This window comes from Burkholderia sp. BCC0322 (assembly GCF_902833045.1).
GTDB lineage: Bacteria > Pseudomonadota > Gammaproteobacteria > Burkholderiales > Burkholderiaceae > Burkholderia.
This window is the reverse complement of the sequence record NZ_CADFDU010000004.1, coordinates 230687-286757: the sequence shown is the minus strand read 5'-3', so window position 1 is coordinate 286757 and position 56071 is coordinate 230687. Positions and strand designations below refer to the sequence as shown.

The following is a 56071-nucleotide window of genomic DNA, read 5'->3' as shown; positions in this document are numbered from 1 at the left end:
GGTGCCGGTGCTCGGCTACATCTCGTTTACCGTCACGTTCTTCCTCGCGCTGTTTCCGGGCCGCGTGCTCGGTGCGGAGCTCGCGGCGATCTTCGCGATCTTCACGAGCCAGGCGTGGAACATGACGTTCAGCTTCTACCAGTCGCTGCGCACGGTGCCGCGCGACCTGAGCGAAGTGTCGCGCGGCTTTCACCTGACGCCGTGGCAACGCTTCTGGAAGCTCGAGGTGCCGTTCTCGATGCCGGGCCTGATCTGGAACATGATGATGTCGATGTCGGGCGGCTGGTTCTTCGTCGTCGCGTCGGAAGCGATCACCGTCGGCAACCAGACCATCACGCTGCCGGGCATCGGCGCGTACCTCGCGCAGGCGATCAGCGACAAGAACCTCGGCGCGGTCGGCTGGGTGATCGTCGCGATGTCGGTCGTGATCCTCGCCTATGACCAGTTCCTGTTCCGCCCGCTCGTCGCGTGGGCCGACAAGTTCCGGATGGAAAACACCGCGTCGGGCGATGCGCCGCAATCCTGGCTGCTCGACATGATGCGCCGCACGCACCTGATCCATCAGCTGCTCGTGCCGGCCGGCTGGCTGCTGTCGCAGGCCGCGCGGATCCCGCTGCGCTTTCCGTCGCGGAAGGGCACGCGTGCGAACGGTGGGTCGTCGCGCCGCTCGTCGCGTATCGGCGACATCGTGTGGGCCGCGTTCGTGATCCTGCTGACGGTGTACGTCGTGTGGCGCGTCGTCACGTTCGTCGCGACCGGCGTGACGATGGGCGAGGTCGGGCATGTGCTCGTGCTCGGGCTCATCACGCTGCTGCGCGTGCTGGTGCTGATCGCGATCGCTTCGGTGATCTGGGTGCCGCTCGGCGTGCTGATCGGGCTTCGCCCGGCGCTGGCCGAGAAGATCCAGCCGCTCGCGCAGTTTCTCGCCGCGTTCCCGGCGAACCTGCTGTTCCCGGTGTTCGTGATCGTGATCGTCCACTTCCACCTGAACGCGGACATCTGGCTGTCGCCGCTGATCGTGCTCGGCACGCAGTGGTACATCCTGTTCAACGTGATCGCCGGCGCGATGTCCTATCCGAACGATTACAAGGAAGCGACGAAGAATTTCCGCATCCGCGGCTGGCAGTGGTGGCGGCAGGCGATCCTGCCCGGCATCTTCCCGTACTACGTGACGGGTGCCATTACCGCCTCCGGCGGCGCGTGGAACGCGAGCATCGTGTCCGAGTTCGTGCAGTGGGGCGACACGAAGGTCGTCGCGCACGGCCTCGGTTCGTATATCGCGCAGACCACCGCCGCCGGCGATTTTCCGAAGATCATCCTGGGCATCGCCGTGATGTCCCTGTTCGTTACCCTGTTCAACCGTCTGCTGTGGCGTCCGATGTACGCCTATGCGGAATCCCGGCTCCGTCTCGATTGAGAGTAAGCGCGATGCAAAATTCGACCGTTATCAACGCCCCCGTCAAGACATCCCAGCCACTGCAGCCGCCGCGCCTCGGCGACGAAATCCTGCGCGTCGATCACGTCTGTCGCGGCTTCAACAAGACGCAGGGCGAGCTGCTCGTGCTCGACGATGCGAACCTGTCGCTGCGCGAAGGCGAGATCGTCGGGCTGCTCGGCCGTTCCGGCTCGGGCAAGTCGACGCTGCTGCGCATCATCGCCGGGCTGATCGAGCCGACCGGCGGCGAAGTGACCTACCTCGGCCAACCGCTGCGCGGCCCGGCCGAAGGCGTCGCGATGGTGTTCCAGACCTTCGCGCTGTTCCCGTGGCTCACCGTGCTGCAGAACGTGGAGGCCGGCCTCGAAGCGCTCGGCGTCGGCGCACGCGAGCGGCGCGAGCGCGCGCTTGCCGCGATCGACCTGATCGGTCTCGACGGCTTCGAGAACGCGTATCCGCGCGAGCTGTCGGGCGGCATGCGCCAGCGCGTGGGCTTTGCGCGCGCGCTCGTTGTCGACCCGACGATCCTGCTGATGGACGAGCCGTTCTCGGCGCTCGACGTGCTGACGGCCGAGACGCTGCGTACTGACCTGCTCGATCTGTGGACGCAGGGCCGGATGCCGATCAAGTCGGTGCTGATCGTCACGCACAACATCGAGGAAGCGGTGTTCATGTGCGACCGGATCCTCGTGCTGTCGTCGAACCCGGGCCGCGTGATCGCCGAGATCAAGGTGCCGTTCAAGCATCCGCGCAACCGGCTCGATACCGATTTCCGCAAGCTCGTCGACGACATCTACGCGAAGATGACCGCGCGCCAGACCGGCGAGGCGACGAAGAAGGGGCTCGAGCTCGGCAGCTGGATGCCGCGCGTGTCGACCAACCTGATGGCCGGCCTGATCGAGACGCTCGCGATGGCGCCGTACCACGGCCGCGCAGACATGCCGGAAATCGCGCGCACGCTGCACCTGGAAGTCGACGAACTGTTCCCGATCGCCGAAGTGCTGCAGTACCTCGGCTTCGCAGACGTGCGGGAAGGGGACGTGTTCCTGACGCCGCCCGCGCGCGTGTTCGCGGAATTCGGCACGCAGGAGCGCAAGCTGATGTTCGCGGATCACCTGCTGAAGCATGTGCCGCTCGCTGCGCGGATCCGGAAAGTGCTGAACGAGCGCCCGGGCCATCGTGCGCCGCGCGTGCGCTTCGAGCAGGAGCTGGAGGATTTCCTGTCGGACGAAGCGGCCGAGGAAACGCTCGACGCGGTGATCGACTGGGGGCGTTACGGGGAAGTGTTCTCGTACAACGACAAGACCGAGGTGTTCAGTCTCGAGGATGTCGAGAGCTGACAGTCACGAAGTGGACTCATGGGGTGCGGCATCCATCCGTCATCGATGTCGCACCCCCGTCGGAGCCATGCTGCATGGCCGGCAGGGTTGCCGACGGGCGATTCATTCAACCTCGACGGCCTGCGCAAGCCGAAGCACGGATGAACGAAACGGTCCGCGATACGGATCGCGTCACCACCGCCTGAAGCGGGATCCCCGGCCGAACTTCGGGCCTTCAGGCCGCTTCGGCGGGGCGGGCCGCGTCGAGGCACTCGGCCCGCACCATCGCGGCGGCGTTGCCCGGCGTCGAGCCGAGCAATTGCGGCGCATAGACGCTGTCGCCGATCTCGATCGGCTGCCCCGACAGCGCACACACGCCGCGCTTGCGCGTGGTGAACAGCCGCCACTTCTGATAACCGTAGTGCCCGGTGCATGCGTCGCGCCATGAAATCATCACGGTGTCGGCCGTGGGCCGCTCGAGCACGCTGATGGACGGCTTGCTCGTCGCATCCCACGACGGCAGCCGGTCGCGTGTGACGCTGCGCCGCCGCGGCACGCCCCACGAGACGGACGGCATGTCGAAGCTGCTGATCGCGGCGACGGTCACGAGCCAGGGCGCCAAACGGTTGTTCATGTCGGTTTTCCTCGAAAAACGTTACGCGACACCGCCACGCGGCATCACGACAGGCGGATGCGCGGCTGCACGCAGCCGTTGATCCGTTCGGCGATCCACAGCAGGGTCGCCTTGGAGAAGCCGTGCAGCGCCTGCTGGTGCCGCCGGTAGAGCATCAGGTGGCTGAACTGCGCGAAACGCCCCTGGATGAAGCCGCCGCGAAAGAACCCGAACTGCCCGAGCGTGCCGAACGCGTCGTAGTCGCTGATCGAGACGAGCGCGCCGAAATCGTGGAACGCGAACGGCGGAATCGGCGTGCCGTCGAGCCACGCGGGCAAGTGCTTCGCGAGGTGCTCGGCCTGTTGGGTCGCGACTTGCGCGGTGGGCGGCAGCGGCCGTTCCTGGCCGTCGGGCAGGAGGCTGGCGCAATCGCCGATCGCGAACACGTGCTCGTCGCCCGTGGCCTGCAGCGTCGGCGCGACGACGATCTGGTTCGCGCGATTCGTGTCGAGGCCGTCGAGCGCCTGCATGAAATCGGGCGCCTTCACGCCGGCCGCCCAGACCATCAGGTCCGCTTCCGCAAATGCACCGTCGCCGTAGTGGAAGCCGTTCGCGTCGGCGGACGTGACGCGGGTCGACGTCAGCACGTGAAAACCGATCTGTTCGAGCCGCCGCTGCGCGGACGCGGAAATCCGCGGCGGAAACGCGGCGAGGATGCGCGGGCCGCTTTCGAGCAGCGTGAGCTGCAGCCGCTCGCGTACCGTCGCGTCGCCATATGCCTGCGCCACTTCCAGCAGGCGGCTCAGCTCCGCCGCGAGTTCCACGCCGGTCGCGCCCGCGCCGACGATCGCGACGCGGAACGGCTCGTCGCGCGCGATGCTGCGAAATACGCGCATCCGCAACGCTTCGTTGAAGGTTTCGGCCTGCCGCTGGCTGTCGATGAAATAGCAGTGCTCGCGCACGCCCGGCACGCCGAAATCGTTGGCCTGGCTGCCGAGCGCGAGGATCAGCACGTCGTATTCGAGCTCGCGTGCGTCGAGCACGAGTTCGCCGTCCTGCGAGCGGATCTCGCCGAGCTGCACGCGGCGGCGTGCGCGATCGAGCCCCGTCAGTTCGCCGGGCTGGTACGCATAGCCGTGGTCACGAGCATGGGCGAGGAAGATCACCTGTTGCTGCTGCACGTCGCGCGTGCCGGCCGCGATCGTGTGGAGCATCGGCTTCCAGATGTGGGTCGGGCTGCGGTCGACGACGGTGACCTGGGCGCGCCCGGACCGGCCGAGGCGCTCGCCCAGGCGGGTCGCGAGCTGCAGCCCTGCGATCCCGCCGCCGACGATGACGATGCGTGTAGGGGTTGTCATGGATAAATCATCACGTGATGAATAAGGTATGATCCTAGCGCTTCCCGGCTTCGCGTGTCAACGGAGCGGGGCAGGTCACCCGGTTTTCGGCGCCGCTAAAGCGGGGCTGGAACACGGGTATTCGAATCGTTCAAGGAGAGCAGGAAGACGTGACTGAAGTCACTGAGCGCGCGCCGGCCAAGCGGCGCATGCGAGGGCGGCCGCTGGCCGGGGCGTCCGTGGGGCCGGACGTGATATTGCGGGCCGCGCGCCGCACGTTCGCGAAGCGCGGCTACGACGCGACGAGCGTGCGCGAAGTCGCGCGCGAGCTGGGGGTCGACGCGGCACTGATCGCGCACCATTTCGGTACGAAGGAAACGTTGTGGCTGGCGGTTGTCGAGCAGATCGCGGAGCTCGCCGAGCCGATGTTCGACGCACTGCGTGCGTTGCGCACGTCGCCGCTGTCGCATCGCGACCGCGTGCTGCGCGCGATCGAGCTGTGCGTCGAGCACGAGTTCGACGAGCCCGACATGGGCATGTTCTTCTCGACCGCGGCGACCGAAGTGGGCGGGCGGCTCGACCGGCTGCAGGAGCGGCTCGTGCGCCCGTACTACGACGTGCTGTTTCCGCTGCTGTCGGACGGCGTCGAGGCCGGCGTGATCCGCCCGGTCGATCCGACCGTGCTGTTCTTCATGCTTGCGAGCGCGATCGGCACGACGGTGTCGTACAGCCACATGATGCTGGAGTACACGTCGCTGCCCACGCGGCAGGACGCGTTCCGCAAGGCCGTGGCCGACGTCGCGTTCAACGTCGTCGGCGTCTGAGCGCGGCGAGCGGCCACCCCGCCAGTACCCGCACCCGTTCGCGCACCGCGCTTCGCGCGGTCTCGCGCAGCGCATCGGCGAGCGGCGCTGGCGTCCGGTGCGCGATCGTCAGCTCGTACGCGAGCGGGTTGCCCGCCTTCTTCAGTTCGCAGAACGTAACGTCATGCCTTGCGGCTGCATCGGCACGGACAGGCGCTGCATCAGCGCGGCGCCGGTGCCGCCCGCGACGCGCCCGGCCGTCGTCTGCATCGGGTGCGGCTCGCCGGGCCGGGCGCGTCGTTCGTCACCGGCGCGACGATCGCGGTGAACGACGGCTGGCGCGTCGGCTGACACCATCCATCCAGGCGGCCGGGTGGGGCATCGCGCGCCACGTCCGGCCTGCCTGTCACTTGATGTCCGTGGGCGGCGCATCGCCGAGCCAGCGGCGCGCGCCGGGCCCGTTGCGACCCGCGCGGTCTTCCGGGTTCGTCAGCTTGCAGCGCTTCAGCGACAGGCAGCCGCAGCCGATGCATTCGTCGAGGTTGATGTAGAGCCGCTGCAACTCCTCGATCCGGCTTGCGACGCGCTGCTTCCAGCCGCGCGACAGCCGCTGCCAGTCCTTGTTGCTCGGTGCGGTGTCCGCGGGGAGGCTGACGAGCTGCTCGGCGATCTCGTCGAGCGAATAGCCGATCTTCTGCGCGAACACGATGAACGCGATCAATCGCAGCACCGCGCGCGAATAGTGGCGATGGCTCGAACCGTTGCGGTGCGACTTGATGAGCCCGCGTGTCTCGTAGAACCGCAGCGTCGACGCCGGTACGCCGCTGCGCGCGGCCACTTCGCGGATCGACATCAGCGGCCATTTCGGTTCTTCAGGGGTACCCATGACGTTCTCCGGGAAAAGCTTGACTTGAAGTTAACTTCAACTTTTATGCTACGCGGCAGTTTAACCCGTCGCGAGGCATCATGTTCTCCTTATCCCTACGCAGGGCGTCGCCTTTGGGCGCGGCCTGCGCACTGTCGCTGGCGTTGTCGGGCTGTCACGACGGCAAAGGCGCATCCTTGGCACAATCCCTTCCGGAAGTCGGTGTCGCCACCATCGCGCCTCGCACGATCCGCCTCGCGGACGAATTCAACGGACGCGTCGAAGCCGTCGATGCCGTTGAACTGCGGCCGCGCGTGAGCGGTTATCTGCAGCGCGTCGCCTACAAGGAAGGCGACCTGGTCGCGCAGGGCGCGCTGCTGTTCGAGATCGATCCGCGCCCGTACCGGATCGCACTCGATCGCGCGAACGCACAGCTGCAGCGGGCCCGCGCGGCAGCGAGCCTCGCGAACGTGCAGCTCAAGCGCGTGCAGACGCTGATCGACGCGCATGCGACGTCGCAGGAAGAACTCGACAACGCGCGCGCCACGGCCGAGCAGGCGCGTGCCGACCTGCAGGCGGCCGACGCGGCCGTTGCCGATGCGAAGCTCAATCTCGGTTTCACCGAAGTGCGCGCGCCGATCGCGGGCCGCGTCGGCCGCGCGATCGCCACGGTCGGCAACCTGGCGCGCGCGGACGACACGCTGCTGACGACCGTCGTGTCGCAGAACCCCGTCTACGTGTATTTCGACTGCGACGAACAGAGCTACCTGCGCTACAACGCACGGCGTGCCGATCCGGGGCATCGTGCGATCGGCGCCGATCCGGTGCGCGTGGGCCTCGCGAACGAGACGGGCTTCCCGCATGCGGGCACCGTCGACTTTCTCGACAACCGGCTCGACCCGCAAACGGGCACGATCCGCGCGCGTGTGCGGCTGCCGAATGCGGACCATGCGTTTACGCCGGGCCTGTATGCGCGCGTGCAACTCGTCAGCGGCCGCGACCAGCAGGCGCTGCTCGTCGACGACAAGGCCGTGCTCACCGACCAGGACCGCAAGTACGTGTACGTGATCGGCCCCGGCGACAAGGCGCTGCGCCGTGACGTGACGATCGGCCGCGGGCTGGACGGCGAGCGGATCATCGAGAAGGGGATCCAGCCGGGCGATCGCGTGGTCGTCGACGGCATGCAGCGGATCTACTATCCGGGCGCGCAGGTGAAGCCGAAGGCGCTCCCTGCACGCGTTGCCGCCGGTGCCGGCACCGGCGAGGGCAACGGGCCGGGCAACGGCACGCAGGCCGTGGCCGACGCCGGCGCGCCGGCCGCGCAGTGACGGGGGACAGGCAATGGATTTCTCCCGATTCTTCATCGACCGGCCGATCTTCGCGGTCGTGCTGTCGATCGTCATCTTCGCGATCGGCCTGATCTCGATCCCGATGCTGCCCGCCGGCGAATACCCGGAAGTCGTGCCGCCGAGCGTCGTCGTGCGTGCGACGTACCCGGGCGCGAACCCGAAGGAAATCGCCGAATCGGTCGCCGAACCGCTGGAGGAGGCGATCAACGGCGTCGAAGGCATCATGTACATGAAGTCGGTCGCCGGTTCCGACGGCAGCCTGCAGGTCGTCGTCACGTTCGTGCAGGGCGTCGATCCCGACACCGCCGCCGTGCGCGTGCAGAACCGCGTGAGCCAGGCGCTGTCGCGCCTTCCCGACGAGGTGCGCCAGTACGGCGTGACCACGCAGAAGCAGTCGCCGACGCCGCTGATGTACGTGAGCCTCTATTCGCCGGACAACAGCCACGATTCGCTGTACCTGCGCAACTACCTGACGCTGCACGTGAAGGACGAGCTGTCGCGGCTCGCCGGCATCGGCGACGTCGGCGTGTACGGCTCGGGCGACTATGCGATGCGGCTGTGGCTCGACCCGAACCGGCTCGCGTCGCGCGGGCTGACGGCGATCGACGTGATCGCCGCCGTGCGCGAGCAGAACGTGCAGGTGTCGGCCGGCCAGCTCGGCGCGGAGCCGTCGCCGAAGAAAAACGACTTCCTGCTGTCGATCAACGTGCGCGGCCGGCTGCGCACGGTGCAGGAGTTCGGCGACATCGTGCTGCGCAACGGCGACGACGGCCAGGTCGTGAAGCTGTCCGACGTCGCGCGCATCGAGCTCGGCGCGGGCGACTACACGCTGCGCTCCTATTTCAACGACAAGCAATCGGCGGTGGTCGGCATCTTCCTGTCGCCGGGGGCGAACGCGCTCGAGGTCGCGAAGGCCGTGTATGCGAAGTTCGACGAACTGTCGAAGCGCTTCCCGCCCGGCGTCGCGTATCGTCCCGTGTGGGATCCGACCGTGTTCGTGCGCGAATCGATCCGCGCGGTGCAGCACACGCTGATCGAGGCGGTCGTGCTGGTCGTGCTCGTCGTGATCCTGTTCCTGCAGACGTGGCGCGCGTCGATCATCCCGCTCGTCGCGGTGCCCGTCTCGGTGGTCGGTACGTTCGCGTGGCTCTATCTGCTCGGCTATTCGATCAACACGCTGACGCTGTTCGGGCTCGTGCTCGCGATCGGGATCGTCGTCGACGATGCGATCGTGGTCGTCGAGAACGTCGAGCGCAACATCGCTCAGGGCCTGAGCCCGCGCGACGCCGCGCACCAGGCGATGCGCGAAGTGTCGGGGCCGATCGTCGCGATCGCGCTCGTGCTGTGCGCGGTGTTCGTGCCGATGGCCTTCATGTCGGGCGTCACCGGCCAGTTCTACCGGCAGTTCGCGGTGACGATCGCGATCTCGACGGTGATCTCCGCGATCAACTCGCTGACGCTGTCGCCGGCGCTCGCCGCGAAGCTGCTGCGTCCGCACGGCGCGCCGAAAGATGCGCTCACGCGCGGGCTCGATCGTGCGTTCGGCTGGCTGTTCCATCCGTTCAACCGCTTTTTCGACCGCAGTTCCGTTCGCTATCACGGCTTCGTGTCGCGCACGCTGAAGCGGCGCGGGGTGGTGTTCGCGGTCTATGCGGCGCTGCTCGCGGCGACCACGCTGCTGCTCAACGCGGTGCCGGGCGGCTTCATCCCCGTGCAGGACAAGCTGTACCTGTTCGCGGGCGCGAAGCTGCCGGAAGGCGCATCGCTCGCGCGCACCAGCGAGGTGACCGAGCAGATGACGAAGATCGCGCTCGGCACCGACGGTGTCGAGATGGTGCCGGCGTTTGCCGGGCTGAACGCGCTGCAGGGCGTGAACACGCCGAACATCACGAATTCGTACGTGATCCTGAAGCCGTTCGACCAGCGTCACCGCAGCGCCGCCGAGATCAACGCGGACCTGAACGCGCGCTTCGCGGCGATCGGCGGCGGCATGACCTATGCGCTGATGCCGCCGCCGATCCAGGGCCTCGGCAACGGCTCGGGCTATTCGTTGTACCTGGAGGATCGCGGCGGGCTCGGCTACGGCGCCTTGCAGAATGCGCTCGCCGCGTTCCAGGCCGCCGTCGCGAAGACGCCGGGGATGAGCTACCCCGTCAGCTCGTACCAGGCGAACATCCCGCAGCTCGAGGTGAAGGTCGACCGGTTGAAGGCGAAGGCGCAGGGCGTCGCGCTGACCGACCTGTTCAGCACGCTGCAGGTCTATCTCGGCTCGATGTACGTGAACGACTTCAACCTGTTCGGCCGCGTGTACCGCGTGATGGCGCAGGCCGATGCCGGCCACCGGCAGACGGCCGCCGACATCGCGAACCTGCGCACGCGCAACGCGAAGGGCGAGATGGTGCCGATCGGCTCGATGGTGACGGTGGCGCCCGCGTACGGGCCCGACCCGGTCGTTCGCTACAACGGCTATCCGGCCGCGAACCTGATCGGCGATGCCGATCCGAAGGTGATGTCGTCGTCGCAGGCGATCGAGAAGTTGCAGCAGATCGCGAAGGACGTGCTGCCGCCGGGCATCACGCTCGAATGGACCGACCTCAGCTACCAGCAGGTCACGCAGAGCAACGCGGCGATCGTCGTGTTCCCGCTCGCGGTGATGCTCGTGTTCCTCGTGCTCGCGTCGCTGTACGAGAGCTGGACGCTGCCGCTCGCGGTGATCCTGATCGTGCCCGTGTGCATCTGCGCCGCGCTGTTCGGCGTGTGGCTGTCGGGCGGCGACAACAACGTGTTCGTGCAGGTCGGCCTCGTCGTGCTGATGGGGTTGGCGTGCAAGAACGCGATCCTGATCGTCGAGTTCGCACGCGAGCTCGAAATCCAGGGCAAGGGCGTGATCGACGCCGCGCTCGAAGCGTGCAAGCTGCGGCTGCGCCCGATCGTGATGACGTCGGTCGCGTTCATTGCGGGCTCGGTGCCGCTCCTGATCGGCGGCGGCGCGGGCAGCGAAGTGCGGGCGGCCACCGGTATCACCGTGTTCGCGGGGATGCTGGGTGTCACTGTGTTCGGGCTGTTCCTGACGCCCGTGTTTTACGTGGCGATCCGCAAGCTCGCGGGCGGCACGCCGGCCGTGTGGAGCGAACACCACGGCACCCTCGAAGGAGAAAACCGATGAGCGCCGCTTTCCGTCTTTCCGCGCTCGCGCTGACGGTGACGCTCGCCGCGTGCGCGGTCGGCCCCGATTTCAGGCGGCCCGACACGGCCACGGGCGCGCGGTTCGCGCGCGACGCGCATCCGGCGGCGTCGCGCGATGCGGCGCCGTCCGGCACGACGCCGGAGATGCCGCCCGACGCGTCGGCCGATGCCGATGCCGCGTTCTGGCGCGGTTTCGGCGATCCGATGCTGACGCAACTGATCGACACGGCGCTCGCGGCGAACCAGGATCTGCAGGTCGCCGTGTCGCGCTACGACGCGTCGAATGCGCTGCTGTCGCAGGCTGCGTTCGATCGCTATCCGACGCTCACCGCGAGCGGGCAGATCGGCCACCAGCTGATGAGCAAGGACCAGGCGTTCGGCGCGCCGCGCAGCCAGCGCGATACGCCGACGTCCAGCGTCGGGATCAATGCCGCGTGGGAACTCGACCTGTTCGGCCGCGTGCGCCGTTCGATCGAGTCGCAGCGTGCGGAAACGGCCGCCAGCGCGGCGGACGTGCGCGCGGTGCGCGTCGCGATCGCCGGCGAGGTGGCGAGCACGTACGTCGATCTGCGCGGCTCGCAGGAGCGGCTGCGGATTGCGCGCGAGAACGCCGACAACCAGAAGCAGACGCTCGCGCTGATCAATGCACGCGTCGGCGCGGGGCGAGGGTCCGAACTCGATGCGGCGCGGGCGCGCGCGCAGTACGAATCGACGACGTCGCGGATCGCCGTGTACGAGGCGGCGATCGGCGTCGACGAGCACCGGCTCGCGGTGCTGACCGGACAGACGCCGGACGCGCTGATCGGCCGCTTCGATCTCCCGAAGGCGGCCGCGTCGACGGGCACGCCGGTGCCGCTGCCGGCGCTGGCCGCCGACATCGATCCCGGCACGCCGGGCGACTTGCTGCGGCGGCGGCCCGACGTCGCGGCCGCCGAGGCGCGGCTGCACGCGGCGACCGCGCGCATCGGCGTCGCCACGGCCGACCTGTTTCCGCGCTTCACGCTGTCGGGGCTGCTCGGCAGCGCGACGAGCAGCTACGGGTTCTTCCGCGCCGGCAGCGACACGAACCTGATCGCGCTCGGCATCGACTGGTCGTTCCTCGATGTCGGCCGCGTGCGTGCGCGGATCGCCGCGAGCGATGCCGAAGCGGCCGGCCAGCTCGCGCAGTACCGGCAGACCGTGCTCGGGGCGCTGGAGGAAACCGAGAACGCATTGCTGCGCGCCGCCCGCACACGTGACGAGACGGACCATCTCGTGCGGGCCGCGGCCGATAGCGCGCGCGCCGCGCAACTGGCGCAGGCGCGGTTTTCGGCGGGCGCGATCGACTACTACGAAGTGCTCGACGCGCAACGCACGCTGCTGCAGGCGCAGGATGCGGCGGCCGACGGGCAGATGCGCAGCGCGGCGTCGACGGTGGCGCTGTACAAGGCGCTTGCGGGCGGATGGCCGTCGGGAACGGGCCAGGGCGAGCAAGGCCCGCTCGCGCGGTCGGGGCATTAGCGCGGGCGCGGCGGCGCGGCCGGCCGCGGCGATCCTGCCTGCCGCGCGCCGCCGGACTACACGCTGGCCGGATCGACCTTGTCGATGTCGATGCCGTAGCGCCGGATTGCTTCGCCTGCCTTGGCACGCGGTATCGCGCCGTCGTCGGCGAGCGCCTTCAGCGCCGCGATCACGATGAAGTGCCGATCGACCTCGAAGAACGCGCGCAGCGCGTCGCGCGTATCCGAGCGGCCGAAGCCGTCGGTGCCGAGCGACACGAAGCGTCGGCCGTCGACGAACGCGCGGATCTGGTCGCCGACGATCTTCATGTAGTCCGTCGCCACCACCACCGGGCCCGTGCGGCCGGCGAGGCATTGCTGCACGTACGGCACGCGCGGCGCCTGCTCGGGATGCAGCAGGTTCCAGCGTTCCGCGGCAAGCCCGTCGCGGCGCAGCTCGTTCAGGCTCGTCGCGCTCCACACGTCGCTCGACACGCCGAAGTCCTGCGCGAGCAGGTCGCTCGCGGCGAGCACTTCGCGCAGGATCGCGCCGCTGCCCATCAACTGCACGTGCGGCGTATCTGCCGCGCGCGAGGCGTCTTCGCGCAGCAGGTAGAGCCCCTTGAGAATGCCGGCTTCCGCGCCGTCCGGCAGGGCCGGATGCGGGTAGTTCTCGTTGAGCAGCGTGATGTAGTAGTAGACATCCTCCTGCTCCGCGAACATCCGCCGCAGGCCGTCGCGCACGATCACCGCGAGTTCGTACGCATAGGTCGGGTCGTACGACACGCAGTTCGGAATCACCGACGACAGCACGTGGCTGTGCCCGTCGTCGTGCTGCAGCCCTTCGCCCATCAGTGTCGTGCGGCCCGACGTCGCGCCGAGCAGGAAGCCGCGCGTACGCGCGTCGCCGGCCGCCCACGCGAGATCGCCGACGCGTTGCAGCCCGAACATCGAATAAAAGATGTAGAACGGGATCGACGGCAGCCCATGATTGCTGTACGCGGTGCCGGCCGCGATCCACGACGCGATCGCGCCGGATTCGTTGATGCCTTCCTGCAGGATCTGCCCGTCCTTCGCCTCCTTGTAGTAGCTGAGCTGGCCTGCGTCCTGCGGTGTATAGAGCTGGCCGAGATGCGAATGGATGCCGATCTGGCGGAACAGGCCCTCCATCCCGAACGTGCGCGATTCGTCCGGTACGATCGGCACGACGAGCTTGCCGAGCGCCGGATCCTTCAGCAGCGTGCCGAGGATGCGCACGAACGCCATCGTCGTCGACAGCCCGCGCTCGCCGCTGGCCTTGAGCTGCGCGTCGAATGCGGCGAGCGGCGGCACCGGCAGCGGCGCCACCTGGCTGAAGCGGGCCGGCACGTGGCCGCCGAGCGCCGCGCGGCGTTCCGCGAAGTAGCGTGCCTCGGCGCTGCCCGGCTCCGGCTTGAGGTAGGGCAGTTCGTCGAGCTGCGCATCGCTGACCGGCAGCGCGAAGCGGTCGCGGAACGCGCGTACGGCATCCGCGCTCATCTTCTTCAACTGGTGGTTCACGTTCTGGCCTTCGCCGGCTTCGCCCATCCCGAAGCCCTTGACCGTCTTCGCGAGCACGACGGTCGGCCGTCCGTCCGCGCGCACCGCCTGCGCATAGGCCGCATGGACCTTTTCCGGGTCGTGGCCGCCGCGCGCCAGTTTCCAGATGTCGTCGTCGGACAGGTCGGCGACGAGTTCGAGCAGTTCGGGATACTTGCCGAAGAAATGCTCGCGCACGTACGCACCGCTCTGCGACTTGAAGGTCTGGTAGTCGCCGTCGACGCATTCCATCATGCGCTGGCGCAGCAGGCCCGTCGTGTCGCGTTCGAGCAGCCGATCCCAGCCGCTGCCCCAGATCACCTTGATGACGTTCCAGCCCGCCGCACGGAACGTGCCTTCGAGTTCCTGGATGACCTTGCCGTTGCCGCGCACGGGGCCGTCGAGGCGCTGCAGGTTGCAGTTGACGACGAAGATCAGGTTGTCGAGCCGTTCGCGCCCGGCGAGCGAGATCGCGGCGAGCGATTCGGGCTGATCCATTTCACCGTCGCCGAGAAATGCCCAGACCTTGCGGCCCTGATGCGCTTTCAGCCCGCGATATTCGAGGTAGCGCATGAAGCGCGCCTGATACGCGGCCGTGAGCGGCCCGAGCCCCATCGACACGGTGGGGAATTGCCAGAAATCGGGCATCAGCCGCGGATGCGGATACGACGACAGCCCGTCGCGTCCCGCTTCGCGGCCGGTCTCGCGGCGGAAGTTGTCGAGCTGCGCGTCCGTGATGCGGCCTTCCAGGTACGCGCGGCCGTAGATGCCGGGCGCCGAATGGCCCTGAATGTAGACCATGTCGCCGTCGAAGGTGTCGGTGCGGCCGCGGAAGTAGTGGTCGAAGCCGACGTCGTACAGCACTGCGGCCGACTGGTAGGTCGCGATGTGCCCGCCGACGTTCGAATGCCGGCCGGCGCGCAGCACCATCACCATCGCGTTCCAGCGGATCATCGCGTTCAGGCGCCGTTCGAGCGCGAGATCGCCCGGATAGGCCGGTTGCCGTTCACGCGGCACCGTGTTCACGTACGCGGTCGTCACGCGGCCGTGCAGGTCGCCGTGACGTGCCGCGTCGAGGTCGGAAAGCTGGTCGAGCAGGTAGTGCGCGCGCGGGCGGCCCTCGAGCGCGATCACGGATTCGAGCGCATCGAGCCATTCGCGGGTTTCCTGCGGGTCGATGTCGGGTAGCGCGAGAGGTGCGGTCATGCAATGTCTCCAGAAGCATAAGGCTGCGCGGGGCGACGGTCGTGGCGCCGCGTCGCGCGACGGAACGCCCGCCGATCGGCGGGCTAATGGTTGCAATTGCAATCGTGTGAGGGCAATTGTTATCGAGGTAAAATTTAATTGCAACTGCAATTCAACGAGAGGAACGACCTGACATGAGCGCAACCGAACCCGATCTGTGGTTTTCGTTCGTCCGCGCGCACCGGACGATGATTCGCGAGATCGAGCGCCGCCTTGCGGCGGCCGGCCTGCCGGCCTATGCGTGGTACGACGCGTTGTGGGGGCTCGAAAGCGGGCCCGACGGCACGCGCCGCATGCACGAACTGGCCGATGTGCTCGCGATCGAGCGCTACAACCTTACGCGGCTCGTCGACCGGCTCGAACAGGAGGGGCTCGTCACGCGCGCCCGTTCGGCGGACGACGGCCGCGCCGCGTACGCGAGCATTACCGACAAGGGGCGAACGCTGCGCAAGAAGATGTGGAAGGTGTACCAGTCGACGGTCGCGGAACTCTTTCTCGATCAGTTCACCGGCAAGGAGCAGGCGGCGATGGCCGTCGCGCTCGACCGTGCGACCGCCGCGGCGCGCGATGCGGCGGCCGACGCGAAGTAGCGGCGGCCGGCCCGCGCGTCAGCCGCTCGCATAGCGGCGCATCGCCTGCACGGCGCAGTCGGCCGGCACGCGGCCGTCGTCCGCCAGCAGGCGAAGCGCGACCGCGGCGATCCAGGGCGCGCTCGGTGCGCGTGCGCCGGTGCCCGGGCCGGCCGGATCCGCACCGAGTGCCGCAAAGCGGGCCGGTACGAACGCGCCGATCTGCGCGGCGACGTGCCCGGCATAGCCCGTCACCGCGAGCACCGGCGTGCGGCTGTCGCCGACGCATTGGCGCACATGCGCGATGCGTGGTTCGTCGTGCGGGTGCAGCCGGTTCCACCGGTCGGCCGCATGACCGTCGCGGGCGAGCCGCGTATAGCTCGGGCAGCTCCAGATCGTCGAATCGATGCGCCATTCGTCGCGCAGCAGGTCGGCCGCCTCCATCACCTGCGCGAGCGTGCTGCCCGCGCCGCACAGCCGAATCCGCGCAGCCGCGCCGGCCGAAGCGCGCCGGCCGGCCCGCACCATGCCGCTGAACGCATCGCGGGCCGCCGTGGCCGACAGCGGTTTCGCATCGGGCACGAGGTCGTCGTGGCTCGCGAGGTAGCAGAATCCCGGCTGGCCGGCGACGTAGAGCGTGTGCAGCGCGTGGCGCAGGATCGCGATCGCCTCATGCCCGGAAGCCGGATCGTACGGCGTGCACGCGGGGTTCGCGGCCAGCCAGTGCGGGACGTCGGGCGTCACGCCTTTCGGCCAGGACGACGCGACGGTTTCGGCATCGTTGACGAAGATTCCGCGATCGATGGTCTCGACCGACGCCAGCCGCAGCCGGTCGGTCGCGCGCGCATGCAGCAGGTACAGCAGCGGCTTCTCGAACCGCTTGCGCGCATCGAGAAACCGCAGCGGCCATGCACTGATGCGGCGATTCACCCCTGCGTCCGCGGACGGTTTCCGCGTGTCGGCACGCACGATCCATACGCGTTCCGATGTCGCCGCATCGCGTTCGAGACAATCGGCGGCCGCGCGCATTGCGCCGAGCGGCGACACCGCCCGGCCGCGCGGCGCGAGCCGCTGCGGTATCAGCTTGTCCAGGCAGGCCGCCGCGGCGCGGCGGGTGTCGGGTGTCCGCATGGGCGGACCGGATCGCGCAGTCTGCATGTCCCTCCTTCGAGTACCGGCATGTCGCCGGGGTCATCGGTATCGGCATAGAATTGCAATTGCAACGATTGTAGTTGCAACGATAACCGAAAGACAAGGACCGACATGATCTCGACGCATCCCCTCACGTTCCATACGGCCGACACGCCGAACGGACACAAGATCGCCATTTACCTGGAAGAGGCCGGGCTCGCGTACGACCGCGTGCACGTGAACCTGGCCGCCGGCGAGCAGCGCAGCCCGGCGTTCCTCGCGATCAACCCGAACGGCAAGATCCCGGCCATCGTCGACCACGAGGCAGGGCTGACCGTGTTCGAATCCGGCGCGATCCTCGGTTATCTCGCCGAGAAGACGGGCTTCCTGCATCCCGACACGCTGGCCGAGCGCATGGCCGTCCAGCAATGGCTGCACTTCCAGATCGGCGGGATCGGGCCGATGCTCGGGCAGCTCTGGTGGTTCCTGCATGCATCGAAGACGGTCAATGCGCAAGCGATCGAGCGTTACCGGAATGAGACGCGGCGTCTCTATGGGGTCGTGAACGGCCGATTGGCGGAATCGGCGTATCTCGCGTCGTCGCGGTACTCGATTGCCGACATCGCCGCGTTTCCATGGCTGCGCGCGGCGGCCAAACTCGATGTCGATCTCGCCGACTACCCGCACGTCCAGCGCTGGCTCGCCGGCATCGAGGCGCGGCAGGCCGTTCAGCGGGGCCTGATCGCATGCCGCGCGCCGGCGACGGAGGGCACGCGCTGACGTCGCATCGCCCGCGCCGCGCGGATGGCGCGGGCGCGGGCCGCCGGCCTGCCGGGAAACATCGATCTCCTTCGTCGTAAACGTCTCGAATGCGTGATATTTGCGCCGCGCGATCCGGTTTAGAGTGGCCACGAATCGATGACGATGTGTCGTATCGCCGCAGTCCTGGGCCGTACAGATGCACCAGAGGAGTGGGAGACAAATGAGTGAAGGCAGGATTACGCAGGTCGAGTCGTTCGGTTTCGAGCGCATTCCCGATGCATCGCGCTATGCGCGACCGATCGATCTGTTCAGGTTGCTGTTCGGCGGCTGCAATACATTTTCCACATCGGTGCTCGGCAGCTTCCCCGTGCTGGTCGGGCTGTCGTTCAAGGCCGGTGTCTGCGCGATCGTGCTCGGCGTGCTCGCCGGCACCTGCATCCTCGCGCCGATGAGCCTGTTCGGCCCGCGCAACGGTACCAGCGACCCCGTGTCGTCCGGCGCGCACTTCGGCATCCACGGCCGGATCGTCGGCTCGTTCCTCGCGCTGCTCACGTCGATCGCATTCTTCTCGCTCGCGGTGTGGAGCTCGGGCGATGCGCTCGTCGGCGGCGCGCACGACATGGTCGGCGTGCCGGTCAACGGCGTCACGCTCGGTGCCGCGTACATGGTGTTCGCGGTGCTCGTGCTGATCGTCTGCATCTACGGCTTCCGTTTCATGCTGTGGGTCAACAAGATCGCCGTGTGGGCCGCGAGCGTGCTGTTCGTCGCCGGCTTGTTCGCGTTCGCCGGCCTGTTCGACATGAACTATGCGGGCACGGTGCAGCAGGGCAGTGCAGGCTTCTGGGCCGCGTTCGTCGGCGCGGTGCTGGTGGCGCTGAGCAACCCGGTATCGTTCGCGTCGACCCTCGGCGACTGGGCGCGCTACATCCCGCAGCGCACACCGAAGCATCGGGTGATGGGCGCCGTGTTCGCCGCGCAGATCGCGACTTTCGTGCCGTTCTTCTTCGGCCTCGCGACCGCGACGATCATCGCGACGAAAGCGCCCGCGTTCATTGCGTCGAACGACTATGTCGGCGGGTTGCTCGCGATCTCGCCGCGCTGGTTCCTGCTGCCGATGTGCCTGATCGCGATCATCGGCGGGATGTCGACCGGCACGACCGCGCTGTACGGCACCGGCCTCGACGTATCGAGCATGTTCCCGCGCCTGCTGAACCGCGTGCGTGCGACGCTGCTGATCGGCACGATCGCGATCGCGTTCATCTTCGTCGGCCGCTTCTGGTTCAACCTCGTGGAAAGCGTCGCGACGTTCTCGACGCTGATCGATACGTTCAGCTGCCCGTGGATGGCGATCATGGTGATCGGCTACGTGACGCGGCGCGGCTACTATCTCGCCGACGACCTGCAGGTGTTCAACCGCGGGCTGCGGGGCGGCCACTACTGGTTCACGCACGGCTGGAACGTGCGCGCGATGGGCGCGTGGCTGCCGGCCGCGTTCGTCGGGCTGTCGTTCGTGAACCTGCCGGGCCAGTTCGTCGGGCCGCTCGGCAACCTCGCGGGCGGGCTCGACCTGAGCGTGCCGGTGTCGCTGCTGGTGGGCGGCATGCTGTATTTCGTGCTGCTGACGCTGTATCCGGAACCGGATGGCGTGTACGGCCCGCACGGGCGACGCTTCGTGCGCGGCGGCAGGCAGGCGGCGCGCGGGCGTGGCGGCAGGCAGGCGGCGCGCGGGCGTGGCGCACCGGCGATCCAGCCGAAGGGGTACTGAGCGGCGCGCAGCGGGTTGCGCCGCAAATGACGATGCCGCCGTGCGGGAGAGCCGCCGGCGGCATCGTCGTTTTTGGATGTGTGACTGCCTGAATATCGATGCCGCCCGGGTGCACCGCGTTCGCGCTCGAGTCGCATCGCGCTCGCCTGCAACGTCGCGGTGATGGTGTTCGGCGGCTTCGCGCCGTTCATCGTCAGGTGGCTGACGCACGCGAGCGGGTCGCCGGTCGCACCTGCGTGGTACATGCTGTTCGCGACATCGTTCGGGCTGCTCACGAACGTGTTCATGCACGACGGTGCCCTGTGCGTGCTCGCGCGCCGGCAGTTTCAGGGCGAGCCGGTGAGCGCCAGGTAGCGGCCGTGGCCTGCCGCCCGCACCGGCGAGCCATCGGCGCGCGCGGTACGCAGGGTATCGGTCCTGCCGATGCTTAGCATCGCGGCCGGCGGCCTACCGCGGCCGCCGGCCGGTCGTTACGCTGGGGCGATCATCCACTCTGTCCGGAAGGTCCCCATGTCCCGGCTCGACTACACGCTGCTCGGCCCCTGCCTGCTCGCCATCGCGATCGACGCGATGGGGTTCGGGCTCGTCTATCCTATGATGTCCGCGATTTTCAGCGATCCGCACGCGGGCATCCTGCCGGCCGACGCCGGCGCGCATGCGCGCAATTTCTACCTTGGCCTCGGCTACGGGATCTACCCGTTGTGCATGTTCTTCGGCTCGTCGCTGATGGGCGACCTGTCCGATCGCTACGGCCGCCGCAGGATCCTGCTGCTGTGCGTGCTCGGCCTCGCGGCCGGCTACGCGATGATGGCGGCCGGCGCATGGCACGCGAGCGTCGCGCTGCTGCTGGCCGGGCGCGGGCTCACCGGGCTGATGGCCGGCTGCCAGGGCATCGCGCAGGCGGCGATCACGGACGTGAGCACGTCGGAGAACAAGGCATACAACATGAGCATCATGTCGCTCGCGTTCAGCGCGGGCGTGATCGTCGGCCCGGTGCTCGGCGGCGTCACGTCCGACCGCACGATTTCGCCGCTGTTCGACTACGGCACGCCGTTCGTGCTGGTCGCCGCGCTGTCGCTGGCCTGCGCGTTCTGGACCTGGGCGTCGTATCGCGACTCGACGGCACCGCGCGGCGACACGCGCATCGATCCGCTGCTGCCGCTGCGGATCATCGGGGAGGCCGCGCGTCAGCGCAACGTCGCGTTCCTGTCGGTCGTGTTCTTCCTGATGCAGGTCGGCTACGGGCTCTACCTGCAGACCATCATGCTGCTGCTGCAGGCGAAATTCGGCTACACGAGCGCGCGGCTCGGGCTGTTCAGCGGCGTGATCGGCCTCTGCTTCGTGTTCGGCCTGCTGGTCGTCGTGCGGCGGATGCTGCGCGTGTGGCGCGTGGTCGACATCGCGAAGACGGGCTTGCTCGTCGCGGGCGTCGGCCAGGTGCTGTCCGCGCTGTTCCCGCACGAGCCCGTACTGTGGGCGCTCGCGATGGTCGTCGGCTGCTTCGACATGGTTGCATATACGACGATGTATACGGCGTTCTCCGACGCGGTCAGTGAGGACCGGCAAGGCTGGGCGCTCGGCGTCGCGGGGTCGGTCATGGCCGTCGCGTGGGTCGTCACGGGCGCGCTCACGAACCTGCTGCCCGTGTTCGGCGAGATCGGCCTGCTGCTGATCGGCGGCGCGGGCTTCCTGCTCAGCTTCGCGATGATGGTCGCGTACGGCCGCACGCAGCCGGGTGCTCGAACTGCCGTGCTGTCGTAGGCGGTTTGCACGTTGGCCCGATCCTGTCGGACGTTGTCCCGCGGGCCGCTGTCGCGCCGGGCCGCGCGGCCTGACACTGGCGTCTACCGGCCGGAGCGCATTCCGGCCGCGTCCGGCGGCGCCGGCAGGCCCAGCGCGCCGTTTCTTCGAAATGCCAACCAAGAGGGCGACCCATGCAACATCCGACCATCCGTACCCTGGCGGGCGCGACCGCGCCGACATCGATCGCCGCCGCCCGCACCGCGCTGCTGGTGATCGATTTCCAGAATGAATACTTCGGTGGCCGCCTGCCGATTCCGGAAGGGCCGCGTGCGCTGGGCAATGCGCAGCGCGTGATCGCGTTCGCCGACCGCGCAGGCATTCCGGTGTTTCACGTCCAGCACGTCGATACGGCCGACAGCCCGATCTTCGCCGACGGCAGCGACGGCTTCCGTTTTCACGCGGACCTGCAGCCGGCGGCGCATCACACGGTGGTGAAAAAGACGTCGGTGAGCGTGTTCCCGACGACGGACATCGATGCGCGCCTGAAGGCTGCCGGGATCGACACGCTGATCGTCACGGGCCTGATGACGCATGCATGCGTCGCCGGCGCGGCACGCGATGCGGTGCCGCTCGGCTACGCGGTGATCGTCGTCGACGACGCATGCGCGACGCGTGACCTCGACATCGCGGCCGGCGGCACGGTGTCGCACCGCGACCTCCATCGCGCGACGCTGGCCGCGTTGTCGGACACGTTCGGCGATGTGCTGACGACCGACCAGGTGCTGGCGCTCGCCGTCGCCTGACGGCCGCCGGGTTCGTGCTTCAGTCGGCCCAGCCCGGCGCGGCGTACACGACTTCGCCGCGGAAGCACGTCTCGATCGCGCGGGTTTGCGCGAACGTCTCGACCGGGTGCGCGAACGGATTGCGGTCGAGGATCGCGAAGCTCGCGTCCTTGCCCGCTTCGAGCGAACCCGTGCAGTCGTCGAAGCGCAGCGCATACGCGGTGTTGACCGTATAGGCCTCGAGCATCGTGAGCAGGTCGAGGCGTTCATGCGGATTCCACGGCGGGCTCTCGGGCTGGTCGACCAGCAGGTGCGTGACGCCCGTCTGGATGATCTGCATCGGGTCCATCGTGCTGACTGACCAGTCGGAGCCGGCCGCGAGCATTGCGCCCGCGTTGCGCAGGCTGCGGAACGGATAGTTGCGCGCGGTGCGCTCGGCGCCGAGCAGGTCGCGATAGAGCTGCTGCTGCTCCTCGCGCGCGGCCGTCCAGAGCGTCTGGACGCTGGCGATCGCGCCGAGCCGGTTGAAGCGGCTCATGTCGGCCGGGTCGACGAGCTGCAGGTGCGCGAGCTGCGCGCGCCGGTCGCGCATGCCGTTGCGGATCTGGACGTATTCGAGCGCGTCGAGCGTCATGCGCACCGCGCGGTCGGCGAGCGTGTGGAAGTGCAGGTCGAAGCCGGCCGTATCGGCGAGCAGACAGATCTCGTTCAGCGCGTCCTGGCTCCACAGCGCGAGGCCGCAGTCGTCGGTGCCGGCGTACGGCTCGAGCAGTGCGGCGGTTTTCGATTCGGGCACGCCATCGACGAAGATCTTCACCGTATGCAGGCGCAGGTTGTCGCATTCGTACTCGCGACGCCATCCGACGAAGCGCTCGATCTGCTCGCGCGGATCGCGGCGCGGGTTTGCATAGAGGCCGGCGCTCATGTACACCTTCAGCGTGCCCGCGCGCTGCGCGTCGGCATACGCCTTGAGTTCGGCCTCCTCGACGCGGGCGTCGAACCAGCCGGTGATGCCGTAACCGTGCGCCATCGCGTGCGCTTTCGCGAGCGACTTCGGGTAGCCGGCCGGGCTCAGTTGCGGAATGATCGGGCACACGCGGTAGAACGCCGCTTCGTGCACGACGCCATTCGGCGCGCCGGACGCATCGCGCTCGTACACGCCGCCGGCCGGGTCCGGTGTGTCGGCGTGGATGCCGGCCGCTTCGAGGCCCTTCGTGTTGAGGCAGCCGCTGTGCACGTCGAAGCCGACCACGAGCAGCGGCCGGTCGGGCACGATCCGGTCGAGCAGCTCGCGGGTCGGATACGCGCCGAATGCGGCCAGGTTGGCGCCGCCGAGATAGACCCACGGTTCGTTCGGCGTCGCATCGGCGCATGCGCGGATGCGCTGCAGGATCGTGTCGGGATCGTTGATGCCGGACAGGTCGAAGTCGCCGAGGATCTGGTGGCCTTCGAGCGGGTGCACGTGGCCGTCGATGAGGCCCGGCAGCATCAGCCTGCCGGCCAGGTCGACGGTGCGGGTCGCGGGGCCGGCCAGTTGGCGGATATCGTCGTCGCGGCCGACGGCCACGATCTTGCCGTCCTTGGTGGCCAGCGCCTGAGCGAAGCGGCGCTGCGCGTCGCCTGTGTAAAGCAGGCCGTTCAGATAGACGGTGTCGGCGTGTTGCATGTGTCTCCTCCGGATGGGGGCGGATCGACGGGCGCACGTGTCCGGCGGGCGGGCCGTGTGGCGCGTCCGGTCGCGTGAACCCGGTCGGGTTGTAATGAGATGGGGGCGGCTAGGCGCCGGTGCTGGGCGGCAGGCGCGGCGATGCGTCGTGGTGAAGGCCGGCCACCGCCGGAGCGTCACGTCGGTCGCGCCGCCGGGTCTGCATCGGCAGAGCGATGGGCGACGCGCGCGCGGCCGTGCGGGCCGGCGTCCATCCAGTATTCGGCATTCCGTGTCTCCGCGATATCCGACGCGTTCGTGTTGTCGGGTGAGTCAGATACTAGGAGCGGGGCGGCCGGCTGTCTGTCATCGTTTTGAGGACAACGCGCGACAAAGGCAGTGGGGGTGGGTGGGATTGCAGCGAGGCGAAGGTGACATCTATAGACCGCGATCTTCAGGCGGCTCCTCGTCGGTCACGCACCACGCGAACAGTCCGGCCCGGTTCGTCACGCCGAGCTTCGCGAGTGCGCGCCCGAGATAGGTGCGCACGCTGCTGGGCTTGAGCGCGAGGGTATCGGCGATCTGCGGGACGGGCCGGCCTTGCAGCACCGCGCGGCATACCAGCCGTTCGCGCTGCGACAGCGCCGCGCCGCTGGCCGACAGGCGCTGCTCGAACCGCTGCAGCAGCGCGCCGTCGTCCGAGCGTGGCGTCAGGCGCGCGAGCCGCGCATGCTGGACCAGGAGCGGCAGCACGAAATCGCCGAGCTGCCGCAGCAGCGCCAGCTCGGCCAGCGTATAGGACGGCTGGCCGCGCCGGCGGAACAGCGAGAACGCATAGACATAATCGCGCTCGCTGCCGAGCAGCGTGCAGTCTTCACCGAGTTCGCCGAGCGCGAAATGGCGGCCGTATTCGGTCGCCGTATCGATGTCCTCGTTGCACGAGAACACGAGCTGCGAATCGGTGGCGCGCTCGATGTGCGGGAGCAGCGTGTCGGTGCGCCAGTCGCCCTGTGTATACAGATCGAGTGCGTGGCGCGTGCCGTCGGGATCGTCGCCGCCGGCGAAGAACAGCACGTCGACGCTGTCGACCGACTGCGACGGCGCGTCGCGGCGGTAGCGCGTCGCGACGCTGTAGTGGGACTGCGGGTCGACGGTTTCGCGCAGCCACGCCCAGAGCCGGGCGGGAAACTGCGGACTGCCGAGGCTGGCAACCAGGTCGCCGGCGTTGTTCAGGGAAATATGGGCGGGGCTCATCGTTGACACCGTCTTCGCGAACGGCCACCCGTGCCGGCCGTGCCTCGCGTACGACGGCGCGCCGGCTGGCGGTGCGGTCATGCGGGACGGAGGCCGGCGCGGCGGCGAAGCTCGATTGTAGGGGACTTCGCCGGCGCGGGGCATTCGCGCTTGCCCGGCGGGCGGCCGATCGTCCGTTGACGGATGGCGCGCATCGTTGCGCACCACGTGCCGGCCGCGCGCGTCAGAACATCGTGTTCGCGTTCGCGGCCTTTTCCGGTACCGGCTGGATCACGTCCCAGTGTTCGACGATCTTGCCGTCGTTGACGCGGAAGATGTCGACCACCGCTTCGCCGCGATCGCCCGGCCGCTCGGTCGCATGCACGTGCAGGTAGACGAGGTCGCCGTCGGTTGCGCTGCGCACGATGCGTGCGCGCGATGCCGGATTCTTCTGGAACGCGCCGACGAAGTACGACACGAACGGCTTCTTGCCGTCCGGTACATGCGGGTTGTGCTGCTTGTAGTCGTCCGCGACGACGACGGCGGCCTCGACGGCTTCGTGCTTGTTGAAAAAGCGGTCGTAGAACGTCAGCACGAGCTGGCGGTTGGCTTCCTCGGCGGCCAGGTCGCGCGTGGCCGGGCTGGTGGCCAGCGCGGCCGTCGACGCGGCCAGCAGGACGAGCGCGGCAACGGCGCGTATGGGGGAGCGGAGCGATGACATGTAGCGGGTTCCTTGTCTGACGAAGCGTGGGTTGGTGCGCGATGCGCGCGACGGCGGGTCGAGCCTGCCGCGGCGATCGGCGATCACGGCGCGTGGTTGCGGATACACGAGCCTTGTCGAAGCGAGGCCGCGGGCCGTTGTCATGCTTCGTTGAACTGGCGAATCCACGCGGCTGTCGGGCCGATCGAATGGTACAGTTGCCGCGAACCCGTCACAAGAAGTCAGCGCGGTGTGAGCAGGTCACACCGCGCTGACCGTGCGTTGCCCTTGAAAGAGAAGCCAGCCAGGTCGTTCCCGCCCACTGACGAACCCGTCGAACTCGATCAGCCATGCCCGATTCGCGATGTGCTCGACCGCATTGGAGACCAGTGGAGCCTGCTCGTGCTCGAGGCGCTGTCCGGCGGGACGATGCGTTTCAACGAACTCGGCCGGACGATCGGCGATGTGTCGAACCAGATGCTGTCGCGCACGCTCAAGCGCCTCGAGCAGGACGGCTTCGTCAGTCGTACGCTGTTCGCAGAAGTGCCGCCGCGTGTCGACTATGCGCTGACCGACCTCGGGCGTTCGTTCCTGACGCCGATGCAGGCGATGATCCGGTGGGCCGATGAACATCATCGCGCGATCTGCGCCGCGCGACGTCGTGCACGGGACCTGGAGGGCGGCGGGCGCTGAGCGGGGCGCTTGCGCCGTCTCGTCGATGGGTGTCGTGGTGCGGATCGGGCGCGATGCGACGAGACATGGAATGGAACGGCTGCATTCGCGTCACCGTTGAATGATTTCGTTATCCGAATGATCGTGTCGGGTTGAGAGGGGCGCCGATGTCGCGGTGTGCTCTATTCTTCCCGCATGCGGCGACGCGCTGGCGGTGCTTCGTTTACAAGGGCATGCGCGGGGACGACCGAAACGGCGGTCTTCCGCCGTATGGCGCACGACGTCCGACGGGTGCGGCAGGATCCAGACGAGATGGGGTGGTGCGCCGCAGGTCGGTGGGCATGTCGATGGTCGACGTGCGTGACTGGATCCCTCGGCACCGGTTTTGGTGCCGGCATCGGGGCGGGGCAGGATTGGCGGGGCGCTTGCCAGGCACCATGATGTCGGGGCCGAACGGCGCGGATTCGCCCGCGCCGCCCGGCTCCGGGCCTGCCATCGGCCGGGCCGCCGGGGGGCTGCCTATCGCCACGTACCGTCGACGTAGATCCACGCCTGTCCCTGGCGGCGCCAGTAGCCGGGCACCCACCGGCGCCCGGGGCGCCGTGCGACCCAGCGGCCGGGCACCCATATATAGCGGCCCCGTTGCCAGCGCCAATAGCCGTCCGTCCATATATAGCCGTGCGGCCGTGGCGGCGGCGGGCGGCGGTCGTGCCGGGCGGCCGGCGGTGCGAAGCCCGGGCGGTCCGGATAGGGCGGGCCGCCAGGCACGCGATTCGGGCCGGACGGGCGGTACACGGGCGGCGCGGGCTGGGCCGAGGCGGCGCGGAGCCAGCCGCCGGTGCCGACGAGGGCGGCAGTCAATCCGATGGCGCGCAACAACGAGCGTCGATTCATGGCGTGTCCTGTTCTGTATTCGAGGCTGCCTTACATTAGCCTGCCAGTCGGCCGGCCGGGTTACGCGAGCGGTTAAGGCTGTTACCGTGTGTCACGGCAGGCGGGCGAGCCGTCGGCAGGTGGAGAACGGCCTTTCTATATGGGTGGCTGACGGGCGGATGTGGCCCGCTGAACGCATGACGCACCTGTTTACTGGCTGAGGCATGCGTTTTAGGTGCCCGGCGCCTGAAACCTGAGTCCGAGACGGGTAAAATTTGCCGATTCCGGGGGCGCTCCGAATCCGTTTGTTGTTTCTATGCAACCGTCAAGACGATGACATGAAAGAATGATGGGATGAAAGCCTCCAAAAAGCCCCTGTCAAGAAGCCAAAAACCAGCGTCAAAACAAATACTTATAACGCGGCCCCATTTCTATTATTTCTAGTTCTGGAAAAGCTTATTTCTTTATTTGCGGATCGCTCCCCTAGGGTACACCCCTAAACTCACGGTTCCCAAACGGGCAACTATCCGGGCGCGGCCAGCAGGATCGATGGCGCTCCCGGGCGGTTGCAGACCGTTTATGAACAAGGTCGCGAGACCTGCCTCTTTTTAGAAGGGAGCTCCACGAATGAACAAGACTCTGATCGTTGCAGCAGCTGCAGCATCGTTTGCTACCGTCGCTCACGCACAAAGCAGCGTCACGCTGTACGGCGTGCTGGACGCAGGCATCACCTACACGAGCAACGTCCAACCGGCGCTGGGCCAAGCTGGCAAGTCGCGCTTTGCGATGGGTTCGGGCATTGACCAGAGCCGTTTCGGTCTGCGTGGTTCGGAAGACCTCGGTGGCGGCCTGAAGGCAATCTTCACGTTGGAAAGCGGCTTTGGCATCGGTGACGGCAAGCTGGGCAACAACGGCGGCATGTTCAACCGTCAAGCTTTCGTCGGCCTGTCGAGCCAATACGGCACGGTCACGCTGGGTAAGCAGTATGACGCAACGCAAGACTACCTGGCGCCGCTGACGGCAACGGGTTCGTGGGGCGGCACGTACTTCGCGCACCCGCTGAACCTCGACCGTCTGAGCACGACCGGCGACGTCGCATCGAACAACACGATCAAGTTCACGAGCGCGAACTACGCTGGCCTGCAATTCGGCGGCACGTACTCGTTCTCGAACAACACGAACTTCGGCAACAACCGTGCGTACAGCGCGGGTGCTGCATACCAGTTCCAAGGTCTGAAGCTGGCAGCTGCATACTCGCAAGCGAACCTGGGTGATGGTACGAACGGCAACGGCGCGACGTCGTCGGCGATCGGTGGCCTGGCTAGCCAAGGTCGCGTCCGCACGTACGGTGCTGCTGCTGGTTACGCATTCGGTCCGGCACAAGTCGGCGCTGCATGGACGCAAGCGCGTCTCGACAACAATGCAGTCGGTCAGGGCACGCTGCGCACTGACAACTACGAAGTCAATGCAAAGTACAACCTGACGCCGGCTCTCGGCCTGGGCGCTGCTTACACGTACACGAACGCGAAGATCAACAACGGCAGCACGCACTGGAACCAGTTCGGTCTGCAAGCTGACTACGCACTGTCGAAGCGCACGGACGTCTACGCACAAGCTGTGTACCAGCGTGCAGCGAAGAACGGCATTGGCGCATCGATCTACAACGGCAACAACTTCAGCGACAACCTGCCGAGCTCGTCGATCAACCAAACCGCAGCAACGGTTGGTCTGCGTCACCGCTTCTAAGCGTGACGGCGGGGTAACTCGCTTCGCAGCATCGAAAAAGGCGCCTTCGGGCGCCTTTTTTTGTCTGCGGAACGTGATGTCGGCGATACACAGCGTCCGGACGTAAAAAAGCGAGGCTTGTGCCTCGCTTTTTTTGCATTGTGCGCCACAGCGGCGCGGTGCCGCCGGCGGGTGGTTCAGCGCGTGTATTCGCCGTTGGCTTCCGGCTGGAACACGATCGCGGCGACCTTCATCAGCTGTTCGGCGCCGCTCGGCTGCATCACCTTGACCATCTGGCCGCGCTGCGTACCCAGCAGCGCCATGCCGACGGGCGAGAAGACGTTCAGGCGGCCGAGCTCGAGATTGGCGGCGTCCGGATAAACAATCGTCCAGGTGGCTCGTTCCTGGGTCGCTTCGTCGAGCAACGTGATCTGCGAGTTCATCGTGACGACGTTCGCCTTGATGGCATCGGGCTGGACGATGTCGGCGCGCTCAAGCAGCGCATCGAGCATCGTCTGGAAGCGCGGGTTGTGTTCGGCGTGCTTCTCGAGGCGAGCAACGTCGAGTTCGGTCAACTGGTAAAGGCGTTGTTTCATGGAAGTTCTCCAAATGATCGGCAGGGGCAGGCGTGGCATGCCTATGAGGATCGCCCGGAGCCTGTCTGACATGGCTCCGAGAGGAGACCGAGCCGTCAGATCAGGCGCCGGGCAGGGGCGAGCGGCGCCTGGGCCGTGCGTCGAGCGAGGGGATGCGCCGGATGGCCGGCGTACGCGCGCACGCCGGCCGGGCCGGACGGCGAAACCGAAAGGGGCGTGAGCGCGTACATGGTGGACGGAAGATCGACTGACGAATAAAACCTTACGATTCTACAACGCAACCTTCGGGATATGTGATTTGGCTGTTGGCAATTCGTCAGCGATTGTTGTGCGGGTGAAGCAAGTTGTCCCGATATCGTCCAGGATGCGTCGACGATTTTTGTCAAAATCGCAACGCTGTATGTTCAAACTAAGGGTTTCCCCTCGGAATGGTGAGAACTACACTGCATTCATTCGCTTCAGACAGTCCTGCCGAGGCGACGTCATAAGAGAACATATTCCGGAGGTAAATCATGAAGTCGATCATCTACGCAGCCATCGCCGCATCCGTCCTTGCTACCCCGATCGCATCGTTTGCACAGGCCGACCAGGGGCTGACCCGCGACCAGGTCAAGGCCGAACTGGTGCAACTCGAGCAGAACGGCTACAAGCCGCTGGCGAGCGATTCGCAGTATCCGGACAACATCCAGGCCGCCGAACAACGCATTCAACCGAACCAGCCGATGCTCGCGCAAGCCGATACGAGCGGCTACGGTGCCGTGGCAACGGGTGCCGGCCAAACGGGCCGTCGCATGACGCGGGAAGCCGCGAATCCCGTGAACTCGGTCTACTTCGGCAACTGAACGTCGCCGGGTCTGCCCGCGCGCCGCTTAATCGACGAGACGCGCACCCGTTGTGCGCGTCATTCTCCCGCAGGAGCAGAACCTCCGTCGCCGCATTCCGGCGGCTTTCCGCCCAGACGCTCGCGCGTTTGGGCCTTTTTTGCTGGAGCCGGTCAGGTGGAGGTGACCGCGGGCGTGCCGTGGATATAGTGTTCGAGCTGGCTGATCGTGAATTGCTGATCGGCGATCACGCTCTTCACGAGGTCGCCGATCGAGATGAGGCCGACCAGCTTGCCGCCGTCGAGGACGGGCAGGTGGCGCATCCGGTGCTCGGTCATCAAGGCCATGCACTCGTCGGTGGACTGCGACGGTTCTACGTAGCGTACCTTCGCCGTCATGATTTCCTCGACGCGGGTGGCTTTCGACGAGCGGTCCTGCAGGACGACCTTGCGCGCGTAGTCGCGCTCGGTGACGATGCCCGCGATGTCATCGCCGTCCACGACCAGCAACGCGCCGATGCCTTTTTCCGCCATCAGCTTGATGGCGTCGTAGACGAGATCGGTCTTCGTGACGGTGTAGACGGTGCGGCCCGAATCCGGCTTGGCCTTGAGAAGCTGCGCGACAGTCGTGCTCATTCGCTTTCTCCGTGTGCAGGTCGACGCTGGGCAGGCAGGACGTGATGCTTGTCACCCGATGCGCCCAGTATAGCCGCGCAGGTGGCGGCAGTCGCGTGACGATTCCAGATTAGCGGTAAACTCCGGTCACGCACTATCCACACAACTCCTACATTCCTGAACGTTTCGATTGAATTCATGATGTCTTCGCGTCCCCAATCGCCCACGCCGGGCAATGGCCAGGCTGACGAGTGCGTGACGCTCGTCGCCACCGCGTCGCTGCCCACGCGCTACGGTACGTTCACGTCATACGCTTTCCGCGTATCCGGCAGCGATGCCGAACATCTCGCGCTCGTGATGGGCGACGTCGCCGGCGAGCAGTCCGTGCTGACGCGCCTTCATTCCGAATGCCTGACCGGTGACGTGTTCGGCTCGTACCGTTGCGACTGCGGCGAGCAGCTCGATCTCGCATTGCGCTACATCGCGGCCGAAGGCCGCGGCGTGCTGCTGTATCTGCGCGGGCATGAAGGGCGCGGGATCGGCCTGAGCAACAAGATCCGCGCGTACGCGCTTCAGGAGCAGGGGCGTGACACCGTCGAGGCGAACCTCGACCTCGGCCTGCCCGACGACGCTCGCGAATACGACTCGGCCGCCGCGATCCTCCGGATCCTCGGCGTGACGTCGGTGCGGCTGATGAGCAACAACCCGGCGAAGTTCGACACGCTCGCGAAGCACGGCATTCCCGTCTGCGAACGCGTGGCGCTTGCGGTGCCCGTGCGCGAGGAAAACGAGCGTTATATCCGCACGAAGCAGACGAAGTTCGGGCATTACTTCGAGGAAAACGAGTAACGTAATCAAGGGGCTCTGCGGAGCCCCTTGATTTTCAAGGCGAAAATCCTCGAGAGCCTTGTCAGTAAAGGATCGGAGCGAAAAGTTGCGTTTCCGTTAAGGCGCATCGTCACTTGACGAAACGTAAGGAAACTTGGCACTCTGGCGTAGGATTTCCATGGGCTGGTCGAGAAAGTTACGCTGCTCGGCTGGCCCTCGAATAAAACTTACGCTAGTTTTGCATGAGATTCGACGCCCGCACCGCAAGCAAGCTGCCACCAGGGCAGCACCTGACCTTTGACGGCTTTCCAGGCCTACGCCTTCAGGCGAGCGAAAGCCGTCGCTCGTGGATTTACCGTTACAAGTCACCCATCGATGACCGCATGCGTCAGGTGAAGCTGGGCGAGTGGCCAGCAATGGGATTCCCCGCCGCGATCGCCGAATGGGAGCAGAAACGCTCCGCGCGCGATGGCGGAGGCGATCCTGCGGCAGAAAAACGGGAGAAGCGCCAAGCGATCGCGGCAACGCGGGCGATCGATGCATACACGGTCAAGCAGGTGTGCCTGGACTACATCGGCGGCTACCTTGAGCCCAATCGAAAAGAGAAGGGGGTGATCGAGGTAACGCGTATGTTTAAAGCAATGTTGGCGCCAATTGCGGCTCTCCCCGCCGCCTCAATCACTCGCGCGCAGGCGTTCGAGTTCCTAGATTCATACCGAGCAACGCCGGCGCTTGCGGCTAGGCTCCGTATGGAGCTCGGTGGCGCATGGGACCATGCGATGGACGCGGGTCGGCTGCCTGACGGTACGCCGAACTGGTGGCGAATGATCTTGCGCGGGAAGCTTCGCAGCAAGGGACGCACGATCGACGGCGTCGCCATGGGCACGAAGAAGCGGGTGTTGAGTGAGGACGAGATTGGCACGCTGCTCCGCTGGCTTCCGAATATGAGCCTAACGGTATCGGATGCGGTCACACTGTACCTTTGGACTGGTGCCCGGGGAGGAGAAATCGTTTCAATGGAGTCGCACGAGATCGCTGAGGAGGCGGACGGTCTCTGGTGGACCGTACCAAAGGAAAAGACGAAGAACTCGTGGCGATCAAAGGCAGCGGATTTGCGAGTGCCACTCATCGGTCGCGCCGAGGCAATCGTTCGGCGGCGCAAAGACCAAGCCGTGAATGGCTTTCTGTTCCCCACTTCGACCGGTGAAATGATGAAGCAGACCGTTATTTCGCACGGCGTTTACTATCATCAGCCGTACTGCAAGCAGGTGCCCAGCCACAATCGCCCCCGACTGCCGGTGACGCATTGGTCGCCTCATGATCTGAGGCGGACCGCACGAACAATGCTCGCCGCGCTTGGGTGCCCGCATGACGTCGCGGAGGCGGTACTCGGGCATATTCAACCCGGGGTGGCCGGCGTGTATAACCGACACCACTATGATCGCGAACGCCGAGAGTGGCTCACGCGCCTGTCGCAGTTCCTTGAGGAAGTCGCGCTCCGATATCCGGCGAAGTAATCCACGTATAAGGCTAAACTAAACAGACCGCGTAAGCCCGTCTGACTCAATTCGGCCAAGCGCGGACGTCGGAGTCCGCGCCCGTATAGCGGCCGAACGTATTACGCGTACTACGGTAAACTAAACTATTTGGGCATCTCATGTGGGCGGTGGCCGAGATCTTTTTAGAATACATGGACATGATGACTTGGGGGGACGTATTTTGAAATCAACGCTTGAATCCTTACATCTGCGCGACGTAAGGCAATTTTCCGAGTTAAACGTTCAATTTAACGCCGGCTTCAATTTTATTGCTGGCCCTAACGGGTGCGGAAAGACTTCGATCCTGACTGCTATCTCGCATTGCTTTCATTATCAGTCTCTCGGATACTCACGATTTGGCCCCAATGCGGAATTCTGGACGGATCTCACCGTCGATGAAAAGAAATATCGTATTGGCCTGGGGCAAAACGCCATCGCTACTACGGGCTATCGGAACGCATCGATTCGGAACTGGACCCCCCCTTCAACAGAAGGCGACCGAGTTGTGCTTGCTACATCCGAAGCAAAAGACGTGAAGTATGCCCCGCTTTTCATTGGCGCACAACGCAACATAAAGTACAAACAAGTCCAAGGACTTAAACGGGAGGAGAATACCAACACCAATCTGAATATATACTTGGCTAATTCGACTTCTGCGATTTACGGAGATTGGCAAAGCGATGTGAAACAGTGGTTCATCAACAGGTACTTTGTGATTGACAAGGATTGGGCAATTGAGGAGAGGACAAACTGGTCACACCTCATAAATCAGCTGCCTCAAATTGGCCCCTTTGATAGTGATTTCAAATATATTCGAACGGAAAGAGACCTTGAGCCCATCTTCAGTATTTACGGAAAAGAATGCTATCTGGAGGAGCTGTCATCTGGTTTTCAGGCTGTACTTTTAATAATCGCAAACATAATTGAATGGATTGAAGGAAGTCGTTCCGATGGAGATCGGGTAGTCGAAGAGGCGGGCGGGACGGTCCTGGTGGATGAATTAGATATACATCTGCATCCCGAATGGCAATTCACAATCAGACGTGGGCTCTCACGTATTTTCCCAAAACTCCAGTTCATCGTAACGACTCACTCTCCGCACCTGCTAGCATCCGCCGAAGCTAACGAAGTAATAATCATGCAAAAGAGTTCGAGCGGCGCCGGGTATAACCTTCGGCCAGCGAACCGCTCCTTTTCCGGGTGGAATACCGACCAAATTCTTTCTGAAATTATGGGGGTAAAGAGCCTAGACAACAAGGAGCATGAGAGGTTGGTGGCAGCTGCACTCCATTGCGTTGAGGGAAGAGATGTCAGTGGCCTTAAGGTTGCCATCGAGAATCTATCGGCCGTATGCCATCCAAACGATACAATTTTAATTGTATTAAAGGCCCGGCTCGCGTCTTTGGAGGCCTTGGCCAATGATTAAATTGGACAGGCCCGGTGAGCCTCTCGTGCTCAAAACAAAAAGCTCAGAATGGACTTTGGCATTGACGCAAGCTGTTGCCAAATTTGGATCATATAAGAATATCCCGGATGCGGAAAAAGAGTATCTTTTGAGCCACTATCGGCATCAGGATATTAAAACCGCGCTAACTGCGAGTTCTCATGGGAAGTGTGCGTTCTGCGAATGTATCCCATCTGAAGGCGGATACGTCGCGGTTGAGCACTTCAAGCCGAAGTCTATCTACCCTAGTTCCACGTTCGAATGGTCAAACCTCCTTCCAGCCTGCAGTCAGTGCAACGGCTCGAAATTGGACCACGACACAGTAGTCGAACCGATAGTAAATCCATATGATATTGACCCAATAGATATTTTTCGTTACGACGGCATTTCGATGAAGCCCAATGACGGCCCGCATTATGACCTCGCGAAGAAAACTATTGAGACGTGTGGTCTTGAAACCATACGGCTTTGGAAGCCGCGCGCCGACATACTTGTTAGCCTGGCAATCTTCAGCAACGCACTTGTGGATGCGATGGGCGAACTGCTTGAAGCCGACACGAGCAGGAAAAAGACAATTAGATTGCGAAAACTGAGCGAGGCATTGCAGACAATTGAGTCACTAATGCACCCGAGCAGCAAGTTTTCTGCGTTCTGCCGAGACTACTTAGAGAAGAGCGAAGAGTATCGAAAGGCGAAGAATCTCGTCGCGGCTGGGTCACCTAATGTCTGATCTGGCATAGGGTATCCTCATCGCCCAATGCGCGTTGGATGCCGCTCACTTAAGCGGCGACAGCCGGATTTGGGTCGATGACGACCCTTGATGAAGTGACGGCGATGCCATCTCAGACCTGATCCAACGCTGACTGACAGACCAGATTTTGACTTACGCAAACATTGCGACGTCTGTTGCGGTGACCCGTATTGGGCGGAGGTGCTAGATCTGACACCGGACACGCCTCTGCCCATGTTTCGATCTCGCGTGTCAGCCACGCGACGCGCCGATCGGACAGGACGCGCGGCTTTGGGAATTTGTGCTCGCGTACGAGTTTCTGGATAGTGGCTTCGGATAACGACACCGCGGTGGCAACGGCAGGCAGGTCAAGATAAATCGGTTTCATTGATTCTCCCGGCTGGAGCGCCGCTCAGTCAATTTTCGGCATAATGCGATCAACCATGTCGCGGTCGCTTTCGATGCTAAGAACCCATCGAAGGGCGGCAGCACGTTCGCCGGTACTGTTCTGCAGCTCCGCAGTGATCTGTTTGCGGGTTCTCATTCGGGGTTCCGCGTGTCCCATTACTTCGCGTTGGCCGCGCGACTTTTCGTGCCCCTTCTTGGTGTCGGCTACGTAGACGAGTTCGCGCACCTTTTCTCGCTGTGCGTCCGGGCCGAGGCGCGCCAGTTTGACCGCATGCGTTACGGGAACCTTGCCGCTGTCGACTGCTTTCTGTACATCCCCGCAGCATTCGAGCAAGGCGAGTGTTGAGCGCACGGTTGCAACTTTGCAGTTGAAAATCATCGCGACCTGATCTTCACCGCGGCCAAGTGCCATCAGCTGCCGCATCTTCTCGGCGCGGCCTAGTGGCGTGTCTGCGCGACGGTGTTCGTTTTCGCTGACGATCGCATCGAGTGCTTGCTCGCGCTTGCCTTTGAAAACGACTGCCGGCACCTGGCGAGGTGCGATGCCACGTTCCTGTCGCCATATATTCGCTAGTCGACAGGCCTTGACGCGCTGCCGGCCGAGTACGACTTCGACATCGCCGGTCTCGGGATTTTTCGAGATCTCGATTGGCATCACGATGCCTTGATAGTCGATGTTGTGCGCCATCATTTCGTCGACAGGTAGATGAACGCGATCATCGTAAAGAGGGGACGTCTTGTCCGTTACGAGTACCAGCTTTTCCGGATCGAAAAACAACAGATTGGTTTTGCCAGCAGCGCCGTAGGCATCGAGTGAATTTTTCGCCATGGTTATATTTTGTTAGTGATGTTAATGGAATTCGCGATAGTCAGTGCGGACCTAGGGTTCTGGCAGCGCAGCAACGGCGCGCCGTGCGGTGCGTGCGCGAACGTGGCAGCGCGGCATCGATCATTCCTTCACGTCGCCGGCCTGCCGACGCTTGACATCCATGCGCGCAGCTGCTCGCCGTTGCTCGCGAATTTCCCTCGCGCGCGCCGACGATTCGAGCGTCTTGCGCACGCTGTCGCGTTGGATCGCGGTGTCGAAATCGCCGCGCATGTGGAGCAGCTGCCATTCGACGCGTAGCAGGTGCGTGGGCAGGTGGGCTTTCTGCATGGCGTGCTCACGCGCTGTACGCGGTCGAGTTCGGTGCGTCGGCCACTTCGTCGGTGTATGTCCATGCGATGCATGCGACGCCGACGGCGAGCCAGAGCAGCACGATTTTCCAGAGGGGCATTGGCTTGGTCATGTGCACCTCAAATACCGAATGCAGGGGCGATCGCGCTGGCGATCAGGTAGAGCAGGGCGAGCGCGACCAGCCGGTGCCAGTCACGCGCATGCACTGCACACGATTTCGGGCACGAGAGTTCGCTGCGCTGGAACAGGGTGATACGCATCAGGGCCTCGTCTGTCGTTTGCAGCGGCAATGCTGCGACGAGACGGACTTTAGCGAAACGCGAAACGCTTGTCTATAGCGAAACGCGAAAGCTTGCGCTAAATTTGTAACGCCGAATGGCGACGAGCGGCGTCAGGTAGCGGGGCCGAGCGGAATGAGCTCGTACGTCCGGAGGCAACCTGACAAGACTGACAGTTGTTGAAAGCAATCTGTCTTTTTGATTAAACTACTGTACATGCATACAGTATTGCGGCGCTAATGAGGGTGGGGCTGTTGATGAAAGAAGAACCGATTAAACGCTTACGATGCAAGCCGGGGGACGTCGCGAGGGTTGTATGGTCACCCAACGAGGCCCTTATTGGGCGCATCGTTGAGGTGGTCCAGATACATTTCGACGGGAGGTGGGAGTGCGAGCTTGCGGGGCCGCCAGTGATAGGTTTGGCCGACGATGGCGACGGTTTGATTTTGACTCGTGACTGGCTGTTTTCGGACTATTGTCTTGAGCCATGGCCCGGTCACAAGCACACGGCGTTACCCGCCCTTGCCGAATCGCTTGCTGCTTGAAGGGAAAGTGGTGGGTTGTGTTGGCGATTGCGTTAAGAGCCACCCGATAAACGATTCGACCTGTGCGCGTTGGTTGGGGTTGAGCTCATTCCAGCCGGCGGGAGGGGCGGCTGGAGAATTCGCAGACGCGTCGACCGAGTGGTCGGTGTCTATCCAACCGACTGGTTTGCCAATGTTCTGTTCGATTTTGCGCGCCGTCACTGCACGCATGCCGCGAGCTCGGCCCGTCTTCGAATCCTTGGCGCCGTCTCGCAGGTTGGTAAATTGCGAGTGAGACATCCCGATGGCGGCGGCAGCAGCAGCCGGCCCACCATGCTCAGATTCGATGATCTTGAGGTTGTCGCGACGTATTTGGTCGATGTCCTTCATGTCTGCAATTCAATAGCAAAACGCTAAAGCCGTATATGCGCGAAACGCTATAGACAAGGCTTTTGCGTTTCGCTAAAGTTGCGGCATGGACCTCAGAACCTATCTCGACGCCGAGCGCGGTCGACTCGTGAAATTGGCCGCTGCTATCGGCGCTCATGCGTCAGACCTCAGCGCATGGGCAAACAAAAAAAGGCCCGTGCCGATTCCTTTTGGTTGGCCGATTGAGCGAGAAACGGATGGCCAGGTTCGGAGAGTTGATCTCTTCTCCGCGGATGTGATCCCTGATATCTGGCCGGAGCTCGCCCAACGAAAGGAGACCGCATGACGCGCCCCCGCTCGCGTTGGCCCGTTCTCCGAATACTGCTGATCCATCATCGCAGCCCGATTGCGCGGCTCGCGTATCGACACAATTTTCGATGGGTCGATCGGCTTCAGGAGGAGTATATGCGCCGCTTAATCCGCGCCGGCACCGAACCCGATTTAGTTGTCGGCCCGGATGGGCGCGTCATTCCCCGTCGTCGATCGGTATCAATCCCGCCTTCTTTGCTTGCTTTTCCAGATCGTCGTAATCGAGTTCGATCGTCCGACGACATTCCGGGCACCAGACCGGCGGATCTAAGCGGCCGTTGAGGGCGCGTTCGATCGTCTCCTTACGCACGAACCCGCAAAAATTGCAGCGGAAATCGTAGGGATGGTTTGTATCCATAAATCCGGCTCCGTTGATCGAGTGACTGAATGTTATGCGATCCGTAGTTTGGTTAACAGCATGAAAAACGGTGAAATTCAAGGGTAAAAATGGCTCACTATTACAGCGATTCCGAATGGACCGATGTGCTTTACAAATCAGTATCGAAAACCCCGGGGAAGGTCGGCGACGCGGCACGCTATTTGAGCGAGCGACGCGGGATTCACATTACCGGGGAATCCTTGCGGCTCAAGTTGCGTGAAGTCGAAGGTGCGCGCATCACGGGCGAGATGTTCGAAATGTTGATCGAGTGGATGCAGGAAAAAAATCAGCCCCATGCGCTCGACGCACTGCACGCACTGAATGCACGATTCGGCTTGGTCGCCGGCGCGCCGATCCAGCGAGAAAGCACCAAGGACATTTCGGCGCTTGTGTCCGCCGCACTGGTAGTCAGCAGCTACGCCGGTCGGTTTGCTGAGGAAATTCACAAGGCCGTTGAAGACGGCGTGATCGAGCGGCATGAGGTCGAGGCAATCGAACGCGCCGCGCGCGAAAGCCAGCGTCAAATCGAGGTCGCCGTGTGTACTGCGCGCGCCTTGGTCGTTAATCCGCGCTAACGCGCTTCCGAAGAATCTGGGGAAACAATGGGCGCCAGCCATGAGGCTGAGGCGCGCGGGGTAATTGCGTCCGTAGAATCCGAGCAGGCAGTGCTAGGCGCGCTCATGCTCGACAACGGCGCATACGACCTGATCGCGGCGGAGCTGTCCGCAGACGATTTCACGGTCGGCGATCATCGCGCGATCTTCACAGCTATTCAACATCTGATCGTCAGCTCGCGCCCGGCTGACGTGCTGACCGTTTTCGAGCAGCTGCGCGCGACGCATGCGAAGGTTTCGGAGCCGCTTCGATACCTAAACGACCTTGTCAATTCGACGCCGAGCTCGGCAAATCTGAGCCGATACGCGGACATCGTTCGGTCGCGTTCGCAACTGCGCGGTGCGGTGCGCGCCGCTCGTGCCGTGATCGATCAATGCCACAACACGAACGGGCGCGAAGCGACCGAGATTATAGATTCGGCGCAGGCGGCGTTTCTGCGACTGTCGGATCGCGGCCAGCGCGCGGCAGACAGTTTCCAGCCAATGCAGCCAGCGTTGACGCGTGTGGTCGAGCGCATCGACGAGCTGTTTCACCGCGAGGACCGCGGCGGGATCACCGGAACGCCGACCGGATTTGTCGACTTAGACGCGCGACTCGACGGTATGCATGGCGGTGAGTTGATTATCGTCGGCGGACGGCCGTCGATGGGAAAGACCTCCCTCGCAATGAATATCGCAGAGCATGTCGCCATCGTGTCGAGATTGCCCGTCGGCGTCTTGTCGCTGGAAATGCCGACCGAACAGTTGACCATGCGCATGCTGGCGTCGACATCCCGTATCAGCCAAAACAGGCTGCGAACCGGTCGCCTCGAGGATGACGACTGGCCGCGCCTGACGCGTGGCGTCGAGCTGATGGCCGACGCGCCCGTGCATATTCTCGATAGCTCCGCGATCACCCCGTCGAAATTCAAGTCCGAGTTGCGGCGCTTGTATCGCGAATGCGGCCGGCTCGGGATGATTGTCGTTGACTACCTGCAGCTGATGTCGGGTGACGGCGGCGGATCTGAAATGCGGGCCACCGAGGTCGCCGAAATATCGCGCGCACTCAAACAAATTGCGAAGGAACTCGACGTTCCGATCATCGCGCTGTCGCAGCTTAATCGAGGGCTCGAGAATCGCCCAAACAAGCGGCCCGTCATGTCCGATCTGCGCGAGTCGGGTGCGATCGAGCAGGATGCCGACGTGATCCTCTTTATCTACCGCGATGAGGTCTATAACCCCGACAGCGCAGATCGCGGTACGGCCGAAATCATCATTGCGAAGCAGCGAAACGGGCCGATTGGCACCGTACGGCTCGCATTCCAGAACGCAACAACCCGGTTCGAGAATTTCGCCGAGCCGACATCGAATTATTGATCACGTATGAGAACTGTATCTCCCTTTTACTCCTGGCGCCGCGCAATGATGTGCAGTGCGCTGCCGTCGACGACAAAGCTCGTGCTGTTCGTCGTGGCGGAATATTCGAGCGGAATGGACGGCACGTGTTGGCCGTCACTCGAAACGATCGCCGAGAAGGCGACGCTATCCATTCGTGCCGTCACGAAGCACCTTGGCATCGCCGCTGAGCTCGGATGGTTGACGAGTTGGCGTTCGCGGCGGCCGGATCGGAAGTGGGCGCATGCGCACTATCGGCTGTCCATTCCGGAGGACGTGGCGCTCCAGCAGCGGGATGCGATAGATCTCGATCTCGCCGCAGCCGACGATGAGTTGGCGGTCGGCGGCCCGGAACGTGGTGCCGAAGATGCTCAAAAAGTAGTCAGATCGGAACCACGTGCCAGTAATTCCGGTGAATCACTGGCACCAGGTGCCAGCAACCTGGCAGGGGCAGTAGTCCGTGGTCCCGGTGACGGCGATTGGGGCCCTGAAACTGTCGATTCGGTAGAAAGTTCCTGGCACCACGTTCCAACTAACTACCCAGTAAACAGAAATACAAGTAAACCCTCTCTCTATCAAACCACAGTGGTTAGCACAGGTAGCGGCGATCAGAGAGAAAAACCGAGTGACGGAGATTTTTCGTTCGCTCGGTGGATGCTCGACAGGCTGCGTGCTGACGATCCGGGATTTCCTGCACCGAACCTTGACGAGTGGGCGAGCGATGTCGCGGCAATGATTCGCTGCGATGGCAGAACGGTCGACGCGATGGCGCGGCTCGTGGGCTATGCGATGCGCGACAAGTTCTGGAAGCGAGTCATCACGTCCCCGGCACGGCTTCGGAAAAACTGGGAGGAATTGCGACGCCGTCGCAACGCGGCGCTCGAATCGAAGGCCGTAGCCTCGGTGCCGGGCGCTGTGGTGAGTCATGAATCTTCCGGCGTTGACGATCGCCAGTGTGCGCACGTCGAAGCCGGTTGCCGCTGCACGAATCCAGCAACAACTCTCATCGGTGCCGGCGCGTCGCGCCGAGGCTATTGCCGAAAGCACATCAGCTTTTACGAAGAATGACGGGGAAATTATGACGATCGAAAAACGACTCCAAAATTGGGCGCGCGCGTACAGCTTCGGTGAAGGCCATTCCGACGGCACTGTGGCAAGCATCTATTTCCCGAATTCCGCGGGGAAGACGGTGGCGAGCGACGTGGACGTTGCGGACGCTGAGTTGGTCGAAAAGGCGTGGCGTTGGTTGATGCCGCTCGACAAGCAGCTACTTCGCATGCACTACATGTGGAACGCACGGCCCGCCATGATTTGCCGGCGGTTGGGAATCAAGGTGCGTCCACACTCAGTGTTCGACTTCGCGCTGTCGCACGCACGCAAGGCAATCGAGGAACAGCTCAGCGATTCGGCGCGTCAGCACGTGCGGATCGCCGACGTCATTACGCGCATGCAGATTGATGTTGCGAATTCGAAATAGCTGTTCTACACTTCGATCCACAATTTGATCCGGCGAAAGCTGAGTAGAGTTCGGGCACTCCCCGGGCTCTCTGGCGCCCGGAAGAATCGCAAAGCCTCGATCGCGAAAGCGTCGGGGCTTTTTCGTATGTTGGCATCGAGCGGCTGTGAAGCTGCGACGGGGAGTTCGTTAATGGCGTCAAATAAAAAGAACAAATTGCCTGATCCAAGCGTCGAGAGAAGCGCTGAATTTCTTCAGTGGCTGCTCAATGAAAGCGAACGATCTGCGGTGATTCTTGGCGGGGCACTTGCCGACGAGGAGTTGCTCGCGTTGATGCTCAAGGTAATGCCATCACCGAACAAGGCAGAGGATCGATTGTTCGAGCCCGAACGTCCTCTCGGCTCTTTTTCCTCGCGTATCACCTTGGCTCATCGGATCGGATTGATTGACGATGATTTCGCAAGGGGACTCAACTGGGTCAGAGATCTGAGAAACCATTTTGCGCACCGAGTTGAGCACGCGAAGCTCACTGATGATGCATATCGCGACCGCGTTACCAACATCGCCGGTTGGGTAAAGGCTCATCACGCGTATGCTGATGTGTTCGAGGGTACAAAGCGATTCAATGCCGACATTTCCGATCCGCATCGACATTGGGTTGTTTGCGTTTCGGCGATTGTCATGCGTTTGCGAGCGGCCCGTAAGAATGCCGCGCCACTTCGATCGACTGTTCAGGCGCGCATCACCGTCAAGGACGACGAGAAATAGGGGCTGGGAACCTTTAGTTGGAGAGCGTAATGCCGAGGAAAGCGCCGACGCAATGTCGGCATTACGGATGTGGCCGACTTGTCGCGACGCCGGGCTACTGCGCCGAGCATGCGAGTGAGGCGGTCGGTTGGCAATCGGATCGCCAGCGCGGCTCGCGTCACGCCCGCGGATACGGATCGGACTGGACAAAGCTGCGGCGTGAAGCGCTCGCGCGCGACAACGGGCTCTGCGTGCCGTGTCGGAAGAAAGGCCGGATCGCTCGCGCTATTGCGGTAGACCACATCGTGTCGAAGGCCGAGGGCGGAACCGACGAGCTGACCAATCTGCAGTCGATCTGCAAACCGTGCCACGACGCAAAGACGTCGGCGGAAGCGGCGCGTGGGCGCAGTCGCCGCTGATCCGGCGCGGGCCGCCGCCCCGAAACCGAGGGGGGGTGGTTTTAATTTTTCGGCCCCTTGCTCGGGACCGAACGTTCAGCCGCATTTTTTCGCGGACCACTTTTTGAAGAGGGGGGGGTTAAGAAAGCCGCCCCATAGAGCCGATCGCGCAACGCGAGATGAGTTTTTCGTCGGCTCGCTTACCGGAAGCCTCACATGAGTCCGAATCAACCGTTTGCCGACGTCGGCGGTGCCGACGATTCGCGCGCGTCGGGCGGCGGCGTTGGAAAGGCGATCGAATCGCCGCCGCCGCCGCCCGGGGTGCATTTCGAGTCTGCGCACCGCAAGGTGTGGGACTACCTCTGCTTCGCGCTGCGCGCAGAGGGCGTGCCGCACCGCACTGCCGGTGTCGCGCTGTCGATCGTCTGCTTTGACTTCGTTCGCTGGGTGAAGGTCGAGCTGCAGCTACGCGACTTCGAGAAGATCAATCACGGATCGTTCATGGTGCAGACGCCGAACGGTCATACGCAGCCGCATCAACTCTATTACGCGGCAAAGTCGCTGAAAGAGGGGTTGCTCAAGTGTCTACCGGAAGCATGCCTGACGACTCCGTCGATGCTGATCGCGAAATCGAAGATGGAAGATCCGAATCCGCAGGACGACCTGTTCGACCAGCTGCTCGACCACGCGCGCTCCAGACCGACGAGCTTGCCCGCCTAACGCCCGCCGTTCGGCATCGGTGGGATGTCGAGTATGGCCTGCCCGTGCTACGAGGCGACATCGTCGTCGGCGAGTTCGTGTTTCTTGCGGTAAAGCGCCATTACGACGATCTGATCGCCGGCCCCGCGCGCGGCATCGTGTTCAGTGCGCCGCATGCAGCGCACATTATCGATTGGATCGAGAAGCAATTCCTACACATCAAGGGTGCGCTGGCCGGTCAGGCGCTCGTGCTCGATCCGTGGCAGCGGTTTTGGACCGCGGTCATGTACGGATGGCGTCGTGTCGATGCGGGCCTGCGCCGGTTTCGCACAGGATACGAGGAGGTCGCGCGCAAGAACGGTAAGTCGACGTGGAAGGCGGGTCAGGGCGACTACCTGTTTCTGATGGATGGGGAGCAGGGCGCAGAGGTCTACACGATTGCGACGACGCGCGAGCAGGCGATGAGCGTGTTCAAGCCGGCGCTCGACAACTACCGGCGTCGGTGCCGGCGATCGAAACGGCTGGCGCGATCGATCAAGGTGTACGACGGAACCAACCAAGAGCGGATCGTGTTCGGCAGCAGCGTGTTCAAGCCGTTGCCGGCGAACGCGGAATCGCTCGACGGTTTGAACCCGTCGGTTTGTATGGTCGACGAGCTGCACGCGCACAAGACTCGGGAAGTTTGGGACGTGATGGAGTCGGCGCTCGGCGCGCGACTCCAGCCTTTGATTTCAGCCATCACGACGGCCGGCTACATCCTCGACGGGATCTGCACTGAGATTCGCATGTATCTCGTGATGATCCTGCGGGGTGAGAAGATCGACGATAGCTTTTTCGGCTACATCTACACGCTTGATGACGACGACGATCCGTTCGACCCGGCTGTTTGGATCAAGGCAAACCCGAGCCTGGGTAGTGCGAAGACGGTCGAGTACATGCGTGCGCAGGCGACGAAGGCAGCCGAGCTGCCGAGCGCGAAGGCCAACTTTCTCACCAAAGACCTGAACGTCTGGGTCAATGGTGCCTTGAGCTGGTTCGACATGCAGGTGTGGGACCGATGCGGTGCGCCGTTCGACCCCGCGATTCTCGCCGGCCGGCGGTGTTTCGGTGGACTCGACCTTGCGAGTACGCAGGATTTGAGCGCGTTCGTGCTCGTCTTTCCTCCGTACGACGACGGCGGGGATATTGTCGAAGAGCTCGGCCCGGACGGCGAGTGGTATGTGGTCGCGCATATTTTCGCGCCGGAGGCGAAGGTCAACACGCAGGAGGGTAGCGACGCAGCGCCGTATAAGAAGTGGGCCGAGCTTGGATGGCTGACGGTAACGCCTGGAGCGGTGACCGACTACTCGATCATTCGCGACACGATCATCGGCGCGTGCAAGAAATTCAAGGTACAGGACATCGCATTCGATCCCTGGAACGCCACGCAGATCGTCAACGAATTGCTTGAGGCAGAAATTCCAATGGTTCAGGTGCAACAGAACATGTCGGGCCTCTCGCCGGGTGCGAAGCAGCTCGAGCGGTTGGTGTACGGCGGCAGCATGCGACATGGCGGAAATCCGGTAATGCGGTGGTGTGCGAGCAATGTGACGCTGATGCTTGATTCGAACGACAACATCCGGCCCGACAAGAAGAAATCGCGGCCGAACGGGCGCATCGATCCGATCGTCGCCGCGTGTATGGCAACGACTCGGGCTGTGACATATCAGCCCGAATCCGCTCCGGAAATCTACATCCTATGACGAACGCAACGAACGGTGCGCCGCGCACGAACGCGAGCGGGTCACGCATCTTGAACCAGTGGAACGCGGAACGGCAGTCGGCCAGGGCACAGGCAGCCGTCGTGTCGACCAGCGAGATTGTTCCGGGGACGGACGCATTCGACTGGATGACGGGACTGCAGACGCCGGGCAGGGCGGTGAGCGAGCGCGGCGCGATGAGTGTTGCGGCCGTCTATTCGTGTGTATCGCTTATCGGTGGAGCCGTCGCGGCGACGCCGCTGGTCGAATACATGCGCGGCCCGGATGGCGTGCTCCCGGTCGAATCGGAGTACTGGGAGCTGCTGAACGAACAGATGCATCCGCGATGGTCGGCGGCCGTCGGTTGGGAGTTCGGCGTGCAGGGGCTGCTGCTGCACGGCGACCTGATGTCGCGGATTCATCGCGTCACGCCATGGTCGCCGAAAATCGAATGGATCGAGCCTTTGCATCCGCTGTCTGTTTGGCCCGATCTCGTCGACGATCGGTTGGTATACAGCTACGTCGATCCGGCAACGCATGCTATCGAGACGGTCGATCAGGACGACATGATCCACGTTCCTGGGCCGGGCTTCGATGGCCGACGCGGCATGTCGCAAATTCGCAGCGCGTTGCGTGGTCCGGTCAACGTATCGTCATCGGCCGGCCAGCTGATCGATTCGATGTTGTCGGAGAACCTTCGCCCTGACCTGGTTATCCGCGCCGATAAAAAGCTTGACGAGGCAGACATCGCGCTATTGCGTAAGCAATGGTTACAGCGATACAGCGGGTTGCACAACAGCACTGCGCCGATCGTGCTGGGTGGAGGGATGGACATCAAACAAATCACGATGTCCGCTGCTGACGTGCAGCTAATTGAAAACCGCAAGCTGACCGACGACGACATTTGCTCGGTGTTCGGAGTGATGCCGCACATGATCGGGCGGAGCGACAAGGGAACGACGATCGGGACAACGGCCGAGCAGCTCGCGAAGCATTTCGTGAAATACACGCTTGGCCGACACCTGACAAAAATTGCACAAGAGGTCGGCCGCAAGGTCGTGCGTAAGTCGAAGCGCTCGATTCAACACGATTACACGGCGCTCGAGCTCGGCGACACGAAGGCGATGTTCGAGGCATTCCGTATCGCACTCGGCCGCGCAGGGGAGCCCGGTTGGATGTCGCAAAACGACGTGCGGCGACGGTTCAACATGCCGCCGGTGCCGGACGGCAACAAACTCAATTCAGGGACAAAAGATGCGACGAAACCGAATCCTCCAGCTGCTGAATGACAACCGTGCGGCGCCACGTGCCTTCAGCGTGAAGGCGAGCGACGACGGCACGGTTGCGACTGTCTACCTTTACGACGTGATTGTGACCGACGAATGGTGGGGCGGCGTCTCCGCGCAGTCGTTCGTGCAGGCGCTCGCCGGGATCACGGCCGACACGATCCACCTTCGGATCAACAGCCCGGGCGGCGACGTGTTTGCCGCGCGCGCGATGGAAACGGCAATTCGCGGTCATTCCGCGCGGGTGATTGCGCACGTCGACGGCGTTGCCGCGAGCGCGGCCAGCTTCGTGATGCTGGCCGCCGATGAGGTTGAGATCACGGACGGCGCGTTCGTGATGATCCATAACGCATGGACGTTCGCGATGGGAAATGCGGACGATCTGCGTGAATCGGCAAAGCTGCTCGACGCCGTCGACGCGTCGCTGGTGCGAACCTACGCGAAGGAGACTGGGCAAAGTGAGGACGATATTTCCGCATGGATGGCGGCTGAAACGTGGATGTCATCCGACGAAGCCGTGCAACGCGGCTTTGCTGATCGGCTCGCGGGTGCTGGCGCGGATGCACAGGCATCCGCGTGGAATCTCTCGGCGTATGACCGCGCGCCGAATGCCGCGCATGCGCAGTCGTCGCCGCGCGGGCCGGTCGCGTTCGCCCCGCCGGGATCGGCGCCTGCGCCGGTGCCGGATTCGAAACCTGCCGAGCCGGCGCCCCCTCCGCAGGCGTCGGCCGCGGCGCCTGACATGGATGCAATGCGGCGCAGGCTGGAACTTGCACAACGTTCGTGACGCGTTCCCGCGTCGATTCAAAGGGCTGCCTTAGGGCGGCCCTTTCTTTTTCTGTCGATGGAGACTGTATGGCTATTGCAATTCAAGCACTGCGGGAGCGTCGCGACGCACTCGCGAAAAATCTGAACGCGCTGCTGGAAAACAACCAGGGCGATAAGTGGGGCGCCGATCAGCAAAAGGCGTACGACGAAGGCCTCGCCGAGATGGATCGTGTGAGCGCCGAGATCAAGCGTCATGAAGGGCTGATGAACCGGCTCGCCGAGGAAGCGCTTGCCGGCAATCCCGAGGGGCTGATCAACGCACACGTCAAGACGCCCGGCGCGCACGAAGGCGAGTCGCGAGCGATCCGCACGTTCCTTCGTCGTGGCGTGCTAGCGCTGACCGACGAGGACCGTGCGCGCATGCTCGCGCGGCAGACGCCGGATATCCAGAACGCCATGTCGACCGGTGATCCGGCGGCCGGCGGCTATACCGTCGCTCCGGAGTTCTATCGCCGGCTGTCGGAGGCGCTCAAGGCTTTTGGCGGCGTTCGCGATATCGCTACCGTTCTGTCGACCGGGACGGGTGCGTCGATGACGTTCCCGGGTACGGACGCGACGACGGAAGAGGGCGAGATCGTCGACGAAAACGGAGAAACGAGCGACAGCGATACGAAGTTCGTCGCGAAGTCGCTCGATGCGTTCCGCTACTCGTCGAAGTCGATCGCGCTCTCGATGGAGCTGCTGCAGGACAGCATGTTCGACCTCGAAAGCTACATCATTCGTCTGTTGACGACGCGCATCGGTCGGATCACCGCACGGCATTTCGCGAAGGGCACGGGTAACAAGCAGCCGGTCGGGCTGCTCACGGCCGTGGGCACTGGCGTGACTGTTGCGTCGCCGAACCTGATCACCTACGACGATCTGATCGACCTCGAGCACAGCGTCGATCCGGCATATCGCGTGCGTCCGAGCTGTGGCTACGCCATGCACGACCAGATGCTGAAGGCCGTTCGCAAGATCAAGGACGAGCAGAAGCGGCCGATTTTCGTGCCGGGCTACGAGCAGGGTAATCCGGGTGGTGCGCCGGATCGTCTGCTCGGCCGACCGGTGAAGATCGTGCAGGAATACGACGTGCCCGAGGCGGGTGCCAAGCCGCTGACGTTCGGCGACCACTCCGAATACATCGTGCGCGAAGTGATGGATCTCACGATGTTCCGCATGACGGACTCGCGCTACACGCTGAAGGGGCAGGTTGGTTTCGTCGGCTTCAACCGCCAGGGTGGCAACCTGATCGACATCGGTGGTGCTGTGAAGGCGCTGAAGATGGGCCAGCCGGCGGCGCCGCAAGGCTGATCAACGGGGCCGCCACGTAGTGGCGGCCGCACATTCGACGTGAGGAATAAATGGCCGACCAGTTGGCATATCCGCTGCGTGTCGCGGCGGGCCGCGTCGACGTGATGAAGCGGCCCGCCGAGGAAGTGATCACGCTCGACCTGGCGCGCGAGCACTGCCGAATTGATGGCGACGACGAGGATGTTCTGCTGACGGGGAATATCGTCGCGGCGCGCGAGGCGCTCGAGGCGGCGTTGTCCCGCCCTTTGCTTCCGCAGGAGTGTCGGGTGCGGGTTGACTCGTTTCCGTCGGATCGCATTCTCCTGTGGAACGACGTGATCGAGATCATCGGCGTGTCATATACGGACGAGGCCGGCGTGCGGCAGACCTTGCCGCCGGCAGCGTACCGAGTGATGGACCGGGCGTATCTCGTTTCCCGAAAATCGTTCCCATATGGCGAGGATGTCGAGGTGCGATTTCGTTGCGGTGCATTCGAGACGCCCGATGCTGTGCCCGAATCGCTCGTTGCGTGGATGCTGCTGCAGCTCGGCACGCTATCCGCGCATCGCGAATCGGAGCTCGACGGCACGGTCAGTTCGCTTAGTGAGGATTTCACGAACCGGCTCATCGCGCGTCACGCGATCGTCGGCATTTAGCGAGGACCGTATGCGTGCGGGAAAACGAAACGAGCGAATCGTGATCGAGCGCCGAAGTGGTGCAGTAAACGAGAACGACGAGCCATTGCCGGATGCGTGGGTCGAGCATTCGAGGCCTTGGGCTGACGTGCTGTTTATCAGCGGGAAAGAGCATGTCGTTTCAGGTGCTGTCCGGGGCTCAGCGGTGGCCAGCATGCGCATCCGTTACCGGGCCGGTATCGACGAGCAGATGCGCGTACGTTACGACGGCAGGTTGTACGACATTACGGCGGTCCTGCCATCGCGCAAGCGCGGGTATCTCGATCTGTCGGTGAAGGTGGGGGAGAAGTATGTCTAGTGTGCAGATTCTGGGGCTGTCCGACCTGCGTGCCGATTTCGGGAAGCTTGCGAAAGCGCAGTCGACGAAGGCGCTCAGGCGTGCGACCGTGGCCGGGGCGAAGGTGATCCGAGACGAGGCACGCGCACGCGCGCCGAAGAAAACAGGAAAGCTGCGGCGAAACATCGTCTCGGCCGCGCTTCGGCAGAAGGACGCACCCGGTATCGCGACGGCGGGTGTGCGCGTGCGGACGAAGGGCAAGGGCGATTCACCCAGCAACGCGTTTTACTGGCGTTTCGTCGAGCTCGGCACGCCGCATATGCGGGCGCAGCCGTTCGTGCGACCGGCGTTCGACGAGTCGATCGGTCAGGCCGAGGGTGCGATTCGTACTGAGATCGCGCGCGCGATCGACGCGGTGATCGGGGGTGGCCGGTGAGTGCTCTCGTTGTCCGCAATGCGATCGGCTCGGTGGGCGCTGCGAAGGGCTATGCCGGCGCCGCGGCCACAGGAGCGAAATCACCGTATTACGTGGTGTCGCGAGTGAGCGGTGCGCGCGACATGGCCATCGGGGGAGCGACTGGCGGCAAGTCGGGGGTGTATCAGATCGACGCCTATGCCAGTACGTATACAGACGCCGACGCGCTTGCCGATCGGGTAATCGAACGCGCGTACGCGGCCGAGCAGTTTTCTGTCGGCGGGGTGAATGACCTGCCCGACGACTATTCGAGCGATTCCGGGGATTTTCGGGTGAGCCTCGAAATATCCGTTGAATTCTGACGGAATCCGATGTGTGTACGGCCCGCCTCGCGCGGGCCTTTCTTTTTTATGAGGGGCTTATGGCCGAGAAGAGCAAGCGCATCAAGGCGCAAGGTACGAAGGTCGAGATCTCGAAAACGGTTTCGGCGGATCTCGACGATAACACGCTCGTTTTCGTCGATCTCGGGACGACGACCAAAACGATCAACTGGCAGGGTGGTCAATCGGCCGAAATCGATGCAACGACCCTGGAAAGCGAGGAAAAGGAATCGGAGCTCGGCCTGGCTGATCCGGGCGAGTTTTCGGTCGACGGCAACTATTCGTCGGACGACGCCGGCCAGCTAATTCTCCGCAGGGCGCGCGGCACGGGCGACAAGTACGTGTTCCGCGTGACTTTCCGCGACAAGTCGCAATTCCTGTTCATCGGCATGGTGCGTCAGTACACCTGGTCGGCTGGCGTCGACGGCATCGTGACGTCGACCTACAGCGTCCGTGTCAGCGGCTCGCCGAAGGAAGTGCCGCCGCCGGCCGTACCGGCGGGTTAATCGATCTCAAAAGCGAAAGGAAAGAGTGATGACGAAAACTCCGATGGTCGCTGGCACGCTGCGTGCCGCGATTCTCAACCCGTTGGCCGGCTGGCGCCACGAGATGGTGCCGATGCCGGAATGGGGCGACGTGACGGTTGCGGTGCGCGAGCCGTTGCTCGAGGACCGCGCGTTCTGGCTCGAGCCGCTGCGCCTCGCTGCCGGCGTCGAGCCGGGAGACGACGAGGAAACGGCCCGCGCCAAGTATTCGCGTGTCCGCCCGGACGAGCACGTGCTCGCCTCCGCGCGGTTGTTCGTGCGCGTGCTCTATGTCGAGACGGCCGCTGGCTGGCGTCGCGAATTCGAGGACGGGGACGCGCAGGAGGTCGCGTCGGCATTCGGAGCGGCGCACGAACGCATCGTCAATACGGCGCTCGAACTCGGCAATATGAAAGCCGACGCGGAGGACGATGCAAAAAAAGCCTCCGCCGAAACCCCGATCTCCGACTCGAACTGACGTTGGCGCTGCGGCTCGGCCGGACGCTTGCCGAGCTGCGCGCCGATATGTCGACCTCGGAATTCGCCTTGTGGCAGGCGTTCGACGCCGAGTCGCCGATCGCCGATGATCGTTACGACCTTCATGCCGCGATGGTTGCGTCGGCTGTGTTCCAGGCGCAGGGTGCGAAGGTCAAGGTGGCCGACATGATGCCGAACTGGTCGGGCGAGTCGCCGGAGGCTCAGGAGGTCGCCGATGATCCTTTCTTCGCAGGCCTAATGAGATTGGTAAAGTAGGTGGATAGAAAATATGGGAACGAGTCTCCGCGAGCTGATCGTCAGCGTTACCGCGAATACGACCCAGTACGACCGACGCATGCAGCAGCTCGGGTCGACGGCCAGCGGCTATTTCAACGCGGTCCGGGATGGGGGCCGCGCGGCTGACGCGGCGTTCGCGTCCAACGCGTCGAGCGTGCAAGTGACCGTGCGCGCGATCGAGGCCGCGCGCGGCTCGCTCACGGCATATGCGCAGGCTGCTGCCGCAGCGTTCGGCGTGCACCAACTGATCGAGTACGCCGACGAATGGACGAACCTGAGTAACCGGCTCAAGATCGTCACGCGGGATCAGATCGATTTCGCCGTCGCGCAGAACGATGTGCTTCGGATCGCGCAGGCAACGCGGCAACCGCTCGACGCGACGGCCGAGCTGTATCAGCGGATCGCGAACAACACTTCGCACCTCGGCCTGTCGATTAAGCAGGTCGGCCCGCTGGTCGAAACGATCAGCAAGGCGGTTGCGCTATCGGGCGTATCGGCCGACACGGCGCGGCTCGGTATCGTGCAGCTGGGTCAGGCGTTCGCGTCCGGCCAGCTGCGCGGGCAGGATCTGAAGAGCGTGCTGGAGGAACTGCCGGGCGTTGCCGACGCTATCGCGCGCGGGATGGGTAAGGGCACGTCCGAGCTCAAGGCGCTGGCCGAGGACGGCAAGCTGACCGTCGAGAACCTGATCGACGCGCTGAAAAATGCCGGGTCGAGCACGGACGCGCTGTTCGGCAAGGTCGACATGACGGTCGGGCAGGCGATGACGCGCCTGCAAACGGAAATCATCGCGTACGTCGGTCACGCGAACGAGGCAACAGGCGCGAGCGCGAAGCTGGCACAGAGCGTGGTCTACGTTGCTGATCACCTCGACGAAATTGTCACGATCAGCGCATCGCTTGCAGCCGGCCGGCTCGGTGTGTATTTCGCGCAGACGACCGTGGCAGTCAGCAAGTCGGCCATCGCGTGGAACGTCGAGCGGCAGGCGCTGCTCGCGAAGGCGCAGGCGGAAAACGCGGCCGCGCTCGTCACGATCACGAAGGCGCAGAGCGACCGCGACGCGGCGGCGGCAAAGCTGCAGAACGCGCAGGCCGCAGAGGTCGCCGCGGCGGCCGAGCTGGCCGGCATGCGCGCGATGCGCGAAAGCCTCGCGATGCAGTCGGCGCTGACGGCCGGCTCGATCCAGTACACGCAGGCGAAGCTCGCCGAAGCCCGTGCGATCGAGGCGAGCGCGGTGGCACAAGTCGCGACCGCGCGGTCGAATCTGGCGAACAGCCAGGAGATCGGCACGCGGATCGCCGGCATGCCGTACGCGGCGGTGATTGCGCGCGAGACGGCTGCGGCGCAGGGCGAGCTTGAACGGGCAGAGGCATCCCTCGCGTTGGCGCAGCAGCGCCGCGTGGCGCTGGAGGCTGCGGCGGCCAAGGGTACGGTCGACCAGACGCGCTACGCGGCGGCGCTGGCCGAAACCGAGAAGGGGCTCGCCGTCGCCGAGCGTGAGGTCGCTGCGGCGACGCAGGCCCGCGAGCGGGCCGAGCGTGGGGCGACGGCCGCGACGGCGGGTCTGGCCGCCGCGACCGAGCGCGCGGCGGTGGCGCAGACTGCTGCCGCACGCGCCGGCTCGTTGATGCGCACGGTAGGGTCCGGATTGCTGTCGGTGATGGGCGGCTTGCCCGGCATCATCGCGATGGTTGGCACGGTGGCGCTCGGCGCCGCGGTGAATTGGCTGGTATTCCGCGATCATGCGAGCAGCGCGACGTCGAGCCTGATCGACATGCAGGCGCCGCTCGACCAGATCATCGAGAAGTATCGTCAGCTGTCGCCGTTGCTGCAGGAGGTAGAGCGCAATCGGGCGAAGCAGGCGCAGGCCTCGGCGCGCAGTGACGTAGCGGATGCGTACGCGGGCCTCGCGGCGCGCGCATCGCAGAGCGTCATCATGCCAGGCATCGGCGACAGCCCGCCGATCATCACGGACGAGAATCAGGTTGCGCTCGATCGGTTCATTGAAGGGCTGAACCGGATCAAGACCGAAAATCTCGGCGTAGACGAGAAGTCGCGAGAGCTTGCTTCGCTGGTCGGCGTGTTTATCGATGCGACGAAGGGCGGTGACGAGCTTCGCGCTGAACTGGTGCAGGCCGCGTCGGCGATCGACACGGCCGGCGCCGCGGCGGACAAGGGCACGCGCACGCTCGCCGCGATGGATGCTGCTGCGCGCGCTGCGGCCGACGGCATTCGACTGCTCACGGAAGAAAATAATTTCTTCGCGGGCGGCATGGCGGCCGAGGCCTGGAACAAGTACGTCGAAAAGCTGAAAGAAGCCTCCGACGTCATCGGCATGACCGCGCAGCAACGTGCCGAGTACGAAGCGAAAACGAAGGGCGCGAACAGTGCGGAGGCACGGCAGGCCGGTTTGATCGCCGGGCGCGCGGACGCGTACAAATCGCTCGAGAAAGCGATCCAGGACAAAGACGCGAAGGCCGAGGCCGGCGCGCGGCGAAATATCGACAACCTGACGCGCGAGCTCGCGCTGATGAATCAGCAGATGGTCGTCGCCGCGGCGCTGGCCGAGTTTCAGGCTGATCTCGTCAGCAAGAAATTCGAGAAATTCGGCTTCAACGCTGACGCGGCGCTCGCGGCCGCCGCGGCGCGCGGCAAAAAGGCGTTCGATGACACGGTGTCGGAATCGGCTGGCCAGGTCGCGCGCATCGGCGTCAACGCACCGGCGCTTGCGCACAAGAGCCGGTCCGGCGGGTCGCGCGCCGAGCCGGAAAGCCAGCGCATGCTCGACAACATCGCGCAGCGCATTGCGCAGTTGCGCGTCGAAGCGGTTGCAACCGACAAGCTCACGCAATCGGAGAAGGATCGGATCGGCTTTGACCAGAAGCTGACGGATCTGGCCGCGAAGCGCACGAAGCTGACCGATGGCGACAAGAGCTTGATTCGTGACCAGGCTGCAATTCGCGCGGCATACGACCGTGCGGTGCAGCTGGAGAAAGAGGTCCGTTATCACGAAGCGATCAACAAGCTGAAGGAGCGCAGTGCGCAGATCGATGCGGAGCTGGCGGACTATGCGTCCGAGAGGCAGCGCGAGGTAGCGCGCGAGCTGGCCGCGATGCCGATGGGCGACAACGCGCGCGAGCTGAACCAGGCGACGAGCCGCGTCGGCGATGAGTTCCGGCGCCGGCGCGACGATTTCACAAAGGGCGCGCGGAAGGACGGCACGCTAGGGTCGCCGGAGTATCTGGCCGAGATCGACCGCATCAACCGGGCCGAGGCCGATCAGGTCGAGCGTGAACGCGGGTATGTCGAGCAGCGGCTCGCGGTGCAGCGCGACTGGCGCGTCGGCGCAAGCCGTGCGGTGGCGCTGTATCAGGAGTCCGCGGAAAACGCTGCCGGTCGCGCGGAGGAGGCATTTACGAGTTCGTTCCGCAGTATGGAGGACGCGCTCACCTCGTTCGTGTCGACCGGCAAGCTGGATTTTCGCGGACTGGTCAACAGCATGATCGCCGACCTTGCGCGCTTCGCCGCGCGCGCGGCGATGGCGCCGGTGTTCGGCGCGCTCGGTTCAGCGCTTGGGCTTGGCGCGGCCGGCGCCGGTGGCTTCAGTGCGTCGTCGTTGCTTGGCGGTGTGGCGGGCGGCATGTCCGACATGTTCGGGGCGGGTGGCGGCAACGCGTACGGTTTCCACCTGGCGACCGGCGGGCGGGTCACTGGCCCGGGCACGTCGACGA

The 56071-nt window shown here is 64.3% G+C and carries 56 protein-coding genes and 2 pseudogenes (2 of these 58 cut by a window edge); 39 read left to right on the top strand and 19 right to left on the bottom strand.

Translation table 11 applies throughout. The features are described 5' to 3' along the window. On the top strand, positions 1 to 1417 hold the 3' portion of the coding sequence (locus HWX39_RS14505) for an ABC transporter permease subunit (protein ID WP_175968721.1). Its footprint begins 335 nt before the window's first position; the window shows 1417 of its 1752 coding nt (coding positions 336-1752); the start codon falls outside the window, past its left edge; it ends in the stop codon at positions 1415 to 1417. Positions 1418 to 1428: 11 nt separating this feature from the next. Continuing rightward, positions 1429 to 2775, top strand: a complete 1347-nt coding sequence (locus tag HWX39_RS14500) for a nitrate/sulfonate/bicarbonate ABC transporter ATP-binding protein (RefSeq protein WP_175968720.1) — start codon at positions 1429 to 1431, stop codon at positions 2773 to 2775. A 214-nt stretch (positions 2776 to 2989) separates the two neighbouring features. Here HWX39_RS14500 and HWX39_RS14495 read toward each other — a convergent pair whose 3' ends face one another. Together HWX39_RS14495 and HWX39_RS14490 are read right to left on the bottom strand one after the other, a co-directional pair. Next, positions 2990 to 3388: a DUF3331 domain-containing protein gene (locus HWX39_RS14495; RefSeq protein ID WP_175968719.1), complete on the bottom strand. Its 399-nt coding sequence runs from the start codon at positions 3386 to 3388 to the stop codon at positions 2990 to 2992. Positions 3389 to 3432: 44 nt separating this feature from the next. Continuing rightward, positions 3433 to 4725, bottom strand: a complete 1293-nt coding sequence (locus tag HWX39_RS14490; protein WP_175968718.1) for an NAD(P)/FAD-dependent oxidoreductase — start codon at positions 4723 to 4725, stop codon at positions 3433 to 3435. Positions 4726 to 4874: 149 nt separating this feature from the next. On the opposite strand from HWX39_RS14490, the gene HWX39_RS14485 reads away from it, so the two are divergent. Continuing rightward, positions 4875 to 5528: a TetR/AcrR family transcriptional regulator gene (locus HWX39_RS14485; protein WP_175968717.1), complete on the top strand. Its 654-nt coding sequence runs from the start codon at positions 4875 to 4877 to the stop codon at positions 5526 to 5528. Here the strand turns inward: HWX39_RS14485 and HWX39_RS36235 are convergent. Next, positions 5509 to 5789, bottom strand: a pseudogene (locus HWX39_RS36235) (hypothetical protein); the annotation flags it as partial. The gene HWX39_RS14485 and the pseudogene HWX39_RS36235 sit on opposite strands and share 20 nt — an antisense overlap. A 124-nt stretch (positions 5790 to 5913) precedes the next feature. Then, positions 5914 to 6393 (bottom strand): redox-sensitive transcriptional activator SoxR, encoded by a 480-nt coding sequence (gene soxR / locus HWX39_RS14475; RefSeq protein WP_175968716.1) that lies wholly within the window; start codon positions 6391 to 6393, stop codon positions 5914 to 5916. Positions 6394 to 6473: 80 nt separating this feature from the next. On the opposite strand from soxR, the gene HWX39_RS14470 reads away from it, so the two are divergent. The 3 genes from HWX39_RS14470 to HWX39_RS14460 are packed head-to-tail and all read left to right on the top strand — an operon-like array spanning position 6474 to position 12407. Continuing rightward, positions 6474 to 7700 carry an efflux RND transporter periplasmic adaptor subunit gene (locus tag HWX39_RS14470; protein ID WP_175968715.1) on the top strand — a complete coding sequence of 409 codons (1227 nt, stop codon included), beginning with the start codon at positions 6474 to 6476 and terminating at the stop codon, positions 7698 to 7700. Between the two features lie 13 nt (positions 7701 to 7713). Continuing rightward, positions 7714 to 10887, top strand: a complete 3174-nt coding sequence (locus HWX39_RS14465; RefSeq protein ID WP_175968714.1) for a multidrug efflux RND transporter permease subunit — start codon at positions 7714 to 7716, stop codon at positions 10885 to 10887. After that, a complete protein-coding gene (locus HWX39_RS14460; RefSeq protein ID WP_175968713.1) occupies positions 10884 to 12407 on the top strand; it encodes an efflux transporter outer membrane subunit in 1524 nt (507 codons plus the stop codon). Before HWX39_RS14465 ends, HWX39_RS14460 begins: the two co-directional genes overlap by 4 nt. Positions 12408 to 12463: 56 nt before the next feature. On the opposite strand, the gene aceE is transcribed toward HWX39_RS14460, so the two are convergent. Continuing rightward, positions 12464 to 15148, bottom strand: a complete 2685-nt coding sequence (gene aceE, locus HWX39_RS14455) for a pyruvate dehydrogenase (acetyl-transferring), homodimeric type (RefSeq protein WP_175968712.1) — start codon at positions 15146 to 15148, stop codon at positions 12464 to 12466. Between the two features lie 173 nt (positions 15149 to 15321). Here aceE and HWX39_RS14450 point away from each other — a divergent pair, with 173 nt between their 5' ends. After that, complete coding sequence (locus HWX39_RS14450; RefSeq protein WP_175968711.1) at positions 15322 to 15777, top strand: MarR family transcriptional regulator; 456 nt, start codon at positions 15322 to 15324, stop codon at positions 15775 to 15777. 18 nt (positions 15778 to 15795) lie between these two features. Here the strand turns inward: HWX39_RS14450 and HWX39_RS14445 are convergent, their stop codons facing one another. Beyond that, a complete protein-coding gene (locus tag HWX39_RS14445) occupies positions 15796 to 16887 on the bottom strand; it encodes a pyruvate dehydrogenase (protein WP_244135004.1) in 1092 nt (363 codons plus the stop codon). A gap of 132 nt (positions 16888 to 17019) precedes the next feature. On the opposite strand from HWX39_RS14445, the gene HWX39_RS14440 reads away from it, so the two are divergent. The 5 genes and pseudogenes from HWX39_RS14440 (at position 17020) to HWX39_RS14420 (ending at position 21960) form a co-directional block, all read left to right on the top strand. After that, on the top strand, positions 17020 to 17667 hold the full coding sequence (locus tag HWX39_RS14440; RefSeq protein ID WP_175968709.1) for a glutathione binding-like protein: 648 nt from the start codon (positions 17020 to 17022) through the stop codon (positions 17665 to 17667). Between the two features lie 202 nt (positions 17668 to 17869). Beyond that, positions 17870 to 19414, top strand: coding sequence for a cytosine permease (locus tag HWX39_RS14435; protein WP_244135003.1), 1545 nt, complete (start codon positions 17870 to 17872; stop codon positions 19412 to 19414). A gap of 117 nt (positions 19415 to 19531) precedes the next feature. Then, a pseudogene (locus tag HWX39_RS14430) lies at positions 19532 to 19768 on the top strand (MFS transporter); the annotation flags it as partial. Positions 19769 to 19924: 156 nt separating this feature from the next. Next, a complete protein-coding gene (locus tag HWX39_RS14425; RefSeq protein ID WP_175968707.1) occupies positions 19925 to 21175 on the top strand; it encodes an MFS transporter in 1251 nt (416 codons plus the stop codon). Positions 21176 to 21348: 173 nt separating this feature from the next. Beyond that, complete coding sequence (locus HWX39_RS14420) at positions 21349 to 21960, top strand: cysteine hydrolase family protein (protein WP_175968706.1); 612 nt, start codon at positions 21349 to 21351, stop codon at positions 21958 to 21960. Positions 21961 to 21979: 19 nt separating this feature from the next. On the opposite strand, the gene HWX39_RS14415 is transcribed toward HWX39_RS14420, so the two are convergent. From HWX39_RS14415 to HWX39_RS14405, 3 genes are all read right to left on the bottom strand, one after another. Then, the gene (locus tag HWX39_RS14415; protein ID WP_175968705.1) at positions 21980 to 23605 is read right to left on the bottom strand and encodes an amidohydrolase; all 1626 of its coding nucleotides are present in this window, start codon (positions 23603 to 23605) and stop codon (positions 21980 to 21982) included. 417 nt (positions 23606 to 24022) lie between these two features. After that, positions 24023 to 24838 (bottom strand): helix-turn-helix transcriptional regulator, encoded by an 816-nt coding sequence (locus HWX39_RS14410; protein WP_244135002.1) that lies wholly within the window; start codon positions 24836 to 24838, stop codon positions 24023 to 24025. A 223-nt stretch (positions 24839 to 25061) separates the two neighbouring features. Continuing rightward, positions 25062 to 25538, bottom strand: coding sequence for a nuclear transport factor 2 family protein (locus HWX39_RS14405; protein WP_175968703.1), 477 nt, complete (start codon positions 25536 to 25538; stop codon positions 25062 to 25064). Positions 25539 to 25805: 267 nt separating this feature from the next. Here HWX39_RS14405 and HWX39_RS14400 point away from each other — a divergent pair, with 267 nt between their 5' ends. After that, positions 25806 to 26210 (top strand): helix-turn-helix domain-containing protein, encoded by a 405-nt coding sequence (locus HWX39_RS14400; RefSeq protein WP_175968702.1) that lies wholly within the window; start codon positions 25806 to 25808, stop codon positions 26208 to 26210. Positions 26211 to 26708: 498 nt separating this feature from the next. Here the strand turns inward: HWX39_RS14400 and HWX39_RS14395 are convergent, their stop codons facing one another. Next, a complete protein-coding gene (locus tag HWX39_RS14395; RefSeq protein ID WP_175968701.1) occupies positions 26709 to 27083 on the bottom strand; it encodes a YXWGXW repeat-containing protein in 375 nt (124 codons plus the stop codon). 606 nt (positions 27084 to 27689) lie between these two features. Here HWX39_RS14395 and HWX39_RS14390 point away from each other — a divergent pair. Then, positions 27690 to 28808 carry a porin gene (locus tag HWX39_RS14390; protein WP_175968700.1) on the top strand — a complete coding sequence of 373 codons (1119 nt, stop codon included), beginning with the start codon at positions 27690 to 27692 and terminating at the stop codon, positions 28806 to 28808. 176 nt (positions 28809 to 28984) lie between these two features. Here HWX39_RS14390 and HWX39_RS14385 read toward each other — a convergent pair whose 3' ends face one another. After that, positions 28985 to 29383: a GreA/GreB family elongation factor gene (locus HWX39_RS14385; RefSeq protein WP_175968699.1), complete on the bottom strand. Its 399-nt coding sequence runs from the start codon at positions 29381 to 29383 to the stop codon at positions 28985 to 28987. Positions 29384 to 29895: 512 nt separating this feature from the next. On the opposite strand from HWX39_RS14385, the gene HWX39_RS14380 reads away from it, so the two are divergent. Next, the gene (locus HWX39_RS14380; protein WP_175968698.1) at positions 29896 to 30225 is read left to right on the top strand and encodes a DUF4148 domain-containing protein; all 330 of its coding nucleotides are present in this window, start codon (positions 29896 to 29898) and stop codon (positions 30223 to 30225) included. Positions 30226 to 30377: 152 nt separating this feature from the next. Here HWX39_RS14380 and HWX39_RS14375 read toward each other — a convergent pair whose 3' ends face one another. After that, on the bottom strand, positions 30378 to 30839 hold the full coding sequence (locus HWX39_RS14375; protein ID WP_175968697.1) for a CBS domain-containing protein: 462 nt from the start codon (positions 30837 to 30839) through the stop codon (positions 30378 to 30380). A 177-nt stretch (positions 30840 to 31016) separates the two neighbouring features. Here HWX39_RS14375 and ribA point away from each other — a divergent pair, with 177 nt between their 5' ends. The 4 genes from ribA to HWX39_RS14355 all read left to right on the top strand — a co-directional run bounded on the left by ribA (position 31017) and on the right by HWX39_RS14355 (position 35358). Next, positions 31017 to 31667, top strand: coding sequence for a GTP cyclohydrolase II (gene ribA / locus HWX39_RS14370; protein WP_175968696.1), 651 nt, complete (start codon positions 31017 to 31019; stop codon positions 31665 to 31667). 221 nt (positions 31668 to 31888) lie between these two features. After that, positions 31889 to 33163: an integrase arm-type DNA-binding domain-containing protein gene (locus HWX39_RS14365; protein ID WP_016023123.1), complete on the top strand. Its 1275-nt coding sequence runs from the start codon at positions 31889 to 31891 to the stop codon at positions 33161 to 33163. A 187-nt stretch (positions 33164 to 33350) separates the two neighbouring features. Then, a complete protein-coding gene (locus HWX39_RS14360) occupies positions 33351 to 34610 on the top strand; it encodes an ATP-binding protein (RefSeq protein ID WP_208458841.1) in 1260 nt (419 codons plus the stop codon). Then, positions 34603 to 35358 carry an HNH endonuclease gene (locus tag HWX39_RS14355; protein ID WP_016023125.1) on the top strand — a complete coding sequence of 252 codons (756 nt, stop codon included), beginning with the start codon at positions 34603 to 34605 and terminating at the stop codon, positions 35356 to 35358. The genes HWX39_RS14360 and HWX39_RS14355 overlap by 8 nt, the downstream gene beginning before the upstream one ends. A gap of 112 nt (positions 35359 to 35470) precedes the next feature. Here the strand turns inward: HWX39_RS14355 and HWX39_RS14350 are convergent, their stop codons facing one another. The 6 genes from HWX39_RS14350 to HWX39_RS14330 form a co-directional block, all read right to left on the bottom strand. Then, the gene (locus HWX39_RS14350) at positions 35471 to 35746 is read right to left on the bottom strand and encodes an AlpA family phage regulatory protein (protein WP_016023126.1); all 276 of its coding nucleotides are present in this window, start codon (positions 35744 to 35746) and stop codon (positions 35471 to 35473) included. A 24-nt stretch (positions 35747 to 35770) separates the two neighbouring features. Further along, entirely contained in the window at positions 35771 to 36595 is an 825-nt protein-coding gene (locus HWX39_RS14345) for a ParB/RepB/Spo0J family partition protein (RefSeq protein WP_016023127.1), read from the bottom strand. A gap of 120 nt (positions 36596 to 36715) precedes the next feature. Beyond that, the gene (locus HWX39_RS14340) at positions 36716 to 36922 is read right to left on the bottom strand and encodes a hypothetical protein (protein WP_016023129.1); all 207 of its coding nucleotides are present in this window, start codon (positions 36920 to 36922) and stop codon (positions 36716 to 36718) included. A gap of 7 nt (positions 36923 to 36929) precedes the next feature. Continuing rightward, complete coding sequence (locus HWX39_RS36645) at positions 36930 to 37055, bottom strand: hypothetical protein (protein WP_016023130.1); 126 nt, start codon at positions 37053 to 37055, stop codon at positions 36930 to 36932. Between the two features lie 7 nt (positions 37056 to 37062). After that, positions 37063 to 37203 (bottom strand): hypothetical protein, encoded by a 141-nt coding sequence (locus HWX39_RS14335; RefSeq protein ID WP_016023131.1) that lies wholly within the window; start codon positions 37201 to 37203, stop codon positions 37063 to 37065. 530 nt (positions 37204 to 37733) lie between these two features. After that, positions 37734 to 38135, bottom strand: coding sequence for a hypothetical protein (locus HWX39_RS14330; protein ID WP_016023133.1), 402 nt, complete (start codon positions 38133 to 38135; stop codon positions 37734 to 37736). An 85-nt stretch (positions 38136 to 38220) separates the two neighbouring features. Between HWX39_RS14330 and HWX39_RS14325 the strand changes: the two genes are divergently transcribed. Then, positions 38221 to 38460, top strand: a complete 240-nt coding sequence (locus HWX39_RS14325; protein WP_016023134.1) for a YdaS family helix-turn-helix protein — start codon at positions 38221 to 38223, stop codon at positions 38458 to 38460. Positions 38461 to 38640: 180 nt separating this feature from the next. Here HWX39_RS14325 and HWX39_RS14320 read toward each other — a convergent pair whose 3' ends face one another. Next, on the bottom strand, positions 38641 to 38841 hold the full coding sequence (locus tag HWX39_RS14320) for a hypothetical protein (protein WP_016023135.1): 201 nt from the start codon (positions 38839 to 38841) through the stop codon (positions 38641 to 38643). Between the two features lie 89 nt (positions 38842 to 38930). On the opposite strand from HWX39_RS14320, the gene HWX39_RS14315 reads away from it, so the two are divergent. The 19 genes from HWX39_RS14315 to HWX39_RS14225 all read left to right on the top strand — a co-directional run. Next, complete coding sequence (locus HWX39_RS14315) at positions 38931 to 39437, top strand: phage regulatory CII family protein (RefSeq protein ID WP_016023136.1); 507 nt, start codon at positions 38931 to 38933, stop codon at positions 39435 to 39437. A 27-nt stretch (positions 39438 to 39464) separates the two neighbouring features. Beyond that, positions 39465 to 40832: a replicative DNA helicase gene (dnaB, locus tag HWX39_RS14310; protein WP_016023137.1), complete on the top strand. Its 1368-nt coding sequence runs from the start codon at positions 39465 to 39467 to the stop codon at positions 40830 to 40832. 6 nt (positions 40833 to 40838) lie between these two features. Further along, entirely contained in the window at positions 40839 to 41918 is a 1080-nt protein-coding gene (locus tag HWX39_RS14305; protein WP_347879572.1) for a helix-turn-helix domain-containing protein, read from the top strand. Between the two features lie 10 nt (positions 41919 to 41928). After that, positions 41929 to 42327 (top strand): hypothetical protein, encoded by a 399-nt coding sequence (locus tag HWX39_RS14300; RefSeq protein ID WP_016023139.1) that lies wholly within the window; start codon positions 41929 to 41931, stop codon positions 42325 to 42327. A gap of 171 nt (positions 42328 to 42498) precedes the next feature. Further along, entirely contained in the window at positions 42499 to 43074 is a 576-nt protein-coding gene (locus HWX39_RS14295; protein WP_016023140.1) for a hypothetical protein, read from the top strand. 29 nt (positions 43075 to 43103) lie between these two features. Then, the gene (locus HWX39_RS14290; RefSeq protein ID WP_016023141.1) at positions 43104 to 43472 is read left to right on the top strand and encodes an HNH endonuclease; all 369 of its coding nucleotides are present in this window, start codon (positions 43104 to 43106) and stop codon (positions 43470 to 43472) included. A 195-nt stretch (positions 43473 to 43667) separates the two neighbouring features. Continuing rightward, on the top strand, positions 43668 to 44171 hold the full coding sequence (locus tag HWX39_RS36230) for a hypothetical protein (RefSeq protein WP_175968694.1): 504 nt from the start codon (positions 43668 to 43670) through the stop codon (positions 44169 to 44171). A 44-nt stretch (positions 44172 to 44215) separates the two neighbouring features. Continuing rightward, the gene (locus HWX39_RS14280; RefSeq protein ID WP_175968693.1) at positions 44216 to 45892 is read left to right on the top strand and encodes a terminase TerL endonuclease subunit; all 1677 of its coding nucleotides are present in this window, start codon (positions 44216 to 44218) and stop codon (positions 45890 to 45892) included. Continuing rightward, the gene (locus tag HWX39_RS14275) at positions 45889 to 47178 is read left to right on the top strand and encodes a phage portal protein (RefSeq protein ID WP_016023144.1); all 1290 of its coding nucleotides are present in this window, start codon (positions 45889 to 45891) and stop codon (positions 47176 to 47178) included. The genes HWX39_RS14280 and HWX39_RS14275 overlap by 4 nt, the downstream gene beginning before the upstream one ends. Beyond that, the gene (locus HWX39_RS14270; RefSeq protein ID WP_244135001.1) at positions 47144 to 47962 is read left to right on the top strand and encodes a head maturation protease, ClpP-related; all 819 of its coding nucleotides are present in this window, start codon (positions 47144 to 47146) and stop codon (positions 47960 to 47962) included. The genes HWX39_RS14275 and HWX39_RS14270 overlap by 35 nt, the downstream gene beginning before the upstream one ends. 68 nt (positions 47963 to 48030) lie before the next feature. Continuing rightward, complete coding sequence (locus HWX39_RS14265; RefSeq protein ID WP_016023146.1) at positions 48031 to 49296, top strand: phage major capsid protein; 1266 nt, start codon at positions 48031 to 48033, stop codon at positions 49294 to 49296. A 50-nt stretch (positions 49297 to 49346) separates the two neighbouring features. Beyond that, positions 49347 to 49931: a head-tail connector protein gene (locus HWX39_RS14260; RefSeq protein ID WP_016023147.1), complete on the top strand. Its 585-nt coding sequence runs from the start codon at positions 49347 to 49349 to the stop codon at positions 49929 to 49931. A gap of 10 nt (positions 49932 to 49941) precedes the next feature. Then, positions 49942 to 50268 (top strand): phage head closure protein, encoded by a 327-nt coding sequence (locus HWX39_RS14255; protein ID WP_016023148.1) that lies wholly within the window; start codon positions 49942 to 49944, stop codon positions 50266 to 50268. Next, positions 50261 to 50683: an HK97-gp10 family putative phage morphogenesis protein gene (locus tag HWX39_RS14250; RefSeq protein WP_016023149.1), complete on the top strand. Its 423-nt coding sequence runs from the start codon at positions 50261 to 50263 to the stop codon at positions 50681 to 50683. The genes HWX39_RS14255 and HWX39_RS14250 overlap by 8 nt, the downstream gene beginning before the upstream one ends. After that, the gene (locus HWX39_RS14245) at positions 50680 to 51024 is read left to right on the top strand and encodes a DUF3168 domain-containing protein (protein WP_016023150.1); all 345 of its coding nucleotides are present in this window, start codon (positions 50680 to 50682) and stop codon (positions 51022 to 51024) included. The genes HWX39_RS14250 and HWX39_RS14245 overlap by 4 nt, the downstream gene beginning before the upstream one ends. Positions 51025 to 51083: 59 nt before the next feature. Continuing rightward, on the top strand, positions 51084 to 51548 hold the full coding sequence (locus HWX39_RS14240; RefSeq protein WP_016023151.1) for a phage tail tube protein: 465 nt from the start codon (positions 51084 to 51086) through the stop codon (positions 51546 to 51548). Positions 51549 to 51576: 28 nt separating this feature from the next. After that, positions 51577 to 52044 carry a tail assembly chaperone gp11 gene (locus HWX39_RS14235; protein ID WP_016023152.1) on the top strand — a complete coding sequence of 156 codons (468 nt, stop codon included), beginning with the start codon at positions 51577 to 51579 and terminating at the stop codon, positions 52042 to 52044. After that, positions 52041 to 52319, top strand: coding sequence for a DUF4035 domain-containing protein (locus HWX39_RS14230; RefSeq protein WP_175968983.1), 279 nt, complete (start codon positions 52041 to 52043; stop codon positions 52317 to 52319). The genes HWX39_RS14235 and HWX39_RS14230 overlap by 4 nt, the downstream gene beginning before the upstream one ends. Before the next feature lie 13 nt (positions 52320 to 52332). Beyond that, positions 52333 to 56071, top strand: the 5' portion of a protein-coding gene (locus tag HWX39_RS14225) for a phage tail tape measure protein (RefSeq protein ID WP_175968691.1). 362 nt of this gene lie beyond the right edge of the window; only the first 3739 of its 4101 coding nucleotides appear in the window; the start codon lies at positions 52333 to 52335; the stop codon falls past the right edge of the window.

Coding starts and splice junctions, on each gene's coding strand:
- HWX39_RS14500 (WP_175968720.1), top strand. CDS start 1,429: ATGCAAAATTCGACCGTTATCAACGCCCCCGTCAAGACATCCCAGCCA.
- HWX39_RS14495 (WP_175968719.1), bottom strand. CDS start 3,388: ATGAACAACCGTTTGGCGCCCTGGCTCGTGACCGTCGCCGCGATCAGC.
- HWX39_RS14490 (WP_175968718.1), bottom strand. CDS start 4,725: ATGACAACCCCTACACGCATCGTCATCGTCGGCGGCGGGATCGCAGGG.
- soxR (WP_175968716.1), bottom strand. CDS start 6,393: ATGGGTACCCCTGAAGAACCGAAATGGCCGCTGATGTCGATCCGCGAA.
- HWX39_RS14470 (WP_175968715.1), top strand. CDS start 6,474: ATGTTCTCCTTATCCCTACGCAGGGCGTCGCCTTTGGGCGCGGCCTGC.
- HWX39_RS14465 (WP_175968714.1), top strand. CDS start 7,714: ATGGATTTCTCCCGATTCTTCATCGACCGGCCGATCTTCGCGGTCGTG.
- HWX39_RS14460 (WP_175968713.1), top strand. CDS start 10,884: ATGAGCGCCGCTTTCCGTCTTTCCGCGCTCGCGCTGACGGTGACGCTC.
- aceE (WP_175968712.1), bottom strand. CDS start 15,148: ATGACCGCACCTCTCGCGCTACCCGACATCGACCCGCAGGAAACCCGC.
- HWX39_RS14450 (WP_175968711.1), top strand. CDS start 15,322: ATGAGCGCAACCGAACCCGATCTGTGGTTTTCGTTCGTCCGCGCGCAC.
- HWX39_RS14445 (WP_244135004.1), bottom strand. CDS start 16,887: ATGCGGACACCCGACACCCGCCGCGCCGCGGCGGCCTGCCTGGACAAG.
- HWX39_RS14440 (WP_175968709.1), top strand. CDS start 17,020: ATGATCTCGACGCATCCCCTCACGTTCCATACGGCCGACACGCCGAAC.
- HWX39_RS14435 (WP_244135003.1), top strand. CDS start 17,870: ATGAGTGAAGGCAGGATTACGCAGGTCGAGTCGTTCGGTTTCGAGCGC.
- HWX39_RS14425 (WP_175968707.1), top strand. CDS start 19,925: ATGTCCCGGCTCGACTACACGCTGCTCGGCCCCTGCCTGCTCGCCATC.
- HWX39_RS14420 (WP_175968706.1), top strand. CDS start 21,349: ATGCAACATCCGACCATCCGTACCCTGGCGGGCGCGACCGCGCCGACA.
- HWX39_RS14415 (WP_175968705.1), bottom strand. CDS start 23,605: ATGCAACACGCCGACACCGTCTATCTGAACGGCCTGCTTTACACAGGC.
- HWX39_RS14410 (WP_244135002.1), bottom strand. CDS start 24,838: ATGAGCCCCGCCCATATTTCCCTGAACAACGCCGGCGACCTGGTTGCC.
- HWX39_RS14405 (WP_175968703.1), bottom strand. CDS start 25,538: ATGTCATCGCTCCGCTCCCCCATACGCGCCGTTGCCGCGCTCGTCCTG.
- HWX39_RS14395 (WP_175968701.1), bottom strand. CDS start 27,083: ATGAATCGACGCTCGTTGTTGCGCGCCATCGGATTGACTGCCGCCCTC.
- HWX39_RS14390 (WP_175968700.1), top strand. CDS start 27,690: ATGAACAAGACTCTGATCGTTGCAGCAGCTGCAGCATCGTTTGCTACC.
- HWX39_RS14385 (WP_175968699.1), bottom strand. CDS start 29,383: ATGAAACAACGCCTTTACCAGTTGACCGAACTCGACGTTGCTCGCCTC.
- HWX39_RS14380 (WP_175968698.1), top strand. CDS start 29,896: ATGAAGTCGATCATCTACGCAGCCATCGCCGCATCCGTCCTTGCTACC.
- HWX39_RS14375 (WP_175968697.1), bottom strand. CDS start 30,839: ATGAGCACGACTGTCGCGCAGCTTCTCAAGGCCAAGCCGGATTCGGGC.
- ribA (WP_175968696.1), top strand. CDS start 31,017: ATGATGTCTTCGCGTCCCCAATCGCCCACGCCGGGCAATGGCCAGGCT.
- HWX39_RS14365 (WP_016023123.1), top strand. CDS start 31,889: ATGAGATTCGACGCCCGCACCGCAAGCAAGCTGCCACCAGGGCAGCAC.
- HWX39_RS14355 (WP_016023125.1), top strand. CDS start 34,603: ATGATTAAATTGGACAGGCCCGGTGAGCCTCTCGTGCTCAAAACAAAA.
- HWX39_RS14350 (WP_016023126.1), bottom strand. CDS start 35,746: ATGAAACCGATTTATCTTGACCTGCCTGCCGTTGCCACCGCGGTGTCG.
- HWX39_RS14345 (WP_016023127.1), bottom strand. CDS start 36,595: ATGGCGAAAAATTCACTCGATGCCTACGGCGCTGCTGGCAAAACCAAT.
- HWX39_RS14340 (WP_016023129.1), bottom strand. CDS start 36,922: ATGCAGAAAGCCCACCTGCCCACGCACCTGCTACGCGTCGAATGGCAG.
- HWX39_RS36645 (WP_016023130.1), bottom strand. CDS start 37,055: ATGACCAAGCCAATGCCCCTCTGGAAAATCGTGCTGCTCTGGCTCGCC.
- HWX39_RS14335 (WP_016023131.1), bottom strand. CDS start 37,203: ATGCGTATCACCCTGTTCCAGCGCAGCGAACTCTCGTGCCCGAAATCG.
- HWX39_RS14330 (WP_016023133.1), bottom strand. CDS start 38,135: ATGAAGGACATCGACCAAATACGTCGCGACAACCTCAAGATCATCGAA.
- HWX39_RS14325 (WP_016023134.1), top strand. CDS start 38,221: ATGGACCTCAGAACCTATCTCGACGCCGAGCGCGGTCGACTCGTGAAA.
- HWX39_RS14320 (WP_016023135.1), bottom strand. CDS start 38,841: ATGGATACAAACCATCCCTACGATTTCCGCTGCAATTTTTGCGGGTTC.
- HWX39_RS14315 (WP_016023136.1), top strand. CDS start 38,931: ATGGCTCACTATTACAGCGATTCCGAATGGACCGATGTGCTTTACAAA.
- dnaB (WP_016023137.1), top strand. CDS start 39,465: ATGGGCGCCAGCCATGAGGCTGAGGCGCGCGGGGTAATTGCGTCCGTA.
- HWX39_RS14305 (WP_347879572.1), top strand. CDS start 40,839: ATGAGAACTGTATCTCCCTTTTACTCCTGGCGCCGCGCAATGATGTGC.
- HWX39_RS14300 (WP_016023139.1), top strand. CDS start 41,929: ATGACGATCGAAAAACGACTCCAAAATTGGGCGCGCGCGTACAGCTTC.
- HWX39_RS14295 (WP_016023140.1), top strand. CDS start 42,499: ATGGCGTCAAATAAAAAGAACAAATTGCCTGATCCAAGCGTCGAGAGA.
- HWX39_RS14290 (WP_016023141.1), top strand. CDS start 43,104: ATGCCGAGGAAAGCGCCGACGCAATGTCGGCATTACGGATGTGGCCGA.
- HWX39_RS36230 (WP_175968694.1), top strand. CDS start 43,668: ATGAGTCCGAATCAACCGTTTGCCGACGTCGGCGGTGCCGACGATTCG.
- HWX39_RS14275 (WP_016023144.1), top strand. CDS start 45,889: ATGACGAACGCAACGAACGGTGCGCCGCGCACGAACGCGAGCGGGTCA.
- HWX39_RS14270 (WP_244135001.1), top strand. CDS start 47,144: ATGCGACGAAACCGAATCCTCCAGCTGCTGAATGACAACCGTGCGGCG.
- HWX39_RS14265 (WP_016023146.1), top strand. CDS start 48,031: ATGGCTATTGCAATTCAAGCACTGCGGGAGCGTCGCGACGCACTCGCG.
- HWX39_RS14260 (WP_016023147.1), top strand. CDS start 49,347: ATGGCCGACCAGTTGGCATATCCGCTGCGTGTCGCGGCGGGCCGCGTC.
- HWX39_RS14255 (WP_016023148.1), top strand. CDS start 49,942: ATGCGTGCGGGAAAACGAAACGAGCGAATCGTGATCGAGCGCCGAAGT.
- HWX39_RS14250 (WP_016023149.1), top strand. CDS start 50,261: ATGTCTAGTGTGCAGATTCTGGGGCTGTCCGACCTGCGTGCCGATTTC.
- HWX39_RS14240 (WP_016023151.1), top strand. CDS start 51,084: ATGGCCGAGAAGAGCAAGCGCATCAAGGCGCAAGGTACGAAGGTCGAG.
- HWX39_RS14235 (WP_016023152.1), top strand. CDS start 51,577: ATGACGAAAACTCCGATGGTCGCTGGCACGCTGCGTGCCGCGATTCTC.